At 69.3% G+C, this 56,389-nt stretch carries 55 protein-coding genes and 2 pseudogenes (2 of these 57 only partly in view); 33 read left to right on the forward strand and 24 right to left on the reverse strand.

Annotated features, from left to right (window positions below; genetic code table 11):
* The 3 genes in view from mtrB to mtrA are tightly spaced (at most 22 nt apart) and all read right to left on the reverse strand, a layout consistent with a single transcriptional unit that may run on beyond the window.
* Positions 1-874 carry the 5' portion of an MtrAB system histidine kinase MtrB gene (gene mtrB / locus LJB74_RS04345; RefSeq protein ID WP_259307371.1) on the reverse strand. Its footprint begins 140 nt before the window's first position, so only the first 874 of its 1,014 coding nucleotides appear in the window; the start codon lies at positions 872-874; its stop codon lies off the left edge, out of view.
* Positions 871-1,566 carry a hypothetical protein gene (locus LJB74_RS04350; RefSeq protein ID WP_259307372.1) on the reverse strand — a complete coding sequence of 232 codons (696 nt, stop codon included), beginning with the start codon at positions 1,564-1,566 and terminating at the stop codon, positions 871-873. The genes mtrB and LJB74_RS04350 overlap by 4 nt, the downstream gene beginning before the upstream one ends.
* A 22-nt stretch (positions 1,567-1,588) precedes the next feature.
* Entirely contained in the window at positions 1,589-2,272 is a 684-nt protein-coding gene (mtrA, locus tag LJB74_RS04355; protein WP_259307373.1) for an MtrAB system response regulator MtrA, read from the reverse strand.
* 220 nt (positions 2,273-2,492) lie between these two features.
* On the opposite strand from mtrA, the gene LJB74_RS04360 reads away from it, so the two are divergent.
* From LJB74_RS04360 to LJB74_RS04380, 5 genes are all read left to right on the forward strand, one after another.
* Positions 2,493-3,698 (forward strand): hypothetical protein, encoded by a 1,206-nt coding sequence (locus LJB74_RS04360; RefSeq protein ID WP_259307374.1) that lies wholly within the window; start codon positions 2,493-2,495, stop codon positions 3,696-3,698.
* Positions 3,699-3,706: 8 nt separating this feature from the next.
* The gene (locus tag LJB74_RS04365) at positions 3,707-4,426 is read left to right on the forward strand and encodes a DUF4129 domain-containing protein (protein ID WP_259307375.1); all 720 of its coding nucleotides are present in this window, start codon (positions 3,707-3,709) and stop codon (positions 4,424-4,426) included.
* Entirely contained in the window at positions 4,423-5,691 is a 1,269-nt protein-coding gene (locus tag LJB74_RS04370; RefSeq protein WP_259307376.1) for a DUF4350 domain-containing protein, read from the forward strand. The genes LJB74_RS04365 and LJB74_RS04370 overlap by 4 nt, the downstream gene beginning before the upstream one ends.
* Positions 5,692-5,756: 65 nt before the next feature.
* A complete protein-coding gene (locus tag LJB74_RS04375; RefSeq protein ID WP_396125216.1) occupies positions 5,757-6,698 on the forward strand; it encodes an AAA family ATPase in 942 nt (313 codons plus the stop codon).
* 64 nt (positions 6,699-6,762) lie between these two features.
* Positions 6,763-8,055, forward strand: a complete 1,293-nt coding sequence (locus tag LJB74_RS04380; RefSeq protein ID WP_259307378.1) for a DUF58 domain-containing protein — start codon at positions 6,763-6,765, stop codon at positions 8,053-8,055.
* 44 nt (positions 8,056-8,099) lie between these two features.
* On the opposite strand, the gene LJB74_RS04385 is transcribed toward LJB74_RS04380, so the two are convergent.
* Positions 8,100-9,089 carry a stage II sporulation protein M gene (locus LJB74_RS04385; RefSeq protein ID WP_259307379.1) on the reverse strand — a complete coding sequence of 330 codons (990 nt, stop codon included), beginning with the start codon at positions 9,087-9,089 and terminating at the stop codon, positions 8,100-8,102.
* A 132-nt stretch (positions 9,090-9,221) separates the two neighbouring features.
* On the opposite strand from LJB74_RS04385, the gene LJB74_RS04390 reads away from it, so the two are divergent.
* From LJB74_RS04390 to LJB74_RS04430, 9 genes are all read left to right on the forward strand, one after another.
* Positions 9,222-10,130: a tyrosine-type recombinase/integrase gene (locus LJB74_RS04390; RefSeq protein WP_259307380.1), complete on the forward strand. Its 909-nt coding sequence runs from the start codon at positions 9,222-9,224 to the stop codon at positions 10,128-10,130.
* Positions 10,131-10,384: 254 nt separating this feature from the next.
* Complete coding sequence (locus LJB74_RS04395; protein ID WP_259307381.1) at positions 10,385-10,693, forward strand: hypothetical protein; 309 nt, start codon at positions 10,385-10,387, stop codon at positions 10,691-10,693.
* Between the two features lie 125 nt (positions 10,694-10,818).
* The gene (locus LJB74_RS04400) at positions 10,819-11,010 is read left to right on the forward strand and encodes a hypothetical protein (protein ID WP_259307382.1); all 192 of its coding nucleotides are present in this window, start codon (positions 10,819-10,821) and stop codon (positions 11,008-11,010) included.
* Positions 11,007-12,284: a DUF3631 domain-containing protein gene (locus LJB74_RS04405; protein ID WP_259307383.1), complete on the forward strand. Its 1,278-nt coding sequence runs from the start codon at positions 11,007-11,009 to the stop codon at positions 12,282-12,284. Before LJB74_RS04400 ends, LJB74_RS04405 begins: the two co-directional genes overlap by 4 nt.
* Positions 12,281-12,541, forward strand: a complete 261-nt coding sequence (locus LJB74_RS04410) for a WhiB family transcriptional regulator (protein WP_259307384.1) — start codon at positions 12,281-12,283, stop codon at positions 12,539-12,541. The genes LJB74_RS04405 and LJB74_RS04410 overlap by 4 nt, the downstream gene beginning before the upstream one ends.
* A 214-nt stretch (positions 12,542-12,755) precedes the next feature.
* Positions 12,756-13,010 (forward strand): hypothetical protein, encoded by a 255-nt coding sequence (locus LJB74_RS04415; protein ID WP_259307385.1) that lies wholly within the window; start codon positions 12,756-12,758, stop codon positions 13,008-13,010.
* A gap of 2 nt (positions 13,011-13,012) precedes the next feature.
* Entirely contained in the window at positions 13,013-13,771 is a 759-nt protein-coding gene (locus LJB74_RS04420) for a hypothetical protein (RefSeq protein WP_259307386.1), read from the forward strand.
* Between the two features lie 250 nt (positions 13,772-14,021).
* Entirely contained in the window at positions 14,022-16,751 is a 2,730-nt protein-coding gene (locus LJB74_RS04425; RefSeq protein WP_259307387.1) for a phage tail tape measure protein, read from the forward strand.
* Positions 16,748-17,086 carry a hypothetical protein gene (locus LJB74_RS04430; RefSeq protein WP_259307388.1) on the forward strand — a complete coding sequence of 113 codons (339 nt, stop codon included), beginning with the start codon at positions 16,748-16,750 and terminating at the stop codon, positions 17,084-17,086. Before LJB74_RS04425 ends, LJB74_RS04430 begins: the two co-directional genes overlap by 4 nt.
* Before the next feature lie 202 nt (positions 17,087-17,288).
* Here the strand turns inward: LJB74_RS04430 and LJB74_RS04435 are convergent, their stop codons facing one another.
* The 3 genes from LJB74_RS04435 to LJB74_RS04445 form a co-directional block, all read right to left on the reverse strand.
* Entirely contained in the window at positions 17,289-17,483 is a 195-nt protein-coding gene (locus tag LJB74_RS04435; protein WP_259307389.1) for a hypothetical protein, read from the reverse strand.
* 119 nt (positions 17,484-17,602) lie between these two features.
* A complete protein-coding gene (locus LJB74_RS04440; protein ID WP_259307390.1) occupies positions 17,603-17,776 on the reverse strand; it encodes a hypothetical protein in 174 nt (57 codons plus the stop codon).
* The gene (locus LJB74_RS04445; RefSeq protein ID WP_259307391.1) at positions 17,776-18,165 is read right to left on the reverse strand and encodes a hypothetical protein; all 390 of its coding nucleotides are present in this window, start codon (positions 18,163-18,165) and stop codon (positions 17,776-17,778) included. The genes LJB74_RS04440 and LJB74_RS04445 overlap by 1 nt, the downstream gene beginning before the upstream one ends.
* A gap of 178 nt (positions 18,166-18,343) precedes the next feature.
* On the opposite strand from LJB74_RS04445, the gene LJB74_RS04450 reads away from it, so the two are divergent.
* The gene (locus LJB74_RS04450; protein ID WP_259307392.1) at positions 18,344-19,162 is read left to right on the forward strand and encodes an RDD family protein; all 819 of its coding nucleotides are present in this window, start codon (positions 18,344-18,346) and stop codon (positions 19,160-19,162) included.
* Between the two features lie 181 nt (positions 19,163-19,343).
* Here the strand turns inward: LJB74_RS04450 and LJB74_RS04455 are convergent, their stop codons facing one another.
* The 4 genes from LJB74_RS04455 to LJB74_RS04470 form a co-directional block, all read right to left on the reverse strand.
* Positions 19,344-20,264, reverse strand: coding sequence for a cation diffusion facilitator family transporter (locus LJB74_RS04455; protein ID WP_259307393.1), 921 nt, complete (start codon positions 20,262-20,264; stop codon positions 19,344-19,346).
* Between the two features lie 53 nt (positions 20,265-20,317).
* Positions 20,318-20,536, reverse strand: a complete 219-nt coding sequence (locus LJB74_RS04460; protein ID WP_259307394.1) for a Trm112 family protein — start codon at positions 20,534-20,536, stop codon at positions 20,318-20,320.
* A gap of 172 nt (positions 20,537-20,708) precedes the next feature.
* Positions 20,709-20,993 (reverse strand): hypothetical protein, encoded by a 285-nt coding sequence (locus LJB74_RS04465; RefSeq protein WP_259307395.1) that lies wholly within the window; start codon positions 20,991-20,993, stop codon positions 20,709-20,711.
* Between the two features lie 3 nt (positions 20,994-20,996).
* Positions 20,997-21,359, reverse strand: a complete 363-nt coding sequence (locus tag LJB74_RS04470; protein WP_259307396.1) for a DUF3499 domain-containing protein — start codon at positions 21,357-21,359, stop codon at positions 20,997-20,999.
* 72 nt (positions 21,360-21,431) lie between these two features.
* On the opposite strand from LJB74_RS04470, the gene LJB74_RS04475 reads away from it, so the two are divergent.
* Positions 21,432-21,884: a metallopeptidase family protein gene (locus tag LJB74_RS04475; protein WP_259307397.1), complete on the forward strand. Its 453-nt coding sequence runs from the start codon at positions 21,432-21,434 to the stop codon at positions 21,882-21,884.
* Positions 21,885-21,894: 10 nt separating this feature from the next.
* Complete coding sequence (locus LJB74_RS04480; protein ID WP_259307398.1) at positions 21,895-22,770, forward strand: glycosyltransferase; 876 nt, start codon at positions 21,895-21,897, stop codon at positions 22,768-22,770.
* Here the strand turns inward: LJB74_RS04480 and LJB74_RS20795 are convergent.
* The 3 genes and pseudogenes from LJB74_RS20795 to LJB74_RS20585 all read right to left on the reverse strand — a co-directional run bounded on the left by LJB74_RS20795 (position 22,739) and on the right by LJB74_RS20585 (position 28,384).
* Positions 22,739-24,324, reverse strand: a pseudogene (locus tag LJB74_RS20795) (DUF5719 family protein). The gene LJB74_RS04480 and the pseudogene LJB74_RS20795 sit on opposite strands and share 32 nt — an antisense overlap.
* Positions 24,321-28,019, reverse strand: a complete 3,699-nt coding sequence (locus LJB74_RS04495; RefSeq protein WP_259307400.1) for a glycosyltransferase — start codon at positions 28,017-28,019, stop codon at positions 24,321-24,323. The pseudogene LJB74_RS20795 and the gene LJB74_RS04495 overlap by 4 nt, the downstream one beginning before the upstream one ends.
* 32 nt (positions 28,020-28,051) lie before the next feature.
* On the reverse strand, positions 28,052-28,384 hold the full coding sequence (locus LJB74_RS20585) for a WhiB family transcriptional regulator (protein ID WP_310650808.1): 333 nt from the start codon (positions 28,382-28,384) through the stop codon (positions 28,052-28,054).
* 204 nt (positions 28,385-28,588) lie between these two features.
* Between LJB74_RS20585 and LJB74_RS04505 the strand changes: the two genes are divergently transcribed.
* Positions 28,589-29,323: a TIGR03089 family protein gene (locus LJB74_RS04505; protein WP_259307401.1), complete on the forward strand. Its 735-nt coding sequence runs from the start codon at positions 28,589-28,591 to the stop codon at positions 29,321-29,323.
* A 28-nt stretch (positions 29,324-29,351) separates the two neighbouring features.
* On the opposite strand, the gene manA is transcribed toward LJB74_RS04505, so the two are convergent.
* Entirely contained in the window at positions 29,352-30,563 is a 1,212-nt protein-coding gene (manA, locus tag LJB74_RS04510; protein WP_259307402.1) for a mannose-6-phosphate isomerase, class I, read from the reverse strand.
* Between the two features lie 87 nt (positions 30,564-30,650).
* Here manA and rfbA point away from each other — a divergent pair, with 87 nt between their 5' ends.
* The 3 genes from rfbA (at position 30,651) to LJB74_RS04525 (ending at position 34,590) form a co-directional block, all read left to right on the forward strand.
* Positions 30,651-31,520, forward strand: a complete 870-nt coding sequence (rfbA, locus tag LJB74_RS04515; RefSeq protein WP_259307403.1) for a glucose-1-phosphate thymidylyltransferase RfbA — start codon at positions 30,651-30,653, stop codon at positions 31,518-31,520.
* A 204-nt stretch (positions 31,521-31,724) separates the two neighbouring features.
* On the forward strand, positions 31,725-32,495 hold the full coding sequence (locus tag LJB74_RS04520) for a polyprenol monophosphomannose synthase (protein ID WP_259307404.1): 771 nt from the start codon (positions 31,725-31,727) through the stop codon (positions 32,493-32,495).
* Between the two features lie 142 nt (positions 32,496-32,637).
* Positions 32,638-34,590, forward strand: a complete 1,953-nt coding sequence (locus tag LJB74_RS04525) for a hypothetical protein (protein WP_259307405.1) — start codon at positions 32,638-32,640, stop codon at positions 34,588-34,590.
* A gap of 73 nt (positions 34,591-34,663) precedes the next feature.
* Here LJB74_RS04525 and rfbD read toward each other — a convergent pair whose 3' ends face one another.
* A complete protein-coding gene (rfbD, locus tag LJB74_RS04530) occupies positions 34,664-35,536 on the reverse strand; it encodes a dTDP-4-dehydrorhamnose reductase (protein WP_259307406.1) in 873 nt (290 codons plus the stop codon).
* A gap of 129 nt (positions 35,537-35,665) precedes the next feature.
* Between rfbD and LJB74_RS04535 the strand changes: the two genes are divergently transcribed.
* On the forward strand, positions 35,666-36,283 hold the full coding sequence (locus LJB74_RS04535; RefSeq protein WP_259307407.1) for a dTDP-4-dehydrorhamnose 3,5-epimerase family protein: 618 nt from the start codon (positions 35,666-35,668) through the stop codon (positions 36,281-36,283).
* Between the two features lie 52 nt (positions 36,284-36,335).
* Here LJB74_RS04535 and LJB74_RS04540 read toward each other — a convergent pair whose 3' ends face one another.
* Positions 36,336-37,460, reverse strand: a complete 1,125-nt coding sequence (locus tag LJB74_RS04540; RefSeq protein WP_259307408.1) for a glycosyltransferase family 1 protein — start codon at positions 37,458-37,460, stop codon at positions 36,336-36,338.
* An 86-nt stretch (positions 37,461-37,546) separates the two neighbouring features.
* Between LJB74_RS04540 and LJB74_RS04545 the strand changes: the two genes are divergently transcribed.
* Positions 37,547-38,695, forward strand: coding sequence for a glycosyltransferase family 1 protein (locus tag LJB74_RS04545; RefSeq protein ID WP_259307409.1), 1,149 nt, complete (start codon positions 37,547-37,549; stop codon positions 38,693-38,695).
* Positions 38,696-38,713: 18 nt separating this feature from the next.
* Here LJB74_RS04545 and LJB74_RS04550 read toward each other — a convergent pair whose 3' ends face one another.
* The 4 genes and pseudogenes from LJB74_RS04550 to LJB74_RS04565 form a co-directional block, all read right to left on the reverse strand.
* Positions 38,714-39,754 carry a glycosyltransferase family 2 protein gene (locus LJB74_RS04550; protein ID WP_259307410.1) on the reverse strand — a complete coding sequence of 347 codons (1,041 nt, stop codon included), beginning with the start codon at positions 39,752-39,754 and terminating at the stop codon, positions 38,714-38,716.
* Positions 39,747-41,012 carry a lipopolysaccharide biosynthesis protein gene (locus tag LJB74_RS04555; protein ID WP_259307411.1) on the reverse strand — a complete coding sequence of 422 codons (1,266 nt, stop codon included), beginning with the start codon at positions 41,010-41,012 and terminating at the stop codon, positions 39,747-39,749. Before LJB74_RS04555 ends, LJB74_RS04550 begins: the two co-directional genes overlap by 8 nt.
* Before the next feature lie 59 nt (positions 41,013-41,071).
* On the reverse strand, positions 41,072-41,479 hold the full coding sequence (locus LJB74_RS04560) for a DUF2304 domain-containing protein (RefSeq protein ID WP_259307412.1): 408 nt from the start codon (positions 41,477-41,479) through the stop codon (positions 41,072-41,074).
* A pseudogene (locus LJB74_RS04565) lies at positions 41,476-42,218 on the reverse strand (glycosyltransferase family 2 protein). The gene LJB74_RS04560 and the pseudogene LJB74_RS04565 overlap by 4 nt, the downstream one beginning before the upstream one ends.
* A gap of 170 nt (positions 42,219-42,388) precedes the next feature.
* On the opposite strand from LJB74_RS04565, the gene LJB74_RS04570 reads away from it, so the two are divergent.
* Together LJB74_RS04570 and LJB74_RS04575 are read left to right on the forward strand one after the other, a co-directional pair.
* Positions 42,389-43,909 carry a DUF2142 domain-containing protein gene (locus LJB74_RS04570; protein ID WP_259307413.1) on the forward strand — a complete coding sequence of 507 codons (1,521 nt, stop codon included), beginning with the start codon at positions 42,389-42,391 and terminating at the stop codon, positions 43,907-43,909.
* A 2-nt stretch (positions 43,910-43,911) separates the two neighbouring features.
* Entirely contained in the window at positions 43,912-45,006 is a 1,095-nt protein-coding gene (locus LJB74_RS04575) for a glycosyltransferase family 2 protein (RefSeq protein WP_259307414.1), read from the forward strand.
* A gap of 17 nt (positions 45,007-45,023) precedes the next feature.
* On the opposite strand, the gene LJB74_RS04580 is transcribed toward LJB74_RS04575, so the two are convergent.
* Both LJB74_RS04580 and LJB74_RS20800 read right to left on the reverse strand, forming a co-directional pair.
* Positions 45,024-45,167 (reverse strand): hypothetical protein, encoded by a 144-nt coding sequence (locus LJB74_RS04580; protein WP_259307415.1) that lies wholly within the window; start codon positions 45,165-45,167, stop codon positions 45,024-45,026.
* Between the two features lie 683 nt (positions 45,168-45,850).
* On the reverse strand, positions 45,851-46,315 hold the full coding sequence (locus tag LJB74_RS20800) for a transposase (RefSeq protein WP_396125117.1): 465 nt from the start codon (positions 46,313-46,315) through the stop codon (positions 45,851-45,853).
* A gap of 652 nt (positions 46,316-46,967) precedes the next feature.
* Between LJB74_RS20800 and LJB74_RS04585 the strand changes: the two genes are divergently transcribed.
* From LJB74_RS04585 to LJB74_RS04595, 3 genes are all read left to right on the forward strand, one after another.
* Positions 46,968-47,894, forward strand: coding sequence for a GDP-L-fucose synthase (locus LJB74_RS04585; RefSeq protein ID WP_259310282.1), 927 nt, complete (start codon positions 46,968-46,970; stop codon positions 47,892-47,894).
* 123 nt (positions 47,895-48,017) lie between these two features.
* The gene (locus tag LJB74_RS04590; protein WP_259307416.1) at positions 48,018-49,187 is read left to right on the forward strand and encodes an FkbM family methyltransferase; all 1,170 of its coding nucleotides are present in this window, start codon (positions 48,018-48,020) and stop codon (positions 49,185-49,187) included.
* Positions 49,184-51,364 carry a glycosyltransferase gene (locus tag LJB74_RS04595; protein ID WP_259307417.1) on the forward strand — a complete coding sequence of 727 codons (2,181 nt, stop codon included), beginning with the start codon at positions 49,184-49,186 and terminating at the stop codon, positions 51,362-51,364. Before LJB74_RS04590 ends, LJB74_RS04595 begins: the two co-directional genes overlap by 4 nt.
* Before the next feature lie 328 nt (positions 51,365-51,692).
* Here the strand turns inward: LJB74_RS04595 and LJB74_RS04600 are convergent, their stop codons facing one another.
* On the reverse strand, positions 51,693-52,082 hold the full coding sequence (locus LJB74_RS04600; protein ID WP_259307418.1) for a GtrA family protein: 390 nt from the start codon (positions 52,080-52,082) through the stop codon (positions 51,693-51,695).
* Between the two features lie 352 nt (positions 52,083-52,434).
* On the opposite strand from LJB74_RS04600, the gene LJB74_RS04605 reads away from it, so the two are divergent.
* From LJB74_RS04605 to LJB74_RS04625, 5 genes are all read left to right on the forward strand, one after another.
* On the forward strand, positions 52,435-53,136 hold the full coding sequence (locus tag LJB74_RS04605; protein ID WP_259307419.1) for a sugar phosphate nucleotidyltransferase: 702 nt from the start codon (positions 52,435-52,437) through the stop codon (positions 53,134-53,136).
* On the forward strand, positions 53,133-53,999 hold the full coding sequence (locus LJB74_RS04610; protein ID WP_259307420.1) for an NAD(P)-dependent oxidoreductase: 867 nt from the start codon (positions 53,133-53,135) through the stop codon (positions 53,997-53,999). Before LJB74_RS04605 ends, LJB74_RS04610 begins: the two co-directional genes overlap by 4 nt.
* 74 nt (positions 54,000-54,073) lie before the next feature.
* Positions 54,074-55,174: a polysaccharide biosynthesis protein gene (locus LJB74_RS04615; RefSeq protein ID WP_259307421.1), complete on the forward strand. Its 1,101-nt coding sequence runs from the start codon at positions 54,074-54,076 to the stop codon at positions 55,172-55,174.
* Positions 55,171-56,304, forward strand: coding sequence for a glycosyltransferase family 2 protein (locus tag LJB74_RS04620; RefSeq protein ID WP_259307422.1), 1,134 nt, complete (start codon positions 55,171-55,173; stop codon positions 56,302-56,304). The genes LJB74_RS04615 and LJB74_RS04620 overlap by 4 nt, the downstream gene beginning before the upstream one ends.
* A protein-coding gene (locus LJB74_RS04625; protein ID WP_259307423.1) for a hypothetical protein crosses the window boundary here: on the forward strand, positions 56,297-56,389 show its start. 2,169 nt of this gene lie beyond the right edge of the window; only the first 93 of its 2,262 coding nucleotides appear in the window; the start codon lies at positions 56,297-56,299; the stop codon falls past the right edge of the window. Before LJB74_RS04620 ends, LJB74_RS04625 begins: the two co-directional genes overlap by 8 nt.

Consider the following 56,389-nt stretch of genomic DNA (forward strand, 5'->3'; position numbering starts at 1 on the left):
CTGCCCGCCTCGGGACGGTGAGCCGGAAGGACGCCCCGCGCCCGGGAAGGCCCCACGCCTCGAGCCAGCCACCGTGCAGCCGGGCGTCCTCGAGCGAGATCGCCAGGCCCAGACCCGTCCCGCCGGTGGTGCGCGCACGGGCCGGGTCGGCACGCCAGAACCTGTCGAACACGTGGGTCGCCTCCTCCGGGGTCATCCCGACGCCGTTGTCGCGCACCGTGACCGCGACGGCCCGGCCGTCGCTCGCCGTCTCGACCTCGACCGTCGAGCCCTCGGCGTGCTCGATCGCGTTGACGAGCAGGTTCCGCAGGATCCGCTCGACCCGCCTCGGGTCGATGTCCGCGCGACAGCCGACCTCGGGAAGCGTGACCCGGACCCAGGTCGCCCGTCGCTCGGCGAGCGGCATGGCATGCTCGACCGCCGCGAGCACGACGTCGCACATGTCACGGTCCTCGGCGTCGAGCACCGCTGCGCCCGCGTCGAAGCGGCTGATCTCGAGCAGGTCCGCGAGCAGGTCCTCGAACCGGTCCAGCTGCGTCGCGAGCAGCTCGGCGGACCGCTTGGCCGCGGGCTCGAAGTCGTCTCGCGCCGCGTGCAGCACCTCGCCCGCCATCCGGATCGTCGTCAGCGGGGTACGGAGCTCGTGCGACACGTCCGAGACGAAGCGCCGCTGGAGGGTCGACAGCTCCTCGAGCTGGGCGATCTGGATCTGGAGGCTGCCCGCCATCTCGTTGAACGAGCGGGCGAGGGTCGCCATCTCGTCCTGGCCGCGCACCTTCATGCGCTCGGTGAGATGCCCGTCGGCGAGCCGCTCGGCGACGCGGGCGGCGATCCGGACGGGCCGCACCGCCTGGCGGGTCACCAGGAAGGTCATCCCCCGAGGAGCAGCACGAGCGTCACACCCGCAAGGAGCAGGACCCGCTGCAGGAACTCCAGGCTCTGCTGCTCGGGCTCGAGGTTGTAGAGGAAGTACAGCTCGTAGGTGCCGGCCACCGGGACGTTCACGGTCGACCCGACGATCACCGCGGGCTGCAGCTCCGTGACACCGGACGCCACCCGGACGGGCTCCGCGACCGACTGCCACCGCTGCCCCTTCCCCAGCGCGGTCGCGGTGCGGAGCTCGGGGCTGATCAGCGGGACGAGGTCCGAGGCGGACACGACCGTGTTCACCACGATCGGCGCGTGGTTCCCCGGCGACGGCAGCAGGAACACCTCACGGTCGCCCGAGCCGCCCGACTGCAGCGCCCGCGCCATGTCGTTGAGGAGCTCCTGGACGTCGGGCTCGGTGCCGGCGGTCGACGAGTCGAAGGTCCGCTGCGCCTGCTGCGTGCTCCGGGCGCTCTCCCCCAGGATCTGGGTGACCCGCTGGTCGAAGATCCCGCTGCGGATCCGGTCCGACAGGAACGCACCGAGAGCGATGAGGACGATCAGGCCGATCGCGAGCGTCGACGTGATGACGCGCAGCTGGAGCGACGCCCGCCAGCGCATCGTCAACGTCCGGGTCCAGCGCCACACACGCACCTGGACGCGTCGCCATGCCCGCGCGGCGGGCCCCCTGGTGGCCACCGCTACCGCTCGTTCGCGGGCGTCACGGCGAGGCCACACCCGCCTTGTACCCGACGCCGCGGACCGTCACCACGATCTCGGGCTGCTCGGGGTCGGCCTCGATCTTGGAACGGAGCCGCTGGACGTGGACGTTGACCAGCCGCGTGTCCGCCGCGTGCCGGTAGCCCCAGACCTTCTCGAGCAGCACCTCGCGGGTGAACACCTGCCATGGCTTGCGGGCGAGCGCGACCAGGAGGTCGAACTCGAGCGGGGTGAGCGAGATCGGCACCCCCGCGCGCGCGACCCGGTGACCGGTGACGTCGATCGTCAGGTCACCGATCGTGAGGTGCTCGGGCGCGGGCTCGTCGCTCCGTCGCAGACGGGCCCGGACCCGCGCGATGAGCTCCTTGGGCTTGAACGGCTTCGAGATGTAGTCGTCCGCGCCGGACTCGAGGCCGAGGACCACGTCGATCGTGTCGCTTTTCGCGGTGAGCATGACGATCGGCACACCGGACTCGGCACGGATCAGCCGGCACACCTCGTTCCCGTCCTTGCCCGGGAGCATGAGGTCGAGCAGCACGAGATCGGGCTGGGCCTGACGGAACGCGGCCAGCGCACCGTCGCCGTCCGCGCAGAACGACGGCTCGAACCCCTCGGACCTCAGCACGATGCCGATCATCTCGGCGAGCGCCGTGTCATCGTCGACCACCAGCACGCGACCCTTCATGCCCCCATGGTGTCACCACCACCAGGGTGCTGTGCCCGACATGGCCGTGCCGCATGTCTCGACCGCCTCGATCGACCCCGGAGCGTCGTCCCGGGACCGTCGACGGGCCCGCGGTTCTGCATCCTCGGGCAACATGGTCGTGGCACGATGATCGCGCCGCGAGCGACGGCGTCCGCACGGACGCCGCACCGACAGGTCGACCAGCAGGGAGCCGTTCACGATGACGACGCCGACCCCGGACCCCACCGGAGGACCGTCCTGGACGGCGCCCGGCGCAGATCCCGACCCGACGCGCGCACCCGCACCGGGGTGGGGCGTGCCGCCCGGGCAGCCCGGGTACCCGCAGCCACCGGCTCCTCCCGCCGGGCCGGTGCCCGGCCTCGTGCCCGGGTACGGGCAGCAGCTCCCACCCGTGCCTCCCGGGCAGACCCCGTACCCGCAGACCGGTGGCCCCTACCCGGCGGGACCGGGCTGGAACCAGTGGACGCCACCGGCCGTCCAGCCCGGCATCGTCCCGCTCCGTCCGCTGACACTGATGGAGATCCTCGACGGCTCGTTCCGCGCGATCCGCTCGAACCCGGCGGTGATGTTCGGGCTCAGCGCCGTCGTCGTGGTCGTCGTGATCGCGGTGAGCACGGTGCTCGGCACGTACGTCTCCGACCTCCTCTCCGCATCGTTCTCGACCTTCGCCGGAGAGCTCGACGCGGCATCTGCCCAGAGCTTCCAGTCGTCGATCGCGACCTCGATGAGCTCGCTCGTCACGAGCGTCGCCATGATGCTCGCCGGCCCGGTGCTCACCGGGCTCCTCATCACCTCCGTGAGCCGGTCGGTGATCGGCCAGAGGCTCTCGATGAGCGAGGCCTGGCGGCTCACGAAGGGCCGGCGGGCGCGGCTGCTCGGTTTCGCGCTGGCGATCGCCGGTGCCGAGCTCGTCGTCCTCGCCGCGCTGACCGCGCTCGTGGTCCTCGTCGCGCGCACCGGGTCGACCGCCGCAGCGGTCCTGCTGGGGTTCGCGAGCCTGGTGGGCTACGTCGTCCTGATCACGTGGGTGAGCGTGCGCACCTTGCTCGTCCCCGCGTCGCTCGTGCTCGAGGGGACGAGGTTCCGGCAAGGGATCGTCCGCGGGTGGAAGCTGACGTACGGGAGCTTCTGGCGGCTCTTCGGGATCTACCTGCTGACCGTCCTCATGCTCGGCGTGCTGACCAGCATCCTCCAGGTCCCTGCGAGCATCCTGGCGTCGTTCCTCATGACGATGCCCAACATGTCCACCGTCTCCCTGATCGTGACCGCGGTGTCGATGGCGATCACCGAGACCGTCACGGTCGCGTACCTCTCGTCGGTCGTCGCCCTGCTCTACGTCGACCTGCGGATCCGACGTGAGGGGCTCGACGTCGAGCTCGCCCGCGCTGCCGGCGAGGCCGCCTGAAGGTGAAGGTGCTGGCGTCGTCTCTCGGGCTCGGTGCGGCGGGCGTGCTCGTCGGTGCGTCGTCGCCGACGCTCCGTCTCCTGATGGGCGACGTCCCCGTGACCCCGGATGCGGAGACGGCCCGGCGCTGGGCGGAACGTGAGCTGGCCGACCCGATCTACCACCCGGCGTTCAACCTCCTCGGCTGGATCATGGAGAAGCTCAACGAGCTCCTGCGTGGGCTGAACGACGCGGCGCAGAGCGTGACGTGGGTCCAGGTCGTCGCGACGATCCTCGCGGTGGTGCTCGTCGTCGTGGCGCTGTACGTCGCGGGCCCCGTGAGGTTGCGCCGGGCCGCCGGGCGCAGCGGCTCGCACGTCGTGCTCGGCACGGACGCACGATCGGCGCGTGAGCTCCGGGACGCGGCCGCTCGCGCGGCGGAGGTCGGCGACCTCGACGCGGCCGTCCTCAACGGCTACCGGGCGATCGTGCGCTCCCTCGAGGAACGCGCCGTGCTCGCCGAGCGACCCGGCAGGACCGCGCACGAGGCCTCCGTCGAGGCCGCAGCCCGGTTCCCGGCCCTCGCCGAGCGGCTCCACCGTGCAGGGCGCCTCTTCGACGACGTCTGCTACGGGCACGCGCCCGCCGTCCGGAGCGACCACGACGAGCTGCGGGCCCTCGACGGCGACATCGAGCGCGCACGACCCGAGGCCGCTACGCCTGTCCACGCCCTGGTGGCACCCCGATGACGCCGCACCCCGCCGTCGGGCGGACCACCGGGCCGACCGACGTGGCGACGACCGGGACGACGACCTCGTCGGCCCCACCCGCCCCGCCCGCCGGTGCCGTCGTCGGCGACGGTTCGACCGCGAGCGCCACGACACGCGCCCGATGGCGACGCCACCGCACGACCGTCGTCATCATCACCCTCCTCGTCGTCGTCGCGGCCCTCGCCGTCCTTCCCCGGCCGCGCACGTCCGGGATCCCGATGGCCCCGGACAACCCCTCGGCGGCAGGGGGCCGCGCAGTGGCGCAGATCCTGGCGGACCGCGGCGTCAGGGTCGAGTACGTGCGGACCACGTCCGCCGCTGTCGCCCGCGCGACGGCCGGGACGACGCTCCTCGTGACCAGCACCGACCTGCTCGACACGACGCAGGTCGCCGCCCTCGGCCGGACGGCGGCCGACCTCGTCCTCGTCGACCCGTCCGCGCCTGCCCTGGCAGCCCTGAGCGACGGCCGCGCCGACCGCTACGGGGCCCGGCTGGCGACGGGCACGGCCGTCGCGGCCGACTGCAGCGACCCCGACGCGCAGGCCGCCGGCCGGATCACGGTGGACGCCACCGGTCTCCTGCTGGTCGACGGCAGCGGTGTCGTGTGCTTCCCCGGCGGCGATCCCGGCACCGGCGCGTACCTGGTCCTCACCGGATCCCGTCGGCTCACGGCGATCGCCTCCGCCGAGCCGCTGTCCAACGACGCGCTGACCCGGGACGGCAACGCCGCGCTCGCGCTGCGGATGCTCGGCCGGCACGACACCCTGGTCTGGTACGTCCCGTCGCCGCAGGACCTCGGCACCGATCAGGTCCCGACGCCCGGGATCGGCGACCTGCTCCCCTCGCAGGCGGGCCTCGTCGGGGTGCAGCTCCTTCTCGTCGCCCTGGTCGCCGCCCTGTGGCGAGGACGACGCCTCGGACGCCTCGTGACCGAGCCGCTGCCCGTCGTCGTGCGCAGCTCTGAGACCGTCCGCGGACGCGGACGGCTGTACCGACGCTCGCGCTCCTACGGGCATGCCGCAGCCGCGCTGCGTGCCGGCGCGGCCCACCGGTGCGCGACGCGCGTCGGGCTCGCCCGGTCGGCCGACGCGGCCACGGTCATCGACGCCGTGGCGCACGCGACGAGTCGGCCGTCCGACGAGGTCGCCGCGCTCCTGTACGGGCCACCACCGACCGACGACGCCGGGCTGACACAGCTCGCCCGGCGGCTTGACGACCTGGAGAGCGAGGTTCACCGCACGTGAGCACAGCAACCGAAGGAACCCCCGTCCCGCACCCCGAGCCGGCGGGCTTCACCCCGTCGCCGGCGCTGCGCGACGCCCTTGCCGCGGTACGGCACGAGGTCGGCAAGGCGGTCGTCGGGCAGGACGCCGCCGTCACCGGGCTGATCATCGCGCTGCTCTGCCGCGGCCACGTCCTGCTCGAGGGGGTGCCGGGCGTCGCGAAGACCCTGCTGGTGCGCGCGCTGTCCGCCTCCCTCGCCCTGGACACGAAGCGCGTCCAGTTCACCCCCGACCTCATGCCCGGTGACGTCACCGGGTCGCTCGTCTACGACGCGCGGACCGCCGAGTTCTCGTTCCGCGAAGGACCGGTCTTCACCAACCTGCTCCTGGCCGACGAGATCAACCGGACCCCGCCCAAGACCCAGGCGTCGCTGCTCGAGGCGATGGAGGAGCGGCAGGTCTCGGTCGACGGGGATCCTCGACCGCTGCCGGACCCCTTCCTCGTGATCGCGACGCAGAACCCGGTCGAGTACGAGGGCACGTATCCGCTTCCCGAGGCCCAGCTGGACCGGTTCCTCCTCAAGCTCACGCTGCCGCTCCCCGAGCGGCACCAGGAGATCGAGGTGCTGCACCGGCACGCGTCGGGGTTCGACCCGCGTCACCTCGCGGCGGCCGGTCTCCGCGCCGTCGCCGACGAGGGCGTCCTGGCGCAGGCACGTGCCGAGGTCGCCCAGGTGCAGGTCGCCCCCGAGGTGCTCGGGTACACCGTCGATCTCTGCCGGGCGACCCGCGTGGCGCCGTCGCTGTCACTCGGGGTCTCGCCACGCGGGGCGACCGCGCTGCTGGCGACCTCCCGCGCCTGGGCCTGGCTGTCCGGCCGACCGTACGTGACCCCGGACGACGTGAAGGCCCTCGTCCAGCCGACCCTGCGGCACCGGGTCCAGCTGCGCGCCGAGGCCGAGCTCGAGGGTGTGACGGTCGAGGGTGTCCTCGAGACGGTGCTCGCGTCCGTCCCGGTCCCCCGCTGATCGCGCACCGCACCGCTGTCGCGCCGCACCGCCCCTGCTCCAGCTGACGGGAAGGACCACTGACATGGCGATCACCTGGCGCGCCGTCGTCCTCGCCGCCCTGGGCGTCGTCCTGGTCGCCGTGCTGCCTGCCGCCGGCACCGTCGTGGCCTGGGCTCTCGTGGTCGTGCTCCTGTGCGGTCTCGACGTCGCTCTGGCCGCGTCGCCACGGTCGGTCGGCGTCGCCCGCGCGGTGCCGCCGTCGGTCCGGCTCACCGAGACCGTGACGTCGGTGCTGACCGTCACCAACCTCGACCGCCGCCGGTGGCGGGGCCTCGTCCGCGACGCCTGGCAGCCGTCCGCGGGCGCGCGCCAGGACCGGTTCGCGGTGGACCTGCCACCCGGTGAGGCCCGCCGCCTGAGCACCGTGCTGGTCCCCGTCCGGCGAGGTGACCGACTCGCCGACCGGGTCACGCTGCGCACCGTCGGACCGCTGGGGCTCGCCGGTCGACAGCTCTCGATCGACGTCCCCGCGCGCCTGCGCGTGCTGCCGGAGTTCGCCTCACGTCGCCATCTCCCGAGCAGGCTCGCACGGCTCCGCGAGCTGGACGGGCGCTCGGCGGTTCAGGTGCGCGGACCCGGGACCGAGTTCGACTCGCTGCGCGAGTACGTGATCGGCGACGACGTCCGGTCGATCGACTGGCGCGCGAGTGCCCGACGATCCGACGTCGTCGTGCGGACCTGGCGCCCCGAGCGTGACCGCCGCGTGCTGATCGTGATCGACACCTCCCGGACGTCGGCGGCCCGCGTGCTCGACGCGCCCCGGCTGGACGCCTCGATCGAGGCCGCTCTGCTGCTCGCCGCCCTCGCGTCCCGGGCGGGCGACCGCGTCGAGCTGGTCGCCTACGACCGCACCGTCCGCGCGCGGGTGGCCGGTGCGACCGGTCCACGACTCATGCCTGCCATCGCCGACGCCCTCGCCCAGGTGGACCCGGTCCTCGTCGAGGCCGACTGGCCCGGCCTGGTGACCGTCGTGCGCGAACGGCTCTCGCAGCGCGCGCTCGTCGTGCTGCTCTCGGCCCTCGAGCCCGCCTCCGTCGAGCAGGGGCTCCTCACCGTCATCGACCAGCTCACGCGGCTCCACCAGGTCGTGCTCGCGTCGGTGCGGGACCCCGAGGTCGATGCCCTCCGGCGCGACCACAGCGACGCGGACGCGGTGTTCGACGCGGCGGCGGCCGACCGGGTCGAGATCGAGCGGCAGGCCGTCGCCGGCCGTCTGCGTGACCGTGGCGTCGAGGTCGTCGACGCCCTTCCGGCCGATCTCGCCCCCCAGGTGGCGGACACCTACCTGACGCTCAAGGCCGCCGGGCGCCTCTGAGGAGCGATCGACGGCGGCTCGACGGCGCGTCGACGGCGGACAGGTCAGCCGACGACCGGCAGCACGTCCCCCGCACGGTCGCGTTCGAGGTCGCCGGTCTCCCCGTGCGCGACCGCACGCCGTCCGAGGACGATCGTGTAGACCCACAGGGCCGCGAGCGCGACGCTGCCGACCGAGATCTTGAGCCACCACGGCAGGCCCGAACCCGTCACGAAGCCCTCGATCAGCCCCGAGACGGCGAGCGTCCCCGTGAGGCCGATCGCCACCGTGACGAGCGCGCGGCCCTCCTCGGCGAGCGCCTGGCCGCGGGTGCGCGGACCCGGGTCGATCGCGGTCCAGAACAGCCGCAGGCCGGCCGCACCGGCGATGAAGATCGACATCAGCTCGAGCTGACCGTGCGGCGCGATCAGCTGGAAGAACAGACCGAGCTGACCGTGGGTCGCCATGACGGCGCCCGTCGCGCCGACCATCACCGAGTTCTGGACCAGCACCATGACAGGCCAGACACCGCTGATGCCGAGCCCGATGCACTGCGTGGCGATCCACGCGTTGTTGGTCCACACGACACCGGCGAACCCGGCACCAGGGTGGTAGTACTCCGCGAACGCCTGGTCGACATACTGCTGCTGCTCGCTCGGCGTCCCCATCACCGCGAGCGCGTGCGGGTGCGTCGCGACGTACACGCCGACCACGACCGCGAGCCCGACCCCGAGGACCGTCACCGCGAGCGACCACCACCTCAGCCGATACAGCGCCGCCGGCAACGACACCGTCGCGAACCGCGCGACGTCGCGCACGGACGGCTCGTGGGCACCGGCGATCCGCGAGCGCGCCCGCGCGAGGACCTGCGAGAGCTGTGTGATCACGGCGGGGTCCGGGGCCGAGGACCGGATGGCCGACAGGTCGGTCGCCGCCGACTGGTAGAGGCCGACGAGCTCGTCGGCCTCCGCCCCCGTGAGCCGACGCTGACGCCCGAGCGCGTCCAAGCGCTCCCACTGCGGGGTCTTCACCGCCGCGAAGGCGTCCAGGTCCACGACCGTTACCTTGCTACCGGCGTAGTGTTCACTCTCGACATACCCCCAGGTCAGACCGCTGTATCGTGTGCGTGCGTCGTCAGACTAGCACCGTACAGCGCTCCGTGTACAGATAACTGGTACGATCTTCTTGTGCCGCCACCGAGCCCGACCCCCGACCTGCGCGACCTGCTGCCGTCATGGGTCCTCTCGATGCGTGCTGAGCGCAAGTCTCCCGCGACGATCGAGCAGTACACGCGCGGCGTGCGGATGTACCTCGACTACTGCGCCGACGTCGGATGCCCGGCCGTGCTGACCAAGGCGAACGCGCAAGGATTCATGGCCCATCTGCTCGACGAGGGCCGTGAGGCGACCACCGTCCGCGCGCGCCAGCTCGCCCTACAGCGGTTCGCCGCGTACCTGCTCGACGAGGGCGAGATCCCGGCCGACCCGCTCGCGGGCCTACGCGCCCCGAAGATCGACACGAAGATCGTCCAGCCGCTGACCGAGCCACAGCTCCGTGATTTGCTCGCAGCGTGCAAGGGATCGACGTTCGCCGACCTCCGCGACCAGGCGCTCGTGCGGTTCATGGTTGAGACCGGCGCGCGCGCGGGTGAGGTCGTGGCGATCGAGCTCGCAGACGTCGACCTCCTGGCGGGCATGGCGGTCATCCGGCGAGGCAAGGGCGGCAAGGGCAGGGTCGTCCCGTTCGGCCCACAGACGGCCCGCGCGCTCGACAAGTACATCCGCAAGGCCAGACGCTCCCACCCGCTCGCCGACACCCCCGCGCTGTGGCTCGGCGGGCAGTCCAAGACGTTCGGGTACGACGCTCTGTTCAAGGGCCTGCGCGCACGTGCCGCCGCCGCCGGCATCACCGGATTCCACCCCCACCTGCTGCGCCATACGGCCGCGCATCGCTGGCTCGCCGCGGGGGGATCCGAAGGCGGACTCATGGCAGTCGCCGGGTGGTCCAAGCCGGACATGCTCATGCGGTACTCGCGTGCCCGTGCATCCGAACGCGCCGCAACCGAGGCGCGCGACCTGAACCTCGGAGACATCTAGCGCTGTACGTTGCACGAACTACAGCGGTGTGATTAGATGGCCCTGTCGAAAGAACATCGACGTACTCTGCGGCATGCAGTGGGGATCGGGCGCAAGGCCATCACCCTCGGTGCAGTCGCAGGGCCCCGTTTGAGGACTGGCGCAAGGCCACTGTCCGAGGGGCGGTGGAGAGCGCAAGGCCCACGCCGAGCAACATGTGAACCCAGATGGTTCATGTGTGCTCGGTGTTCGTGTTTCCGAACAGGAGCACGGAAATGGCCTTGCAGACCGAACGGTCCCTCACCGCGCAGATCGCTGCCCATGAGTCCTGGGCCCGCACACCCGACCGCACCGCGCGTACGGCAAATGCCCGCGCCGCGCTCATGGAGCGCTTCGAGCGCGAGGTCGACCCGGACAACACCCTCCCGCCACACGAGCGGGCCACGCGTGCCGAGAACGCACGCAAGGCGTACTTCCTCCGACTCTCGCTCAAGAGCGCCCGCGCTCGCCGCGCTCGCGCCGTAGTCGCCGAGGGCGAAGCCGCCGAGTCCGAACTCGACGCACTGGGCGGCGGTGCCGCGTGACCGCCCCCAACGAACGAGAAAGCCGCCCTGGCGGGGGCGGCTCCTCAGATCGGTCGTCTAGCCCGATTGTACTCCGTGACGCTATCTCTGGGCTCGCCGATGAGCTGGGATGGTATGAGGCCGGCGTGCTCCACGGCATCGCAATGGGCCGCCAGCAGGTCGAGGACGAGTGGCACACGGTCCGCGCCGACGGTGGCCGGGTGGCTCGGATGCTCGCCGCGAGCCCGTCCTACGCCGAGCTGTGCGAACGCCGAGGCGAGCCCGAACGCGCCGAACGTCAGCGCCGGATCCTCGCCGAACGCGGGGTGACCCGATGAGCGTTGACCCGTACACCGACCTGCCCTTCAACTTCTACGAGCCTGACGACGTCGTCGGTTCCGTCGGTCCCGTCGGTTCCGTCGGTTTGATCCCGAGGGGTATCGCCGTCGGTTCAACCGGTTCCGTCAGTCCCGTCGGTTACAGGGGAGAGGTACTGGACCGGGTGCGGACGTGGCTCGCGCGGTTCATCTTGACCGTTCACGACTCCGACCTTGACCTGCTCGCCCTGTGGGCCGCACACACACACCTGTGCGTCGAGACGTACACCACGCCGCGTCTTGTGATCGACTCGCCGATCCACGGAGCGGGCAAGACAACGGTCATGGAGCACCTACAGCGGCTCTGCCTGCGCCCGGTACAGGCGGCGTCGCTGTCGAGCCCGGCGATGCTCGCACGTCTGCTCGACGTCGAGCTGCGAACCATCCTGATCGACGAGGTCGACCGCAACCTCAACCCGAAGCGCGAAGGCGTCGAGGACCTGATCGCTGTCCTGAACGCCGGATACAAGCGCGGCGGGACACGGCCTGTCCTGGTCCCCACCAAGGACGGCTGGAACGTCCGGGAGATGCCCACTTTTGCCCCTGTGGCGATGGCGGGCAACGCACCACACCTACCCGACGACACACGGTCGCGCACGATCCGCGTGCTACTGCTGCCCGATCTTGAGGGTCGCGTCGAGTCGTCCGACTGGGAAGAGATCGAGATCGACGCCGCGGATCTTGGTGAGGCGCTGGCCCAGTGGGCCGACGAAGTTCGCGACACGGTCCGAACGGTCCGCCCTGTCCTTCCCGAGGGCTGCACGGGCCGCTCAAAGGAGCGCTGGTCACCTATCCGCCGAGTCGCCGAAGCCGCCGGAGGTCACTGGCCCTCGATTGCTGACGACCTGATCCGGCGAGACCTGATCGAGGCACAGATGGATCGGGAGGACGGCATGGTCAGCACCCCGCCGGCAGTCACGTTGCTGCGCGACATCCACGAGCTGTGGCCCGGAGACGATGACTTCACCCCGACGTCGTGGCTCGTCTCCGAACTCATCCTGCACAACCCGAGAACGTGGGGACCGGACTCGGCCTACGGCAAGGCGCTGACGTTCCAGCGACTCGGCCGGATGCTCGCTCAGGGGTTCAAGGTCAACTCTTCACGGCAGGGCGACGGACCGCGCGGCTACTACCGCCAGTCGCTCGCGCCGGTATGGCGCCGGATGGGTATGGCCCCCGGTATCGAACCGACGGAACCGACGGAACCTGTCAGACCGACGGGCGAGAACCGATGACGGCCACGCGGGCGGACCTGCTCGCGCACCTTGAGGTCCTAGCCGATAGCGGTCACCCAGCCGTCTGTCGCACGCACACGCGCGACTGGTGGACCAGTGACGACCTCAGCGACCAGCAGCGTGCAGCCGTCGAGTGCCTGCTCTGCCCGGCGCTCGCACCGTGCCGCGACTACGGGCTTTCCAACCCGAAGGAATGGGGCACGTACGGCGGCCTCACGACTCCCGAGCGGACTACGGCGAAGGGCGGCCGACCGTGACCACCACGACGCCCGTACGTCTGCGCACCAGCGGAGCGTCAACCGACTTTGTTGCGTTCGTCGGTGCCGACGAGGTCCGCGTCCGATTCACACAATCCGGCACCCGCGACCAATGGCGCTGCGACGCGTGCGGTCGACACCGGTTCAGCACATGCCCGCACGAGGTGGCCGCGCGCGATGCGTGGCGTGACCTCACCAACGAAGGGAACCCGTCATGACCAACCAACTCACGCAGGCCGACGTCGACCGGCTGTATGCCGAGCGGAGGTACGAGGAGATCGAAGACGCCCGCGTGGCCGGACGTCTGAACGTCCTGCTCGGCGGTGAGGCGCCCATCGACCCGGACCAGACCATCACCGACGCCGACATCACCCGCCTGTACTCCCAGCGTCGCTACGACGAGATCGAGGAGCTGCGCCAGACCGGGCGGCTCGACCACCTGCTGAACCCCACCACCGAGGAGAACTAACCATGCTCAACACCCAGACCATCAATGCCCTGCGCGGCGCGTGCGACGAGTTCAACGTCCCCGTCCCGGCCGTCGTGCTCGAGGCCGACGCGTTGAACGACGCGGCCGTGAACCTGCTCAACTCGATCCGCACCGAGACCGCGCCCGACCTGTCCGGGCTCACAGTCAAGAACCTCAAGGCCACCCACGAGCAGATCGTCGCCCAGGGATCCCACGACGCACGCGAACAGGCCGCCGCCGTCATCGTCCAGCAGGCCGCATCCCGACTCACGGACGCCTGGCACCAGTCCACCACGGCCCTCATGGCGGCATTCCGTGAGCCGTTCGACCGCGCCGCCGAGATCTTCACCACGAACCTCCGCGTCCTCGGCGGGAACGTCGACGCCGTCCGTGCCATCGACGACTCACAGCACGGCGAGTATCGGGCGCTCATGTCGGCGGCCGCTGACCTCGCGACCCTCGGCAGGCTCAGGGACGGGCTCGCCTCGGCGCATCTCGCCGACGTCGGAAACCCGAAGATCGAACGCCTCGGACGCGTGCTGACGCTGCCTGACCTCGACGTCGCTACCCGCAAGATCCCCGCCAAGGTCGAAGGACTCGGACGGTTCGAGCCGAAGTGGTGGGCCGCACTCGCCGGCATCGACGGCGTCGTCATCAAGTGGCACACGCCCGCCGAGCAGCAGACACACCAGCAGCTCGCCCGCGTGAACGCCGACCACCACGCGTACTCGGCCACCGTGGCACCTGGCGGCAGAAGGTAAAGGCGAAGGTCAAGGGCGGGTCAAGCGGTAGGGGGGTAACCCCCTTGCCGCCCCCGTCCGACCCCGCCGGGGAGGGCGGCGCTAGGTGCGGAGGGTTCAAAGTTTCCGGAACACCACCAAAGCAAGGTCAATTCTTTACCTTCGCGCCTCGGGTGCGACGGCGACACAGACAATCTAGGAGCTGGTACGTATGGCAGATCGGTCGATTGCGGTCCGTTTGAGGGCCGAGGTCAGCAACTTCAAGACGGAGATGGCAGCGGCGGCGAAGGCTGCTGAGGCTGTCGGGACGAAGTCTGAGGCGGCCGGCAAGCAGGCCGACACCGCGTTCTCGAAGATGGCACAGTCGGCTCGGACCAACAAGGACGAGTGGACAAAGGTCGGCACAACTCTGCTGGCCGTCGGTGCTGTCGTTGCAGCCGGCATCGGCGTGGCCGTCAAGTCGTTCGCCGACTTCTCGGCCGAGATGGCGCAGGTTCGCACCCTGGCGCACGCGTCGGCTGCGGACATGAACCTGCTGACGGATGCGGCGAAGTCGGCCGGCACGGCGTACGGGTACTCGGCGACGCAGGTGGCTCAGGCCGAGACCGAGTTGGTCAAGGCTGGCATGTCGGTCAAGGACATCCTTGGCGGTTCGCTTGATGGTGCGCTGACGATCGCTGCGGCGGGTCAGATGGATGTCGCAGACGCCACGACGATTGCCGTCTCCGCAATGACCCAATACAACCTCAAGGCGTCGGACACGGCGCATGTCGCTGACGTCCTGGCTGCTGGTGCCGACAAGTCCCTGGCGTCGATCTCGAGCCTCGGCGAGGGCATGAAGTACGTCGGCCCCGTCGCCGCGCAGATGGGTGTGAGCGTCGATCAGACGGTTGGCGTCCTGTCGATGTTCTCCCAGTCCGGTATCGACGCGACCATGGCTGGTACCGGGCTGCGCGGCGTCCTGATGTCGATGACGGCGCCGTCCGCCCTGGCGTCGAAGGCAATGGAGCAGTACGGCATCAACGTATTCGACGCTCAAGGCAAGTTCATCGGCCTGTCAGGTCTGGCGGGCGAGTTGCACGACAAGCTCGGGAACCTCGACGAGGCGACCCGGTCGGCGGCGCTCGGTCAGATCTTCGGCAACCGGCAGATCACTGCGGCGCGGATCCTGTACGCCGGCGGTTCGCAGGCCGTGGACCAGTGGACGAACTCGGTGAACGACGCCGGGTTTGCGTCTCAGCAGGCGTCGGGGAAGCTCGACAGCCTCTCAGGTGACGCACAGAAGATGGGCACCGCGTTCCAGACGTCGCTTGTCGACAACGGCAGCGCGGCGAACGGTGTTCTACGTTCCATGACGCAGGAGGTCACGTCAGTCCTCGAGGCGTACAACAAGATGTCTCCGGCGACCCAGGGGACGGTGCTGGCGACCGGCGCCCTGGTCTCCGTGGTCGCCCTGGCATCTGGCGGGTTCCTGGTCCTGGCGCCTCGTGTTGTTGAGACTCGGGCTGCGCTAGCAACCCTGCGGACCGACATGCCGAAGACTTCGGCCGCGCTGGGTGGTGTCGCCAAGGTCGCTGGCAGGATCTCGATCGCCCTCGCTGCTGCTGCTGTGGCTGGTGCCGCACTGGACAAGGCGATGACGAAGGACGTCACGGTCTCGCAGTACACGAAGGCGCTCTTGGACCTGAATGGCGCCATGAAGCCCGGATCCGACTCGATCCTCAAGGACTTCGGCGCCGAGCTGAGGTCACTTGCCGACCCGTCGCTGTCCTACCGGATCGGTGACGTCGTCTCGAACATCGGCAAACTGTGGGGCGGACCGACCAACACCGAGTTCAACGTGCAGCGCTTCCACGACCTCGGTACGGCGCTCGCGGACCTCTACGCGTCGAACCCGTCGCTTGCCGCGTCGAAGTTCGCCGAGGTCATGCGGATCACGGGTGGCACCACTGACGAGCTGCTGAAGTTGATGCCGGCGTACCGCGACGCACTGCAAGGCGTGGCGAACGAGAGCAAGATCGCGGCCTCGAGTCAGACGGACGTGTCAGCGGCATACAAGACGACTACTGGGTCGGTGGACGACCAGATCAAGTCGCTCGGTGACCTGATCTCGGCTCAGGCGGACGCGGCGGGCGTGGTTCTGTCCGAGCGTGACGCCCAGCGCGGCCTACAGCAGTCGATCGCCGACGCCACGGATTCCCTGAAGAAGAACGGCAAGACTCTGGACGACACGACGCAGAAGGGTCGCGATAACCAGGCGGCCTTGGATGCGATCGCGAAATCCGGATGGGATCTCGTCAAGGCTATGCAGGCGAACGGATCCTCTCAGACGGACATTCAGGCGCAGATGGGCGCCAGTCGCGATGCGTTCATCAATGCGGCCGAGTCAATGGGCATGGGAACCGATGCCGCGAAGGCTCTAGCCGATCAGCTCGATCTGATTCCTACTGCGGTCCCGACGAAGATTCAGGTCGATTCGAAGAACGCAATGGACCAGATAAGCGCCGTCCTCGACCTGCTCGACAAGGCCGGAAAGCCTGCCGTTGTCACCGCTGAGACGGTGGGATTCGATTCGGCGCTGAAATACCTGACGGCGATGCAGACGGCCATCAATGGCATCAACGGGTCGAAGGTCCGGATCGCGATGGGTGCGGGCGGTTCGGGTGGGACGACGTTCGCCGATGGTGGGTTCACGGGCATGGGTGGCAAGTATGAGCCGGCGGGGATCGTGCACCGTGGCGAGTACGTCATCAAGGCCGAGCAGGTGCCCCGGATCGGTCTTGCGCGCCTCGACTCGCTCAACATGCGCGGGTACGCATCTGGCGGTCTCGTGGGCGGGTCGGCACCTGCTGGGCCGTCCTCGGTGTCGCTCGCGGGCGCTACGGTCGTCGTGCGGGTCGGTGAGCGCGAGTTCACCGGGTACGTCGCCGAGGTCGCCGACAACCGGATCGGTCAAGCCCAGAACCGACGCACGGTCGCGATAAGGAGTGGTGCGCGATGACCTTCGACCCGTACGTCGACCTACCGGCAGACGACCCGCTCGCGGACGTCATTCGGCGGGTCGCGATCCTCACCGAGGCTGGTGCGGTCGTCAGCTTCTACACCGGGCCACTTGATCCGGGGGTGCTCGGCTACCTCGGCCAGGAGGTCCCGGACGGGCCGATGGTCGTCAACTGGGATCCGACCAAGACACCGGAGCAACAGCTCAAGTGCCTCGATGACGCGTTCGAAGTCATCTTCGGCGGGCTCGAGGTCGACTGGACTTTCGAAGATGTCCCGTACGGCGACACCGGAGCACTCATGACGGTTCGCAAGCACGAGATGCGGGCCGAGTAGCAGCGCACGGGTGTGGCGACGGCGCACGCAGGGGGGCAACGCGCCGTCGCCACGCGCGAGAGGCTACACGCTGACCGCATCCAGCGGGCCATGATCGCCGCCGAACTGGCGACGCTCACCAACGACCATCGACCTTCTCCATCTGGAGAAGGTGCGCCGACTCGCGCCAACGTCCAGGCGCTCATGCAGGAGGGGCGATCGACTAGCGGCTCAGGAAGATGGCCCGTTGGATGAGCCCGGTGCAGATCAGCATGACACCGCTGATGGCTAGGGCCGCCGTGAAGAACCCGGGCGACGAGAGCACCGCAATGAATCCCAGCAGCGCCACGATCCCTCCGGCGTAGAGAGCCCCGTAAGGCGCGTCGAGTCTTGTCGGCTTGGCCTTCGGTTCCGTCATCTCCCCAGTGAACCACCGAGAGCGCACGCCGATCCGTCTAGCCACGACCTAGGGCAAACACAGCGCCGCCCCGGACCCATCCGGGCCAGGGGCGGCGCTCGTGCGTTCAGGGGTACCTGTCAGGCTGAGGGCGCGGGATCAAGGATCAGGCCTTCCGTCGCCTCGGCCACCTCGGCCTCGGATACCCCCGAGCGGACGAGAATGAGGTCGAGGGCTCGCACGACCGCCACCGCAACCGATAAATCCTCGACCTCAGCAACCTTCCACCCCATCTCTCGCAGCATCTCAAGCATCACGCACCGCCCTCGGGCGAAAGGACCCGCTCAGCGACCCTCACGAGATCGTCGGGGACAAGGTTGGGTCGGACGAGGACGACTCCGACGGATCGCACGACCGACGCCATGGCCCGCAGGTCGGCGACCTCGATCACGGTCCAGCCCAGGGAGCGGACGACGTCGAGCGGGTCGAGATCCCCGCGGACGGGCCTGGCCGCGTTCAAGTGCTCCCGGTAGTCGTCGTTCACGTCACGAATCGGCGCGTGAGGCGTGGTGGCGCGGCAGGTCGCGCACCTCAGGCGGCGCTCACCGGCCCCACCGACGTAACTCCGCTTGACGGTGCGAACCGTCCCGCACTCGCAGCACAGGGCGTCGATGACGGTTCCGGGTTCGGCTGTGGTGCTCATGGTGCTGGTCCTCTCGGTGGTGAAGCCGCGTTTCGTGGCAAGGATATTTGCCCCTACAGCGCTCCGACCCGACCTGCGAGGAGACACACTATGCACAGCGCATAGGCGGTCATAGACGACCGATACCCTGCCACAGCGGCACCGTCGCCGTGGCAGGGTAGGCGCAAGGAGGTGGGCCGTGCAGGACGGGATCGTGATCGGCGAGGGCGTGCTCCTCGACACCCGCCCGGCCTCGTTCGCCTCCCGGTTCCTCGGTGCCCTGATCGACGTCGCCGTCGACGTCGCGGTGGTCCTCGCCGGGCTCGCGACGTTCGCCGGGACCGGCGTCGACGTCGGTGCCGACCTCGGCAGGATCCTCAGCGTCGGCGTCCTCGTCCTGCTCATGGTCATCGCACCCGTGACGGTCGAGACCCTCACCCGCGGACGGTCGCTCGGCAAGCTCGCGACCGGGACCCGGATCGTGCGCGACGACGGCGGCCCGGTCCGGTTCCGGCAGGCACTCGTCCGGGCGCTCGTCGGCATCGGCGAGATCTGGCTCACGGCCGGTTCGGTGGCGATCATCACGTCGCTCGTCCACCCGCAGGGCAAACGTCTCGGCGACCTCCTCGCCGGCACCTACGCGATCCGGGTGCGAGGAGGGACGAAGCCCGCGCCCCCCGCGCCCGTTCCGTACGAGCTGCGCCCCTGGGCGTCCACCGCGGACATCCGACGGCTGCCCGACGGCCTCGCTCTCTCCGTACGGCAGTTCCTGGGACGCACCTCGATGCTGCACCCGACGTCGCGCATCAGGCTCGGAACCGAGCTCTCGCGCGAGGTCGGACGGTACGTCGCGCCGCTCCCCCCCGCCGGCACCCACCCCGAGGCGTTCCTGACCGCGGTCCTCGGCGCCCGGCGCGAACGCGAGTACGCCCTCGCGATGGCCTCACGCCGACGCCTCGCCGAGGAAGGGGTCACCCTGCACCGGCTCCCGCACCAGGTGCCCGACCCTCCCGACTGACGGGCGGACCCGACCGCCAGAACGACGCAGACCAGCGCGCCACGGCACGACGCATCTCAGCGCGCCACGGCACGACGCATCTCAGCGCGCCACGGCACGACGCATCTCAGCGCGCCACGGCACGACGCATCTCAGCGCGCCACGGCACGACGCATCTCAGCGCGCCACGGCACGACGCATCTCAGCGCGCCACGGCACGACGCAGATCAGGTTCGAGGTAGATGACCTGCGCGATCGGGACGGCCGCACGCACACGTTGTTCGGCGTCGTCGATCGCCTGCGCGACGTCGGCAGCTGTCGCGGCTCCGGGCACCTCGATCTTGGCGGCGACAAGGAGCTCGTCGGGTCCGAGGTGCATCGTGCGCAGGTGGATCACCGAGGACACCCCCGGACCGATCAGCGCGGTCTGGATCCGGTCGACGACGTCGCCTGTGGCCGACTCTCCGAGCAGCAGGGACCGGGTCTCGACCGACAGCACCACCGCGATGATCACCAGCAGCACGCCGATACCGGCGGTGCCCGCCGCGTCCCACCGACCATCACCGGTCACCAGGGTCATGGCCACGCCGCCGAGGGCCAGCACGAGGCCCACGAGGGCGCCGAAGTCCTCCAGGAGGACCACCGGCAGCTCCGGCGCCTTGGCACCGCGGATGAAGGCCACCCAGGACTGCGTCCCCCGCAGCGGGGCGGACTCGACGACCGCGGTGCGGAACGAGTAGCCCTCCATGCCGACCGCGGCCAGCAGCACGACCACCGGGACCCACTGCCACGAGTCGATGCCGTGCGGCTCGGCCCACTTGTGCCATGCCTCGTACAGGGCGAAGAGCCCACCCAGGGAGAACAGCACGATCGACACGATGAACGCGTACAGGTAGCGCTCGCGGCCGTAGCCGAACGGATGGGACGGGTCCGCGGCACGGCGCGCACGGCGCCCGCCGACGAGCAGCAGCAGCTGGTTGCCCGAGTCGGCGAGCGAGTGCACCGACTCCGCCAGCATCGCGCTCGACCCCGTCAGGAGGAACGCGACGAGCTTGGTGAGGGCGATGCCGATGTTCGCCGACAACGCGGCGACGATCGCCCGGGAGCTTCCCTCGTGAGCCATGTCATCCCTCTCGTGCCGTCACGGCATGGCGCCGAGGCGGCACAGCTCGCACGTCAGGACGGGTGGACGGGGCGAGCCTCGTCCACCAGGAGAACGGGGATCCCGTCGCGGACCGGGTAGGCGAGGGGGTTGTCCGGATCGGTCGACACGAGCTCAGGGGTCCCGTCCGGACCGATGGCGTCGACGAGCGTCGCCCCGGTCACCGGGCACCGGAGGATCGCTCGGAGCCAGGGCTCGATCGTCGGGATCTCCCGCGCCAGTTCCTCGCTCATGCTGTCTGCCTCGTTCCGTCGCTCGGTGCTGGGAGGGGGTCGGCCCGGCGCGTGGGCACCATGACGTCGCCGGCCGTCGGCCGAGCGGTGTGATCTCGGCACCCGTGGATCGGCACGCCGCAACTCTACTGAGTCACATGCGTTCCCCCGCACCGACGGGACGCCGCCGCGGTCAGGACTTCTTGGCGCTGTGGACGGTGACCCAGTCGAGGCCGAACTCGGTCCCGTCACCGCCGTCCTCGTACCAGCCCTTGTGCTCGCACGCGTGGCACGAGACGAAGACGGCGGGAGTGGAGTCCGTCAGGACGATCCTCACCCGGGTGAGCGTCGTGCCTCCGCACGCGCTGCACGCCTCAGGACCGGGCGTCGATGTGCTCGCCGCACCGGCGAGCGATCCCAGCGGTTCGGCCACGTCACCCGACTTCCGGCCGCGTCGGCCCCCCTGCGTCCCTGCCATCCCTCAGCCCCCATCTCCTCGGAGCACCCGCAGGTGACCCCGTCGTGCGACCTCGCCGACCACGACCGGCTCGTCGTCCTCGGCGCGATGACGCGGGCGGCCTGCCTCGCGGACGGCGTCCGCAAGGGCGAGCAGGTCGTCATGGCTGGGACCCGACTCGACGAACTCGGGCATCAGCCGGACGACCTCCCAGCCGCGCGGCGCCGTCAGCCGCTCGGCGTGCAGCGCGCACAGGTCATAGGAGTGCGGCTCCGCGTTGGTCGCCAGCGGGCCGAGCACCGCGGTCGAGTCCGAGTACACGTAGGTCAACGTCGCCACCGCGGGGCGCGCACAGGCCGTCCGCGTGCACTGTCGGGCTGGTCTCACACCGAGGACGCTACCCTCGCCCGCTGTCAGCGCCCACTCCCACACGCCGCAGCCCGGACTACAGTGCCGGTGATGGACCAGGACCTCAGCGCCGAAGCGCCCCGTGCCCGTGCGACGAAGCGCCGGGACCGGCGCGGGCGAGGCGTGCGCGGCCCCCTCGTGCCGTCCACTGTCCCGGCGTACCGGAGCCGCGCCGAGCGGTTCGACGACCTGGTGCTCGCGGCCGTCGAGCGACTCGAACGACGGTGGGCGGCCGAGCTGGACGGCACCGAGTTCGCCGTCGAGGACGTCCCGCCGTCGGGGCCGGCCCCGTGGGAGACCGGAGGTGTCCCGCTCGGTCGCTACTTCGCCGCCGACGCGGGGCTGCCGAACCGGGTGGTCATCTACCGCCGCCCCGTCGAGACCCGCGCCCTCGATCCCCACGACCTGGGTGACCTGGTCCGCGACGTCGTGGTCGAGCAGGTGGCCCACCTGCTGGGGCGTCCACCCGAGGACGTGGACCCCGAGTACGACGACGGGCACTAACCTTCTGCTGATGACCACCTCCACCGGGCCCCGTGCCGTGCGTGTGATCTGCGTGACCTACAACCCGGGTCCGGAGCTCGCGGACTTCGCGACCTCGCTGCGCACCGCCACGACGGCAGACGTCGAGCTCGTCCTCGCCGACAACGGGCCCGACGCCGAGGTCGTCGACGACGTCGCAGCAGCCTTCGGTGCACGCGTGATCCGTACCGGCGCGAACCTCGGTTACGGCGGCGGTGCGAACGCCGGCGCGGTCGACGCCGAGCAGCCGTGGCTCGTGGTGGCGAACACCGACATCGTCTGGGAGCCGGGATCGCTCGATGCCCTGATCGACGCCGCCGAGCCGGATCCGCGGGTCGCCGCGGTCGGTCCGGCCCTGCTCAACCCGGACGGAACCGTGTACCCCTCGGCGCGCGAGCTGCCGTCGCTGACCCAGGGGGTCGGCCACGCCCTGTTCGTCCGGGTGTGGCCCGGGAACCCGTGGACCCGCGCCTACCACCGCCGTCAGGAGGAGGCGGGCTCGCAACGGTTCGCCGGGTGGCTGTCAGGGGCGTGCCTCGTGCTGCGCCGCGAGGCGTTCGAGCAGGTCGGCGGCTTCGACGACTCGTACTTCATGTTCTTCGAGGACGTCGACCTCGGTGAACGGCTCGCCACAGCGGGCTGGCGCAACCTCTACGTCCCGAGCGCGCGCGTGACCCATGTGGGCGGGACGTCGTGGCGCGAACGACCGGCGTCGATGATCAGCGCCCACCACCGCAGCGCCACCGTGTACCTGCGGCGCCGCTACCACCACTGGTACGAGTGGCCGGTCCGGACCGCGCTCGCCGTCGGGCTGCGCGCACGCGAGATCGCCCAGCTCAGGGCAGCCCGACGGTCGTCCCCTGCCTGACCCGGACCGACGGGGTGGCGCTCTGCGGTGGCGTCGGGGTGAGCACCGCGACGAGCTGACCGTCGTTCTGGGTCACCGTCGCCACGACCGCCCACGCCAGCTCCGCGTCCGCGCCGGTGGCGTCCGCAGCCGGGACGAGGTCGACGGTGACGGCGTCGGCGCTGAGGTCCGAGACCGGCACGGTGACCGTCTGCCCCGCCGGGACCGTCACCGTCATGTCACCGACGACGCTGCCGTCCGCGGCGAACGCACGCAGCGTGCCCGTGGCGTCTCCCCCACCGTCGACGGCCGATCGACCGACACCGGCGAGCACGATCGCCGACGTCACACCGGGCGCTGACGGGAGCGGGGCGACCCCGCCGGTGCCCACGGCGCCCGACGCAGCCCACGCCCGGTCGATCACGCGCTCGTTCTCGAGCTGCCCGGTCCCGCCGACCCGCGTGATCATGGCGGCGGCGAGCACCGGGACCGGCGCCTGCACGACGGCCGTGTAGCTCCCTGCCGGTATCCCGGCGAGCGGGACGTCGATCACGGAGCCGGCCGTCAGGTCGACCGACTCCGCGCCGGGCAACGGGACGACGCCGTCGGGCCCGAGCAGCGAGATGGTCGCCTTCGTGTCGGAGGTCCCCGGTGCCACGAGGCGCAGGACCGCCTGGTCCGTGTCGTCGATCGCCGAGGACGGCACCGTGATCCCGGTGACGACCTGCCGGGTGGATGGTGCCGCGCCCGCCGAGACGAACGTGAGACCGCCCGGGGTCAGCCCCCGCAGCTCGTCGTCCTGCAGCGACGCGGCGACGACCCCGCCCGTCGCACTCACGTGGACGACGATCCGTCGCTGCTCCGCCGCGATCCCGGACAGGAGCAGCTGGCGCTGGGCGTGGGGCGCGACGAGCAGCGCACTTCCCCGGACAGCTCCGCGGGGCCGTTCGGGCCCCAGATCTCGAGATCGACGGAGGCCGCGGTGGTGCCCGGGTTGACGAGGGTCAGCAGGGCGGTGCTCGACAACGCGGTGCTGCCGCCGACCAGCCACGCGTCGGTCCCCGCCTCCGTGCACGTCGTGACGGCAAGTCCGCGCAGGTCACCTGCCGTGACGAGGGACGTCGACGTCCCGGCGGCCCGGGCGACACGGCCGTCCACCGGGTCGGCGGTGAGCTGCAACGGACCGGAGGGGGCGGTGACCGTCGCTGCGGCGGCCCCTCGCCCCGACGGTGCGATCCGTGCGAGGGTCCCACCCGTCGCGAGATCGGTGAGGAGACCAGGTGCAGCCGCGCCGAGGGCACCTCCGCTGCCGATGCCGGTCGTCGCTCCCCGGACCGAGGTGATCGCCCCGACGGGGGCCGGGTCGAAGCCCGCGTCGCCGCTGCTCGCGGGCAGCCGGACAGGCCCGGGGCAGATGAGCGAGACCGGTGCTGCCGCCACCTCCACCGCGGGCGCCGCCACGGTCCGGGTCGGGCCGACCGGGTCCTGCAGGCCGAGCGCGACCACACCCCCGCCGATCGCGAGCACCACGACCGCCGAGGTCGCCATCGCCGTCCTTCTGCGCCAGGTACTCATGAGGTCCACGCCCGTCGACGTCGCAGCGGCAGAGCGAGGAGCCCGGTCAGCAGCAGGACAAGTCCCTGGAGGACCAACCACGGGGTGCGGTTCGCCGGCGCGTACGCGACCACGAGGTGACCTCCCGAGGCGCCGATCTCGAACGTCTGGCGCCAGTCCCCGGCGACGGTCCGCAGCGGTGCACCGTCGAGTGTCGCGACCCACCCCTGGTCGGCTCGCTCCGACAGGACGAGGAGTCGGCCCGGCGCGCCGGCCGCGACCTGGGTGTCCACGCCGGACGAGGTCGCCGGCACGGCGACGTCCTGCTCCGCGGTGCTCCCCGCCGCCGGTACCACCGTGCGCGCCCACGACGTCACGACGGGCGGAGCGCCGGCAGCCGGGGATATCCGCCAGACGACGCCCGACGGGTTCTCGGTGATCCGTTCGAGGCCGGGGGTGGAGTCGAGGCGCACGACGAGCGCCGCGCGGTCCGGGACCGTGCCCGTGGAGCCGTCGACGGCAGCCGCGGCGGCCGTGGGCGCCGAGGAGGCCACCGGCGCCGGAACCAGGACGTCGGTCACCGCGAGGTCGGCGAGCGAGGCGGCGACGTCGGTGCGGGCGCCGGCCACGATCCCCGCGACGAGCGTCGAGACCTCCTGCTCCGCCGCGTCGGGCTTCGTGGGCGTGGCGTGCAGGACCGTTCCCGTGAGCCCGGAGGAGAAGGCCGCCGCGGCGCTCTCGGTGAGCTGCGGACCGTCGCCGCGCAGCAGCTGCCACACGACCGCCCCGGTGGCGTCGACCGAGATCGCCAGCACGCGCGATCGTCCTGTCGACTGCTGCTCCTGCTGGGCGACGGCCGGTACCACGCGGTGGTCGAGGATCGTCAGGCGTGCGCTCGACGGCGCGTCCTGCAGCGCCCGCACGATCCACGTCCCGGCCGGCACGACCGGAGCGAGGAACGCGACGACCGTGAGCACCGCGGTCACGACCTGCAGCCACCCGAAGCTCCGTCGGGCGATGCGTCCACGCACCCGGTCGGCTCCGAGCACCGCCGCCATCAGCAGCCCGAGCAGGACGAGCGAGACTCCGGTACCTGGCCAGCCTCGCACCAGCGTGCCGTCCGTCGCGGCGACCTCGACCCGTGAGGACACGAACGCGGCACCGAGACCGATCGCCGCGATCAGCCAGCCGACGCGCACCGCAGACGCCACCGGCCGTCCGCGCAGGAGCGCCAGTACCGCGAACAGGGCGACGACACTGCCGAGGGCGAGTGGCAGCCGGTCGGCAACGGCACCGTGCAGCCACGGCAGGGTGAAGGCGGAGCCCTGGACGGGCACGCCCAGCAGCTGCTCCCACGTGGCCGCGCCCGTCGACGCGACCGGGTGTCCCGGATCGGCGAGCAGCAGGCGCAGGCCACCCGCCGAGCGGGTGTCGATCGCCCGCGTGATCGTCGGTCCGAGGACCGCGAGGGTCGGGAGAGCGGAGAGGATCAGCACGCGGCGTCGCACCCGACGCGCGATCAGCGCGACGACAGCCAGCGCGACCAGCCCGGCCGCCCCGAGGACCGGTGCGCCGGCGGCGACCCCGGCGAGGGCGAGCCCGGCCGCGGCGGCAGCGGTCACCGAGCTGCTCCGACGTGGCGGTGTCGGCTCGGCGGCGGGTCGAGCCGCCTGCCCGTCGACGTGCACGGGCTCGGCCAGCAACGCCCGCTCCGCGGTCGCCGCGACGACCCGTGGTGACGGCGACGAGGCCGCGGCGTACGTGGTGGCGAGGCCCTCGTCCGACGCACCGACGGGAGCTGTCTCGCCGGTCTCGTCGACGGCGATGGCCTCGGTCGACCCGCCGGTTCTCCCGTCCTCGTCGCCGACGTCATCGGTTCCGGTCCCGACGACGGCGCCCGTGTCGCTCTCCGCGCCATGAGCTGCCCCATCGCTCGGCGGACGTGCTCCGACCGCGACAGCGTCCCGGTCGCGACGGGACGTCTCGGCACCGGTCTCGACGACGTCGCGGCGGGCCACCCCGAGGGCGCGGGCGATCCCGAGCGCGACCCACGGAAGGAGGACGTGCGCAAGGACGGCCCCGACGCGTCCTTGGTCGATCGCCAGGAGCAGCGTCGGCGCGACCGCCCACGCAAGGGCCGCCCACAGCCGCACCGTCGCCGACCGGCTGGCTGCCCCCGCTGCGAACCACGCACCGACACCGGCCAGGACGACCCCACCGAGAAGGAGGACCGCGACGGCGACGTCGGCCCGCCCGAGCACCGCCGTGCCGGGCAGCAGAGCCAGGAGCAGCGGGTCGCTCGGTCCGTACGCGCCCAGCGAGCCGTCGATCCACCCGGTCGTCGCCGCACGCCAGAGGCCACCCACGGTCACGTCGGCGCGCACGAGCGCCTGGCCGACCAGCGGGGAACCTGAGACCACCCCGACGACGAGCCGCCCCATCGCTGCGACCGTCACACCGAGCAGCACCACGACTAGGACGGCGAGGCCGGTCCGACGCCGGGACGCGAGCACAGCGAGCTCCCGCATCTCGAGCTCGCTCGGTGCGCGTTCGGCCCGGCGCTGCTCGGCGCGCGCGAGCCGCCGGTCGTTGACCTCCGACCACACGTCGCGCCATCCCCCTTGCAGGGGCCGCAGGGTCCGTCGGGGCAGGCGGGCGGTCGCGCGTGCCCGTCGACGCGCCCGGGCCACCGCACCCGGACGCCCGAGAGCGGCGAACGGCGCGGTGAGCTCGGCCACCGCGAGCCGTGGCTCCTTGCTCGCGATCCGCACCAGGCTCCGGACGACCGCCGCCAGCAGGATCGCCACCGACACCGCCACCAGCGAGAAGGCGGAGCTGTTCACGAGCCGCGCGTGCAGACGTGCGCGGCGTCGCTGCGCGAACGACAGCGCCGGGTCCACCGCACCGGGCAACGGGTCGCCGACCGCCACCGGCGCCGCCGGCGACTGGTTCCGCAGCCCGTTGTACCCGGCCTGCGCGTGCCGCACGATCGCGCCCGGCACCACGATCACCCGGTGACCGGCGAGCCGGGTCCGGCGCGAGAGGTCGAACCCGTCGCCCCACGGCCCGAGCGCATCGTCCGCGCCCTGCAGCGCGTCCCACAGCTCGCGACGCACGAGCGCCCCGGCCGTCCCGACCGCGAGCACGTCCTCACGCCCGTCGTACTGCCCCTGGTCCGCCTCACCCTCCTCGACACCGGCCATCCGTCGGCCGGTGACCGACGTGGTGGAGCCGACGGAGACGAGGCGGACGGGGTCGGCCCAGGTGCGCTGCTTGCAGCCCGCGACCGCCACGGACGGAGCACCCTCGACGGCGCGCACGAGCCGCACGAGCGCCTCCGGCTCGGGCGCGCTGTCGTCGTGCAGGAGCCACAGCCACGGCGCGACCGGTGCCGGCACCACCTCGGCGAGCCCGCGGATCACCGCCTGCGACAGGGATCGCGCACCCGCCGCACGGACGACCGTGACCTCCTCGCGAGCGTCCCGACTTCCCCAGGTGGCGGCGACGAGATCGGCGACCGACGTCGACACGCCGCCCGCGTGAGGTGCACCGTCGCTCTCGGCGTCGACGACGACGACCCGCTCCGGCGGACGGGTCTGTGCCGCGAGCGCCTGGAGCGTCGCGGCAAGGAAGGGAGTCACGCCATGGGTGACCACCACGGCGCACACCGGTGGACCGGTGACGCGAACGGGTGCGACGAGGGGGGAGTCGACCATCCGTCAGGACGCGGACCCGCGGGGACGGGCGCTCACACCACGCGGCGCTTGAGCTTGCGCCGCTCCCGCTCGGACAGCCCGCCCCAGATGCCGAAGCGCTCGTCGTTGGCCAACGCGTACTCGAGGCACTCGGTCCGCACGTCGCACCCTGTGCACACCTTCTTGGCCTCGCGCGTCGAACCGCCCTTCTCCGGGAAGAACGCCTCCGGGTCGGTCTGAGCGCACAGCGCCTGCTCCTGCCACCCCATCACCGTGTCGTCGAGGGGCGTCCCGAAGATCGGTGCGACGGACGCGAGTGCGCGGTCGTCCGAGAGGGAACCCGCTTGTGACAGGACCACGCTGTCCTCGTCGAGCAAGTCCCACATGTGTGCCTCCGTGCTCGCTCTGTGTCGGTCCAAGGTCGGCGACGGTCGGTTGTCGTCCATGGCGAACGAGCCCCTTGCGGATCGCTCTACGGGAATTACACGCGTGTCGTTCGGCTGAGTCAAGCCGGAGCGTGATATCTGGAGCGAATTCTCGCGCAGAATCCTGACAACCCGGACGGAATCGGCTGGACCTATCCTGTCGTCGTGCCGCCCACGACCTGCGCCGACCTCCTCCGCACCTTCGCCGCCGATCCTGGTCGACCGCGAATCACCTGGTACGGGGACGCGGGTGAACGGATCGAGCTCTCCGGCGCCGTCCTCGAGAACTGGGTCAACAAGACCACGAACCTCCTGGTCGAAGAATTCGACGCGGGCCCCGGGCTCCGGGTGCTCCTCGATCTCCCGCCGCACTGGCGCTCCGTCGTCTGGGCCCTCGCGGTGTGGCGCGCCGGGGCGTGCGTCGTGACGACGACGGCCGACGACCTCACCTGCGACCTCACGATCACCGACACGCCCCGACGGCGTCCCGGCGTCGAGCCCGTCGTCGTCGTCAGCCTTCCCGCACTCAGCCGTCGGTACGACGGCGACCTGCCTCCGGGCGCCGTCGACGCCGCCTCCGCCGTGATGACCTACGGCGACGTCATCGGCTGGGTGCCTGCGGTCGACCCCGACGCCCCGGCGCTGGTCGACTCCCACGGCGCCGAGACGCACGGCGAGCTGTTCCGGCCCACCGGACTGCCGCGACCCGAGTCCCCGAAGCGGGCGCTCCACGACGTCTCCGGCCACCCGCTGGACGCATCGATCCGCGCCGTCGTCGGTGTCCTCGGGGCGGGTGGATCCGTCGTCATGGTCGGTGGTGAGTACGCACGAGACCTGCGGGCCGACCCGGGACGACGCGACCGCCTGGTCGCGTCCGAGCGCGTGACCACCGAGGTGTGAGCGGCGCGGACGGCACCGGCCGCTGACGTCAGGGGACGTCCGCCTGGACCAGGCGCCCCCTCCCACGCACCGTCAGAGGACCGTCGGCAGCGGACACGAAGGCGGCCTGACCACGGCTGAGGCCGAGCACCCCCCCGGAACTGCTCTCGACCGCCAGGTCTCCGCCGACGCACAGCAGGATGCGCGGACCGCGCCCGGGAAGCGGGTGCAGGTCGTCGTCGGAGATCTCGGTCACCGAGAGCTCGAAGTCGTCCACCGGGGCGTAGTACACCTTGGTCGCACCGTGGAACGTCTCCGGCGCGATCCTGATCGGGGGCGCGGCGACGTAGTCGACGTTGCGGAGGAGCTCGTCGACGTCGACGTGCTTCGGGGTCAGACCGGCCCGCAGCACGTTGTCCGAGCACGCCATGACCTCCACCCCGAGTCCGTGCAGATAGGCGTGGACCCCGCCCGCGGGCACGAACATCGCCTCCCCCGGCTGAAGGGTCACCGGGTTGAGCAGGAGGGACGTCACGACCCCGGGGTCGCCCGGGTAGGCCGCAGCGAGGGAGACGACGGTGCGGTCCGCTCGCGGCGACGGCGAACCGGCCTCCAGCCGGGCGGCGCACGCATCAGCGACCTCCTGGACCTCGGAGGCGGAGGGACGCGTCGAGGGTTCGAGCAGCTGCGTGAACACCTCGCGGATCCCGTCTGCCGACGGCTGCGCGAGGAGGACGCCGTGCAGCTCCTTGGCGAGCGGGGCGTCGAGCCCCGCGAACAGTTCCGCCGCGCGACGCGGCGCACGGAAGCCGCACAGCGCCTCGAACGTCGTCAGGGCGTAGATGAGCTCCGGCTTGTGGTTCGCGTCCTTGTAGTTCCGGTGCGGCGCATCGATCGGGATGCCCTCCGCCGTCTCGCGGGCGAAGCCGGCGCGGGCCGTCTCCAGGTGCGGGTGCACCTGGAGCGAGAGCGGTGTCTCGGCGGCGATCACCTTGAGGAGGTACGGAAGCGTCGGCCCGAACCTGGCGACGACGTCCTCACCGAGCACGGTGCTCGCGTCAGCCGCGATCACCTCGGCGAGAGTCGTCCCGGCGTGCACCGCCTCGTCCTGCGACGTCTCGATCTCGGACGGCGCGCTCCGGTGCGCGCCCAACCAGACCTCGGCGACCGGTCGGCCGCTCGCCTCGATGCCGAGGAGCTCCGGGATCGCGGTGAGCGACCCCCACGCGTAGCCCTGCGTGGCATTCCCGATCCTGAGCACACCCACCTCGTTCTTGTGTCGGAGCGAACAAGGATCGTACCCAGTCCGGTGCACGCGGGCGGCAGTATTGGGCCACACTGTCGTCTCATGCGCGGAATCATTCTTGCCGGCGGTTCAGGGACCAGGCTTCACCCGATCACGCTCGGCGTCAGCAAGCAGCTCGTCCCCGTCTACGACAAGCCGATGGTCTACTACCCGCTCTCGACACTCATCGCTGCCGGGATCCGCGACATCCTGGTGATCACGACGCCGCACGACGCCGAGCAGTTCCACCGGCTGCTCGGTGACGGCTCGCAGTTCGGGATCTCGATCAGCTACACCGTGCAGGACGTGCCGAACGGTCTGGCGCAGGCGTTCGTCCTCGGCGCGTCGTTCGTCGGCAACGAACGGGCCGCCCTCGTCCTCGGCGACAACATCTTCTACGGTCCCGGTCTCGGCACCCGGCTCGGGAGGTTCCACGACATCGACGGTGCGGCCGTGTTCGCCTACCGGGTGGCCGACCCGACGTCCTACGGCGTCGTCGAGTTCGACGCGACCGGCCGCGCGCTGTCCCTCGAGGAGAAGCCGGCACACCCGAAGAGCAGGTACGCAGTCCCCGGCCTGTACTTCTACGACAACGACGTGATCGCGATCGCACGGGATCTGCAGCCGTCCGCCCGCGGCGAGTACGAGATCACCGACGTCAACCGGACCTACCTCGAGCAGGGTCGCCTGCAGGTCGAGGTCCTCCCCCGCGGCACCGCCTGGCTGGACACCGGGACGTTCGACTCGCTCATCGAGGCGTCCGACTACGTGCGCACGGTCGAGCACCGGCAGGGGCTGAAGATCGGTGCGCCCGAGGAGATCGCGTGGCGCCGCGGGTTCCTGACGGACGACGAGCTGCGCGACCGTGCACAGGCGCTGGTCAAGTCCGGCTACGGCGCTTACCTCCTGTCGCTTCTCGACGACGGGGCGTGACGCCGGCGAAGGCCTCCGTCCTGCTCTCCCCTGACCCCGAGGGCAGCCGTACCCCGCGCCCGACTCGCGTCCGGCGCCCACGCACGGGGCGTTTCCAGGAGTCGCACAGGCGAGTCCCTGTAGGCTCGCATGGCCCTGACGCGCCCGGCGCCGGCCGGAGCGGGCGGGCGAGACGCCTCCCCTCGATTCCTGGAAGACCCTGACATGAGCCTGCGCACCCTCGTGATCATCCCGACGTACAACGAGCGGGAGAACCTTCCCCTGATCACGTCGCGCCTGTTCGATGCCTTCCCTGAAGCCGACCTGCTCGTGGTCGACGACGGCAGCCCGGACGGCACCGGCGAGCTTGCCGACACGATGGCGATCGACGACGCACGCGTGCACGCGCTCCACCGCAGCGGGAAGCTCGGCCTCGGCTCGGCGTACATCGCGGGCTTCCGGTGGGGACTCGAGCGGGGGTACGACGTCCTCGTCGAGATGGACGCGGACGGCTCGCACCCGGTGTCGGCGCTCCCGTCCCTCGTCGCGGCGATCGAACCCGCCGAGCGCCCCGGGTCGACCGCCCTCGCGATCGGGTCCCGGTGGGTCTCGGGCGGGACGGTCGTGGACTGGCCCCGCTCACGCGAGGCACTGAGCCGCGGGGCGAACCTGTACGCACGGCTCGCCCTGGGCATCGAGGTCAGGGACGCGACCGCGGGCTTCCGCGCGTACCGCGCCGACGTGCTGCGCGCGATGGACCTCGGGTCGGTCAACTCGTACGGCTACTGCTTCCAGATCGACATGGCGCTCCGCGTCATCTCCGGCGGGCACCGGGTCGTCGAGATCCCGATCGAGTTCCGCGACCGAGAGCTCGGCGAGTCCAAGATGAGCCGCGCGATCGTGCTCGAGGCCATGTGGAAGGTCACGCAGTGGGGCGTCGAACGGCGTTCGCGGCAGCTGGCTCGCGCAGCGGGGCGCGCGTTCGACCGCCGCTGACGGAGACGCGCCGGGACCGCAGACCGGGCGATCGGCCCCGGTCTTCCATGCCGTCCGCGTACACTCCTCGCTGGACATCCAGGGGGCCTGGAGGCCGAGGGGATCCGGAGGCAATCAGGTGCTGGACAGCGTTGTCGCGTCGGTGGCGACAGACACCACGCCGACCGACCACCGGGTCCGCGCAGGTCTGACCTTCGTCGGGGTCGCGGGCGTCGTTCTCGTCCTGCGCGTTCTCGGCGTGATCGACGGACCTGCCGCAGTCGTCTTCGCCGGCGTCGTCGCCCTTGCGGTGCCGGTGTCGCGACAACTGTCGAGGCGGATCCTGGTGGTGGGCCTGCTCGCCTTCGGCTGGATCCCCGTGCTCTGGTGGGTTCCTGTCCCGACCGCCGGGCTGGGCCGTGTCTCGCTCCTCCTCGCCGCCTCGGCAGGTGCCGTAGCCGCATGGGTCGCCGTCGCCGATCACCCTGCCGAGCGTCTGCGACGACTCGTCCCCCGCGTTGCCGCTGTCGATGCCCTCCCCGCTCTCGCAGCCGGTGCCGCGGCGGTGGTCCTGCGAGGCTGGTTCAGCTTCCGTTCGCCTGACGTCGCGCTCGCCTATCTTTCTCGAGGTTGGGACAACTCGGCGCACTTCGACATGGTCGAGATGATCCGTACGCACGGGACGACGATCGACACACTCGCCGCACCCGTAGGAACGACCTGGAAGTTCGCTGATTACCCGCAGTCGTTCCACGTTGCGGTGGCCGCCCTCATGGAGCTCACGGGGAAGGCCGTTCCCGCCGATATCGGGACGGAGCTCGTCGCCTACACCCACATGGTCGGGCTCGTGGCGGTCATCGGCGTCGCGGTTGTGGTCGCCGGCCTGTGCGCGCTTCCGTCGCTCCGCGCTCGACCACTGCTGGCCGCACCGCTGGCCGTCGTCATCACGACCGGATACGTCCTGGGCCCAGGAAGCATCGCGCTCCACTACGGCTTCCCGAACTTCTTCCTCGCCTGCGTGCTCGTCGGAGCCGGGTTCCTGCTGGCTGCGCCACTCCGGACACGTGTCCCGACCGCGCATCTGGCGGCACTGGGCGGGGCAGTCGTCGCTACCGCGCACAGCTGGATCCTCCTTGCGACTCTGGTCGCGCCGGTCGCTGTGATGGCGCTCGCCATCGTGTGGCGCGGACGCCGGCGTCGCACACGACGCGCACTGCTGGTCGACGCCGGAATCGTCCTGGCGACCCTGGCAGCAACGGCGCGCACAGTGGCGATCCTCGTCGGGCTTCGAGCGACCGATGTCCTCACCACCCAGGGCGGTATCCCGGCGCCTCGGCTCGCCGTCCTACTGGCGCCACCCATCATCGCGTGCCTCGGCTGGGTCGCCCTCAGCGCCGACCGACGGCTTCCGCTCACGACTCGGCTGATCGCGCGATCGCTCGCGTTCGTCCCGATGATCGGGCTCCTGACGCTCGAGGTTGTCGCAGGAGTGCAGCTGCGCAGAGCAGGGGACCTCTCGTACTACTTCTGGAAGTACGGCCTCGGAGTCGAGCTCGTGTCCGTCGTCGTGCTCGTTGCCGGTGTCGCAACCGTTGTGAGGCCGTGGCCGCACTCCCGATCGTCGCGTGTCGGGCTTCGCGTCGCCGCCTCGATCGCGGCATGCGCGGTCGCGACCCAGACGTTCGGGCTGTTCGGGCCCGGGTTCTCGAGATTCCCGATCTGGCATGTCGCGCCGGGTGCCGAGAGCTACCTCCAGATCGCCCAGCAGTCCCCCGCGACCATCGCCGAGGCGCGACGCCTGCTGAGGACCGCCTCTTACCAGAACGCGTCCCCGGGCACCACCCTCGTCTACCTGGAGACTGGGTCGCCGGCGATGGACCCGATCAGCGCGCAGCAATGGCTCCTGGCGCTCACGACACGGTGGACGAGCGCAGCGAACGCTCAGGCGAGCCTGTTGCTGTTCACACGCAGCACTCCTCAGGCGATGCTGCTCACTGCCGAGAAGGTCCTCGAGCAAGACCCGGCCAGCCAGCTCGCCGTCACGGGAGACGCCGCACCTGCACTCGTCGCCTCCCTCGGAGAACCGACACGGGCCTTCGTGCTGCCCGCTTCCTGAGCCGGTGTCCGAACTCCCCAGCAGCACTGAGACGACCGCGCGGCTGCACTGGTGGGCGTGCGGCCCGGCGCTGTCAGACCAGGGCGCCGAGCACCGAACCCGATGCGAGTGCCCATCGCTCGGCCCAGCTGCCGATCGGCGCCACAGCGACCCGCTCCAGGGCGTCGTGCCCGAGCACGGAATACGCCGGACGCGGTGCCGGCCGCACGAACTGCGCACTCGTCGTCGGACGGACGATCTGCGGGTCGAGCCCCGCGGACGCGACGATCGCCTGCGCGAACCCGTGCCAGGAGACCGCTCCGGACGAGGTGCCGTGGTAGATGCCGCTCGGAACCCGCGCCGCGACGAGCCGCAGGATGAGGTCGGCCAGGTCGCTGGTCCAGGTCGGCTGGCCGACCTGGTCGTCGATGACATCGAGCCCGCCGCGCTCGGCAGCAATGCGAGCGATCGTCTTGGGGAAGCAGGCGCCAGCGGCACCGTACAACCATGCGGTCCGCACGATGAGGTGATCTGGGCACTCGGCGCGGACGGCCCACTCTCCGGCGCCCTTGGTGCGCCCGTAGGCCGACTGCGGGGCGAGTGCACCGTCCTCGGCATAGGGGGTCTCGGAAGCACCGTCGAACACGTAGTCCGTGGAGATCTGCACGATCCGCGCACCGGAGCGGCTCGCCGCTCGAGCGAGGTTGCCGGCGCCGACGGCGTTGACCGCGAAGGCGGTGGCCTCGTGCTGCTCGGCGTCGTCGACGGCCGTGTAGGCCGCACAGTTGACGACGACGTCGACGTCGGTGACGACGTCCACGCACGCTCGTGCGTCGGTGATGTCGAGAACGTCAGTGACGCCTGAGGCGGAGCGGTCCGCGGTGCGCACGGCCTCCCCGCGCTCCTGCAGGAGTCGGACTAGGTCCTGGCCGAGCATTCCGTTCGCTCCGACTACCAACCAGCGCATGCGGCTCCCCGATCCTCGTACATGACCGGGTCAGTCTAGGTGTCGCCTCATGCAGGTTGTCGTGTCCGCGTGCCTGCAGCGGTCGCATAGGCTTGGCCGGCCGGATCCGCCGCATGCCGAGAGGTCTCCATGACGTACCGCGAGCTTGCCGTCCCCGGCGCCTGGGAGATCACTCCGAAGCAGCACGGTGACCCCCGCGGCGTCTTCCTCGAGTACTTCCAGGGCGTCCCCTTCCAGGAGACCACTGGACATCGGTTCGACCTGCAACAGGCGAACTGTTCGGTCTCCGCTGCGGGGGTGGTCCGCGGCATCCACTTTGCCGACGTCCCTCCCGGTCAGGCGAAGTACGTGACCTGCGCCAAGGGCGCGGTCCTCGACATCGCGGTCGACCTCCGCGTGGGATCCTCGACTTTCGGTCAGTGGGACTCCGTGCTGCTCGACGACGTCGACCGACGTGCGATCTACCTGAGCGAGGGACTCGGCCACGCCTTCATGTCGCTCGAGGACGACTCGACGGTGCTCTACCTGTGCTCGACGAGCTACTCCCCCACCCGCGAGCACGGCATCCATCCGCTCGACCCGGACGTCGCGATCCAGTGGCCTACGACAGCTCGTGACGGGCGCACGTTGACGCCGCAGCTCTCGGAGAAGGACCTCGCGGCCCCGACGCTGCGCGAGGCGCGCCTGCAGGGACTGCTGCCTCAGGACGATCAGGTGAGCGCGTACCTCGGGTCACGTCGATCCTGATCGGACTCGACGCGGACGGAACGGGGTGCCGCTCGTCCGGACGGTCGTGTCGTCATCGACGACGCAGGGCCGCCTCGAACGCGACGATGTGGGCCCGTGCTGCTGCGTCCCAGGTGAAACCTGCCGCACGCGCGACTGCAGCTGCCGAGAGGGCGGCGCGGCGAGCGCCGTCCGCCAGGAGGTCACCGAGCGCCACGGCGATCTCTGATTCGTCGGTGCCGCAGTAGGCAACGGCGTCTCCCCCGACCTCCGGAAGAGAGAGCTCTCGCGTGGTGAGCACGGCGGCGCCGCAGGACATGGCCTCGAGAACCGGCAACCCGAAGCCCTCACCGAGGCTGGGATAGGCGACCACCACTGCACCGGAGAGGAATCCCGCGAGCTCGCTCAGCGGCAGGTACCCGGGTCGCAGGACCCGCAGGTGCGATGGAACCGCATCGATCGCCGGCTGCACGGCGTCGTCCCAGCCGGCACCGCCCGCGAGGACCAACGCAGGGGGCGAGTCGAGCGCACCGACCGCGTGCACCCATCCACGGATGAGGGCCGGGACGTTCTTCCGCGGCTCCAGCGTCCCGAGGAATCCGATGTACGCCTGGTCACCGAGCTTGAGCTCACGCCGGACATGCACCTGCTCCGCCTCGTCGGCCGGCCGGAACAGGGCGGGGTCGACGCCGTGGTAGGCGACCTGGAACCTCTCGCGACGGCCGCCGGCGAAGCGCAGCACTTCGTCACGCGTGGCCGCTGACGGCACCACGAGTCCGGCGGCACGGCGCACCGCCGTACGGATGGCCGACTGGAAGAACCTCTTCTTGACCGGGGAGTGCAGCTCCGGATGACTGAAGAACGTCGCGTCGTGAAGCGTGACGACCACGGGTACACCCGCGCGGCGCGGCATCGTGTAGTGCGGGCTGTGGAGCAGGTCGACGCCTGTGGCGCGGATGAGGCGTGGCAGGCCGATCTGCTCCCACACCATCCGGGCTGGTCGCCCGGTGATCCACGACGGCGCCGTCACGATCTCCGCACCAGGCACGAGGCGGGCGGTCCCGGCCGCGTCACGTTCCTGGCAGGCGACCACCAGGTCGACGCCGCGCGCCGCGAGTGCGGGAAGGAGCGCGTCGACGTAGCGGCCCACTCCACCGCGGTCCGAGGGTATGGCGGTCGCGTCGAGGAGGAGTCGCACGGACTGATCGTAGGTGAGTCGATCTCCACGCACGGCTGCACACGCACTCGTGCAGGCGCGCCCGACCCCGGCGATAGGCTCGAGCCGTGATCGCCGAGCCGACTCCCGTGTCCGTCGCGATGACGGTGGAGCAGCTCTGGCAGCCGGCACCTGGCGGCTCCGGCACCTACATCTCGGAGCTCGCGCGTGCCCTGGCACTCGAGACCGGCGTCGCTCTCACAGGGCTCGCCGCACGGGCCTCCGGCCCCGGCACGCTGCCGCTGCCCTCGACGATGCCCGTCCATCGCTCCGTACTGCCACGGCCCGTGCTCTACGAGCTGTGGTCACGGAACCGAGGTCGCGGGACGACGTCCGCCCGTTCACGGTCCCGCTCGAGATGGCGTCCCGACGTGCTGCACGCCACGACGTGGGCGATCCCACCGCACGTCGCGCCGCTCGTCGTGACGATCCACGACGTCGCGTTCCTGCGGGACCCGAGCCACTTCACTCGACGCGGCAACGCCTTCTTCCGGCGCGCACTCCAGATCGCGCGGGACGAGGCCGAGATCGTCGTCGTCCCGTCGGCCGTGACGGCTGCGGACTGCCTCGACCACGGCATCGAGGAGTCCCGCATCAGAGTGATCCACCACGGTGTGCACGCCCCGGTCGTCTCGCGTCTCGAGCTTCGGGACTTCCGCGCTGCTCATGGTCTCGACCGCCCCTACGTGATGTGGTGCGGAACCCTCGAACCGCGCAAGAATCTCCCCACTCTGCTCGACGCCTTCGGTGCACTCCTGGACATGAACCTGGATTTCGACCTCGTGCTCGTCGGCCCGACAGGGTGGGGAGGATCCACCGACGAGGTCGAGGAACGGGCCCGACGGCTCCCGACGGGACGCGTCCACCTGCTCGGCCACCTCGATCTCCCCGACCTGCACCGGGCCTACGCGGGGGCCCGCGCCTTCTGCTTCCCGTCGACCTGGGAGGGGTTCGGGATGCCCGTCCTGGAGGCGATGGCGCACGGGGTCCCGGTGGTGACCTCGGCCGGCACCTCGATGGCGGAGATCAGCCCCGGTGGTGCCATCCTCGTCGACCCGTCGTCCGCCGACGAGATCGCCGCCGGGCTGGTGGCGGCCACCGGACCGCAGCATGACGAGCTGTCCTCGGCGGCGACCGACAACGCGGCGCGATTCACCTGGGAACGGAGTGCGCACCTGCACGTCCAGGCGTATCGTGACGCGCTCGGAAGCACCTGAGACGGCCACCGCGCCGCCTCACAACCCCAACCGCACGAGCCTCCAGTAGGCGATCAGCAGGGCCTGCAGCGGCTCGGCAGCGGCCGGGAGCGGCATGGCCGCGGCGTCGAACCGCTCCACCCACAGGTGCGCCAGCTCCCGGTCGGGAACGGTTCGAGCGGTCTGGACCTCCCGGCGCCGGGTGACCACCCAGCCGAGGTGACCGAGAACCCAGGTCCACCCCTTGACCTTCTGCGCTCCCCAGCCCTGCGCGGCGGCGATCACCGCCATCGCGATCTCGAAGGCGATCAGCACGGGAGAGAGGAGCGCCAACGTCCGACCGCCGTAGCACGTCAGCACGAAGAGCAGTCGATTGCGCTCCAGCAGGTACATCTTGAGAGGATTCCGGCTGAACTCGTAGTGGTGGACAGCGACCGCGTCGGGTACGTACCGGACGCGGAGGCCTCGCTGCCAGCACCGCCAGCTGAGCTCGAGATCCTCCTGGTAGGCGAAGAACTCGAGGGGGAAGCCCCCCAACGCGTCCCAGACCTCACGGCGGAGGACGAGTGCCGCACCACTCGCACCGGTGACGTCGACGGGCGCCTGGTGCAGCCGGGCAGGGTCGTCGAGGCCACCTGCCCAGCACAGCCCGAGGAAGTGCAGCGGGTTCCCGGCGGAGTTCATGACCGTCGGGTCGCTCGCGAGCCGGATGCTCCCGGTCGCGATCCCGATCTCCGGTCCAGCGGCCACCGCGGCGAGTCGCGCGAGCGCCATCGGATCGACGACGGCATCGCTGTTGACGAGCGCCAGGAATCGGGTCGACATCCGCGACGCCCCGAGGTCGACACCGCCCGTGAAGCCGAGGTTCGACGACGGTCGCACCAGGTCGAAGCCGAGCTCGACGCTCATGCCATCGAGATCGGTGCGCTCGCACCCGTTGTCGACCAGGACGAGCCGCACGGACACGCCCTTCGACGCGAGGACGGCGCGCACGGCGACGTCCAGCACCGGCTCCGCTCCGTAGGCAAGCATGACGACGCCGACCTCGGGGGTCTCACGACTCTCAGGAGACTCAGCCACGGAGTCCCTCGACGTCCCGCAGCTCGGCAGAACCGACGTGCCAGCGAGCGAACCGCACCGTGAGCCCCGCAGCAAGCAGGACCAGCGCAGCACCTGACCCCGCGACGAGAGCCCAGGCGGCGCGCGCCGAGAGCTCGCCGGGCACGCTCGCGGCCATCGCGAGCCCGACGATCCCTGCGGCCCAGCCGACGACGACCACGCGGTCCGCCCTGAGCGCCAGCAACGCCTGTGCGGCCACCTGCGCGAGCATGAACAGGGCGCCCGAGAGGGCGATGAGCGTGATCACGCTGCGGTCGATCGAGAACTTCGACCCGAACAGCAGGGGCACGAGCTCTCTGCCGAGCAACCACACGACGAGCACACCGCCCGCTCCGATGGCGAGGGTGCCGATCGCGACGACCTCGACCCGTCGGCGGAACCGTGCCCCCTCACCGGCGCTGACCAGGCTCGCGAGCCCCGGCAGGAAGACTGCCTGGACCGCAGCGAAGAGGAACAGCGGCACCCTCGCGATGACGAGTGCGGCAAGGAACTGACCGCTCACCTCAGCCTCGTCGGCTCGCGCGAGCAGCTGGACGACGATCGGCCCCGCGTTCGCGAGAACCTGGGAAAGAACGGACGCCCCGAGCAAGGTCGAGATGGCGCGGACCACGAGGCGACCGGTGACATCGGACCCTCCAGGACGCACCAGGTCGCGGCGCCGCCCGGTGGTCACGAGGACCGCGACGACCGGGGTCACGAACAGCACGACGGCGTACAGGGTGATGCTCCGGACACCGAACGCGAAGAGCACCCCTGCGGCGACGACGCGCAGCACGCCATCGACCGCGAGCTGTGCGCCGTACCGGACGAACCGGCCCCGACCGGACAGCAGGCCCCGGACGACGTAGGACGCCGCCATGCCGCCCATCGCCAGCACGAGGACGGCGATGAGCTCGCTGTGGCCGGCGAAGAGCCGCTCACTGACGACTGGCCCAGCGCCGATCGCGATGACGGTGAAGATCGCGAGCATCGCCAACGCCACCATGATCACGCGGCGCGCGTAGGTGCTGTTGCCCTCCCCCAGCGCGCGTCTCATGGCCGTCACGCGTCCGAGCTCCTGCTCGAACGGCAGGAACACGCCGATGCCGAGAGCGTTGAGCAGCGTCCACATCACCGAGAGCGGCGCGAACGCCTCCGGCCCGAGCCCTTGGCCGGCGAAGCCGAGGTAGCCGTAGGTCGCGAGCCCGAAGATGCCGAGGCCGGCAGCGACGGCAAGCATCCCCGCACCGTGGCGAGCTTCAGAATCCGTGGGCGGTCCTTCTCCGAGCAGCTCCTCCGTCACGTCGGGTCGCCGACGTGGGGGCTCGGGTCGGCGACCGGCGGCCGCGGCAGCTCGCCCTCGCGCGCACGTTCGAGCCGCTCGAGCCGGTTCCGGAGCAGCGCGGACTCCTCGGCCAAGGTCTGTGCCTCGTGCTCGAGCGAGCTGAGCTCGGCGGAGAGCTGGACGCAGACGACCAGGAGCACCAGCAGCCCGAGGAAGAACACGAGGTTGAGCGGTGTCGCGATCCCGACGAGGGTCGCGATGCGGTTCAGGAGCTCGGGGAACGCACCGACGACGATCACGACGACTGCGAGCGAGATCCACAGCGCCGCATACTTCTCACGCAGGCGCCGCCGCCGCAGGAGCTCGAACATGAACGCCAGAGTGATCAGCGCCCCCGTCAGAGCGAAGACGTAGCCCCTCATGATGTCGGCTCCGGCGTCGTGCGAATCTGCTCGCGCCGTCGTGTGAGCGATATCCCCAGCGCGAGGCATGCCCTGAGCAGGTAGATCGCCGCCTTCACCGGGCGTTGCGAGGGCATCCCCGCAGAACGCTCACGCATCGACACACCCACCTGCGAGACCGTGAGCCCCCGCGCAGGGCGATGACGAGCGACTCGATCGTGTCCCCGAGGTACTCCGCGGGGTAATGGACGGCGAACAACCGTATCGCCCGCGGACCTGCCCCGCGGAATCCCGACGTGGTGTCCGTCAGACGCGTTCCTGCGAGGCGGCTGAGGACACCCGCGAGCACCCGCATGGCCCACCGCCGGGGACCACGGACCGTGTAGGTCCCCTCGTCCGCGAAGCGTGCGCCGATCACGATGTCGGTCTCCGAGAGAAGCTCGACGATCCGCGGCACGTCCCGAGGGTCGTGCTGCCCGTCGGCGTCCACCTGCACGACCACGTCGTAGCCTTCCGCCAGTGCGTACCGGAACCCGGCACGCATTGCCCCACCGACCCCGAGGTTGAACGGCAGATCGAGCACATCGACGCCGTGCAGACGGGCAACCGCGCTCGTCGAGTCTGCCGAGCCGTCGTTGACCACGAGCACACCGACCTCGGGCAGGTTCTCCGCGATCTCACGGAGTACTGCCGGGAGCGACTTCTCCTCGTTCCATGCGGGGAGGACGACCAGGACACGACGACCCGATCCATCAGACATGCCCGCCAGACTACCCATAGCCCGCAGCCGACCGACCCGATACTAGGCTGGGCGCGCTCGTCGGCACCCCGCCACCATCGACACCCCAGGATGTCCCGATCGCCATGACAGACCCTGAAGAGAATCGGGCCGCTGACGTGCGGCACCGGAGCGGTGTCGCACTCGCGTGGGTGGGAGTTGGTGCTCTCTTCTTCGCCCTCATCGCAGCGTGGTCATTCGCCACCCCTCTCATGTCCTCGCCCGACGAGCCGAGCCACGTCGTCAAGGCCGCGGCAGTCGCGCGCGGCCAGTGGAGCGGCGTCCTCGGCCCTGCTCCGACAGACACCTCGAGTCCCGGTGCGGGGACGACCGTCCAGCTCCCGAACGATCTCGCGGCCTCGGCGGCACTGCCGAACTGCTACGCGTTCCACCCGGACAACGCGGCGAGCTGCATGCCACGACTACCTGCCCGCACAGGTGCCGACGTACCCGCGGTGACCTTCGCCGGTCAGTACCCGCCGCTGTACTACGCGCTCGTCGGCTGGCCGTCGCTCTTCCTGAGCGGCGAGGCAGCGCTGTACGGGATGCGACTCGCGTCCGCCGCCATCTCCGCGGTGATGCTCGTCTGGGGTGCCTATCGCCTGACCACGGTGCGTACGAACCGGCTGATGCTCTGGGGCGCGGTGGTGGCTCTCACCCCGATGTGCCTGTTCCTCGCCGGAACTGTGAACCCTTCCGGCTGGGAGATCACCGTCGCGTTCAGCTTCTGGGCTGCGTGCCTGGCGATCGTGGCGCGTGACGGCGGTCCGACCACAGGCGCACTCGTCCAAGCGGCGGTCTCCGGTGCGGCGCTGGTGAACATCCGCGCGAGCTCGCCGCTGTGGGCGCTCGCCATCGTCGTGGTCGCGGTCCTCGTCGCGCCGCCCGGTCGCCTGCGCGACCTCGTGCGGCACCGACTGGCGCCGTGGCTCGGCGGCGTCGCGGTGCTCGCCAGCCTCGCCGCCATCGCGTGGGTCGTCACGCACGGCAGCGTCGTCAGCGCGCGGCATCTCTATCCTCAGTTCGCGAGTCTCAAGGTCACCTTGCTGACGATCAGCGCAGACACGTACGGCTACCTGCAGAACATGATCGGGAACTTCGGCTGGCTCGACACACCAGCACCGCCTCTGACGTACGTCCTGTGGTACTTCGTGCTCGGCGCAGTCATCCTGCTCGGGCTCGGTGCCGCGATGCGGGCGAGGGCAAAGGCGGGCCTCGCCCTTCTCGTCAGCGCGGTCGTTGCCGCACCGTTCGTCCTCCAGATCCCGACCGCCGCCGATGCCGGGATCATCTGGCAGGGCCGATACGGCCTTCCGCTCGCCGTCGGGGTCCCCATGCTGGCAGCGATCCTGCTCGGAGAACAGCAGCCGGCTGTCGTCGCGCTCCTGCGCCGGGTGTTCCGGGGAACGATCCCCTGGATCCTCGTCGCGCACGTCGCGGCGTTCTACTTCGCGGCCCATCGGTACGCGGAAGGCGCAACGGGCCACTTCCTCTCGTTCTCGCCGATGTGGTCCTCACCGATCGGTTACCTCACGGGCGTTGCCCTGTATGCCGTTCTCTGCACGACGCTCGCCCTCATGGTGTGGCGCAGCGCGCGCCCGGATCGGGCTCCGCACGGCCCAGCCCTGGGGCTGACATCCGTGACGCTGCCGGATCCGGCGCAGGCTCGGTGACCATGGGCGACGCCTCGAACGGGACGCCACGTCAGCCCGCTCGCGTCAGAGCGGTCGTCGTCTCGTGGAACGGCGCGCACCTCCTGCCCGACTGCCTCGACTCGCTCCTGGCACAGACGGTGGTCGACGACCTCGAGATCGTCGTCGTGGACAACGCCTCCGAGGACGGCACCCTCACGCTGCTCACCGAGCGCTACCCGACCGTCGACGTCGTGCGCAGCGACATCAACACCGGCTTTGCCGGCGGCGCCGATCTCGGTATCAGCGGGTTCAGCGGTGACTTCATCGCCCTCCTGAACAACGATGCGACGTTCGAGCCGAACGCGATCGAGAAGATGATCGCCGTCCTCGACCAACCCGGCAACGAACGTGTCGCAGCCGTCACCGCGAAGATCCTGCTTGCTGGCGCCTACCGGCTCGAGAGGGCTCCGAGAGTCGCCCGCCGTCCAGCGGGGAGCTTCCGCCGTAGCGACGGCTGGCTCGTCCCGACAGACCCTGCTGCGCCGTCGGCGTTCTTCGTCGTGAACTCCACCGGCAACGTCGTGACCCGCCGCGGAACCGGAGCCGATCGGGACTGGCTGCGCGCGGAGGGTGAGGAGTCGCACGACCCAGACGTCTTCGGGTTCTGCGGCGGTGCAGCACTGCTCCGGCGGTCTGCGATCGACGCCGTCGGCGGATTCGATCGCGACCTGTTCCTCTACTACGAGGACACGGACCTCTCGTGGCGTCTGCGCGGCGATGGGTGGACTGTCCGATACTGCGAGTCGGCGATCGCTCGGCACCGGCACGCCGCGAGCTCGGACAGCGCGAGCCCGACCTTCCGGTACTACAACACCCGCAACTCGCTCGTGGTGTTCGCGCGGCACGCCCCGGCCCCGCTCGTCGCAGGTTCGTTCGCGCGCCAGGTCACCGGGTGCGCGATCGCCGCGTTGACACACTCTGAACCACGGGCTGTCACCGGAGCACGTGTCCGCGGGCTGGTGGACTTCGCGCGACGCTCACCCGGTATCGTCCGCGAGCGCCGCCGCTGGTCCGCTGCTCGAGTCGACCGCCGTGAGGTTGCGCGGTACCTGTCCGACGCTCCGCCCACGGTGTAGCCGAGCACACGGACCGGCTACGCGCTCGCCGACTTCCGGGCGCCGTAGTTCCCCGCGACCGTCGACAGCAACGTCCCACCGAGCAAGACAGTCGCTGCGCCCGCCCCCGCGACCAGCCGCAGCTCGACCCGAGAGAACAAGCCGTGGCCGAACACGATCACCAGGAGGAAGGCCAGCGCACCCGAGAGCCAGCCCAGTGCCGCGCGAGCGTGGCGCTCGGACCCAAAACCAACTCCGTGACCTTGAGGAACACGTGCATCGCTCCATCGGACACCGCGAGTCCGAGCCCGACCGGCACTGTTCCATCCGGCGGCGAGCTCGTCGACGGAGGAAGCGATCGACGGGGAAGAGGGTTCGCATGAGCCTCCACGCTGGTCTCGCCCGGAGTCGCTCACCAGCGCGCGGAAGCTGAGGACCGCGTAACCGAGTCCCCTTGGGCAAGCTCCGGAGCGGAGACTGCGGGGCTGTCGCGTGATCTTCGATGGTTCGGCGCTGAGCGCAGGGAGTTGCCGGGGTGTCACCTCCTGCGGCTCGGGTACAACGGTGAGCCGGGTTCGTGACGAGACGGCATCGGAAGGAAGGCGGTGGCCTTCGGCCCACTCGTCGCACTGCTCGGCGACGACGGCGTCGATCAGACGAACGCTCACGGCACGATCCCGCAGGATCCCCGATGCTGTCGGTGCAGTCACGGACTCCGAGGTCCTGTCGCTCGCCCGAGGCCGCTGGACCATGTCTGATGCGAAGCCTCCCCGGGGAGAGAGGTGAACGCCAAGCGCCGACGCGGGCCGCTACGAGGTGGTTGGCAACCGCCAACAACCTCGCCGTGACGGTGTCCAGGAGCCGGTCAGACCGGGCGTTCATCACGTCGGCATCGGGCTCGCTCTCGACATTCGGCAGCATCGTGGTGCCCCGCGGCCTGGAGGGCGTCGGGGACGGAACGCATCCGACTCACCCCGTTGTGCGACCGCGCACCGTTCCCAGGAGGCGGCGCGCCGACCACTGCGACAAGCCTCGAGCGCGCGTCAGAGGTCACGCGCGTGGCCCCGGTCGCGCCGCGGGCGGTCGGGTCCCGGAAGTACGTCAACCATCCGGCACCATCCTCAGCGGTGGACAGGCCGGCTACCAAGCTCTCCCGGCGCCCATCGGCCTTGACCCCTGCGGCGACCGCCACCGTGATCTCGACGACCCGCACGCCTTCGCGAACCTCAACGACCGGCGCGTAGCCGCGACGGACGTCTCGAGCTCGCGTCCATCGTCCAGGTGCGGATGGCAGCCGACCTGCTCGGCAGGGTCGGCTGCCACACGCCATCTTGCGCCTACCAGAACCGGATGATCCCCAACGCCTTCACGAGCTTGTCCAAACGGCCTACGCAGCATGCCCGGGCCCGCGTTCTTCAGCCGCCCGTACAGGAACTCGCCAGGCTCGGACCTGGGGCAGCGGTCGTCGCTGGTTCTCCTCTCGAGTCGACGTGGTAGGTCACGCAGTCACCGCCGCGATACCTGCGGCGACGCCTCGATCAAGGCCAGAGCCACACACCGCTCTGCTGGACGTCGCTCACCTCGTGTCCGCGGCCAGGCCGACCGCCTGAGAAGGTGCCGACACCCGCCAGCAGCCGGTTGCGGCGCATGCCGTCACGTGGCGGATCCGCTAGGCTCTCTGCATCGCAGACGCCCTGGCGGCTGCACGTCTGTGCCGGAAATCGGGACATCTGACCGTTATGGGGGAAATCAGTCACAATGCCTCGGGTAATCATCTTGAGGGTCAGCACCGCGGGTACCCCTCACGCGGCGGCAACGCCGGGTGCACACCGCGGGTCACAGGTCGATCCCAGACTGGTGAGTCCGAGACACAGGACTGCGACGGCTCGGGGCGGTTCACCTGGTCGACATTCCGAGAGTACTCGTGTCGAGCGCCCGAGGAGACTTTTCTCGTACTCGAAGTGTGAATGGAGCGGAAAGTGATGGCCGGCACGCGAGTCCTCGTCACAGGCGCCTCGGGCGTCGCTGGCCGAGCCGTCGTTCATGAACTGAAGAGATCTGGGTACGAGGCCATCGGCGTCGACTCCGCCCGGGCAGACCTGACGCGCAAGGAACAAGCTGAGGAACTGCTCGAGACCATCCACCCGGACTATGTCATCCATCTCGCCGGACGGGTCCACGGTCTCATGGGGAACATCCACTCCCAGGGCGACGCGTTCTACGACAACATCCAGATCAACACGAATGTTGTGGAAGCCAGTCGCAAAGTGGGTGTCGAGAAGATCGTCGCCATGGGATCCACCGCTGTCTACTCCGACAGCGTCTCACTTCCAATGCGCGAAGATGATCTTTGGCTCGGAGCGCCGCACGACTCCGAACGGGGTTACGCTCATGCGAAGCGCGCCATGGAAGCCCAGCTAGAAGCGTATCGCGACCAGTACGGTATGGATTTCGCATTTGTCGTGTCCACCAACCTGTATGGTCCGGGAGACAAGTTCGACGAAGCACACGGGCACGTCCTCCCGTCCCTGGTGTCGAAGGTCTATCGCGCACAGACCAGCGGTGAGCCCCTTGAGGTCTGGGGCACCGGGAACGCCACTCGCGACTTCCTGTACTCGGCCGATGCCGCCTCAGCGATCCGCACGATCCTCGAACACTACTCCGGTGTCATTAATCTGGCCACAGGGGTGTCTGTCACGATTCGCGAGGCAGTTGAGACGCTCGTTAGGGTCTCCGGCTATTCCGGAACCGTGACTTGGGACGCATCAAAACCCGACGGGCAGCACGCGCGATCCTATGACATCTCACGCCTGAAGGCTCTGGGCTGGGCGCCCGAGTTCACGCTCGAACAGGGACTCGCCGAAACACACCGATGGTATGTTGAGAATTTCGCGACCGCCCGTCGATAGTGGCGCGAGCGAACGGCGCATCCCTCACGTTCAGCGTCCTCACACACCGGTTCCCTGCGTGGTCGCGCACTCCCTCAGACGGGCCGGCCTGTGCACCACCGTTCTCCGTACGAGAGGCACGCCATGACAGTGAGGTCCTTCTCCCAGAACTTCGAAGACATCCTTCTCTGGCGCGCTCTCGGAAACGTTGCCAGCGGACGTTACGTCGACGTAGGAGCGGGGCACCCAGAGCACAACTCCGTCACGAAGCTCTTCTACGACGCAGGCTGGTCGGGAATCAACATCGAACCGCTGCCGTCCCTTGCCGACGCGCTCACGGCCAAGAGACCCCGAGACGTAACGATCCAGGCCGCCGTCAGCTCGAGGAACATCGATTCGATTGACCTCACCGTCGTCGACTCGTGGGACGAGCTATCGACGACTGTGGCGGACCGTGCTGACCGCCTGCGGGCTGAAGGGCGGGCGCTCTCGACCATGAGCGTTCCCGTGGTCCGCCTGGACAACACGCTCGCCGCGCACGGGGTGCGCGACATCCAGTTCCTCAAGATCGACGTCGAGGGCGCCGAGCTAGATGTCCTGCTTACACTCGACCTGACCAAGACTCGGCCCTGGATCATCGTCGTCGAGGTCGTCTCCGGCAGTTCGAGCTCGAGCGACCGGCAGGATATTCGCGACCACCTCGAGAGCCACGACTACGTTCATTCGTACTTCGACGGCCTGAACGACTTCTACGTCGCCAGTGAGTTCGCGGGCGATCTCCTAGCACATTTTACGACGCCTGTGAACGTGACCGACGACTTCATCGTCGTCTCGGGCACGGACCACGTCATGATCGAGCTCATCGGCGAGAAGCTGGGCATGAACTCGCCGGTACAACCGAGCGAGGCCGTCCAGAGGGTAGAGGCGACAATCCGCGACAGAATCGGTTTCGAGAATCAGTTGCGCGAAGTCGAGGCCGAGCGGGAGCAGTTCAGGGAGCGTGAAGCCGGCCTTCTGGCGTCCCTCCGGAGTCTCCAGCTCACCGTTGACGCCCTTGAGCAGTCCTCTTTCGAGCGTGAACGCATGGTGGCGTGGTACGCCGCCGAGGTCGAGAACCTCCGGAGGAGCGCACGCCGCCACGAAGAGGCGGCTGCGGCACGTGCGCACGATCAGGCCGTTCACGCACAGGCGAAGGAGCGCGATCTGCAGAGCCGTCTTGACGACGTGCTAGGAAGCACCTCGTGGCGGATCACGCTGCCGCTGCGGGTAGTTCGCCGCCCCAGAACCTATCTGAAGACATTGGCGGACAGATGACGCTCGAGGTCACGCCCCCGTCCGGCCACGGGATCTGCGTCATGGGCCGGCGCGCGTTCGGCACCGGCATCGGCCACCTGACAGAGTCTCTCTTCGAGCTCCTTGCGCGTAAGTACGACATCCGGCTGTGGGACATTCATGCCCCGTTCGCACCGGGCGAGGTCGTTCGCTTGACGAACGGGCGCGAGATACTGCTTGCCGATGATCTCGACAGCTTCGCCGTATACATTTATGCAGACGTACTGTGGAACGGCACGAGTTTCACGGAGTATGTCGCACCACCTGCGACGGGGTACCGGATCGCCTACCTCGCTTTCGACTCCGACCACCTCCCACCCGAGTGGGTCGAGATTCTCAACCGCGACTTCGACTCCGTGTACTTCACCTCGGATCACCTCGTCGACGTCGCTCGAGACTCCGGAGTCAGGATCGAGATCGGCGCACTGCCGCTCGCCTTGGACATCGAGGCGCAGATCGCCAAGCGATACCGCCCCGTCGCCGGGCGCCGCGTGCGATTCGGAACACTTTCGGCCTACCACCCCCGGAAGGGACTTGAGGCGCTGGTCTCGGCATTCCTTCGGGAGTTCGGCGACTCGACCGAGGCGGAACTTGTCATCCACTCGAACGTGGCAATCGGCGAGACGGCATCGGCAGTCCGATCAATGGTCGAGGTTGCTCGGTCCGGAAATGTGATCCTGTCGACGGACAACCTTGCGGAGCGGGACAAGAACGAGTTGCTCGAGTCGTTCGACATCTATGTCAACGCGTCGGCAGGCGAGGGCTACTCGGTAGGACCGCGAGAGGCGCTCGCACTGGGGAAGAGTCTCGTCATCACGGACCTTGGAGCACACCGACCACTATTCGGCCCGGCCGGAGTCTTCAGGGTCGATACGCTCCATGACTCTCCCGCGATCTATCCTGAGATCGACAACCGCCAGTTCGGCTACCAACGCGTGCCTGATCCCGAGTCACTGCGCATGGGCCTCCGCGCCGCGTTTGACTTCGTCAGATCCGATGCAGCTGTGACCTCCGCTGGAGATCGCAAACGATTGGCCTCAGAATTCTCCCTCGGCGCCCTCGAGCGCTCGTACTGGGCATTCGTGGACCCGGACTCACTTGCCCTGAGACGTGAGAACGCGCCGAGCCGGCACGCGCGGCTCCCTGCGGGGCACCAGTCTTCCATCCGTGTTCGTGCAGGCCGGCACGGGAAGTCCCTCGGCGCCACGAAGCTCGTCGTGCCTGCCCATGACGGAGGGTTCTTCTCCCTCTACAACACGTATGTCAGCCACCTCGTCTGGAGCTTGCGCGATTCACCCCAGCAAATGGTGGTCCCTGACTGGGACGCCGGTCGACTTCTAGAACGCATTGGTCCTGACGGACCCGTCAGCTACTGCTACAGCAGACCCGAGCAGGGCAACCTCTGGAACCACCTGTTCGAGCCGCCCTACGACCTCACGTCATCCGAACTCGACGACCGACAGTTCTTGTGGGACGGCTCGCAAGAGCCAGCGAACTTCTTCAACGAGTCACGCGAACCGCTTCTCACCTACGTTCATGCATATCGCCTGTACGCAAGCCCCGACTTCATGCGGATTCGGCGCCAGTACGAGAGCGCCACGCGCGAGCACGTCAGGCTTCTTCCCCCGCTCCAGGCGGAGCTTGACGGATTCCTCCACAAGAATCGCGACGGCAGGTTCCTGGTAGCGGCTCACGTCAAGCATCCGAGTCACGCCGTCGAACAGCCCGACGGTACGATCGCGGATCGCCACACCTACGTCGACCTGGTCCGTCGTGCGGTCGCGGAACGTGGAATCCGCGAGGCCAGTGAAGACTGGGCCGTCTTCCTCGCCACCGAGCAGGATCGCGTCGTTCAGCTGTTCCGCGAGGAGTTCGGCGACCACGTCATTCAGTTTGCAGATGTTCAACGCATCCCGAGCGAGACGGACACGCAGTTCGACGAGCTTGAGGACCATGAGAAGATCGCAGATGGTCACCAACTTCAGCACATCATGGCAACCGACACGTCGCTCTGGAACCCGCGCCTGGCGTGGGAGGTGATCCGCGACGCTCGGGTGATGGCCTCGGCCGACGTGCTGTTCCACGCCGTCTCAAACGTCGCGACCGCGGTCTCGTTCATGAACCATCGTGTCGATATGAGGTTCGCGGCCGTCTCGTAGCAGTCCACGCGAACTTTCGCACCGAACGCCCTAAAGTTCCGTGCGCCGATTTCCATGTCGCGACACTCGCTGTAGCCGCCCTCCGCCGAGGAGATGGACCAGCCAGCACCGAACCCCGCGTTGCTGGCACCTCCCAGATCGAGGTGCAGTCCGGATTGACGCGGCAGTCCCGGGACAGAGCTTCAAGCCTCCTGAGGATGAAGGCTCCTGCGCGCTCCTCCTGAGAGGATCTTGGCGTGAACGACGCTGCCATCGCCGCTCGCACAACAGGCACCGCGACCGCACCAATCCCAGAAACTTGCATCGAACTCCCGGCGCAAGTCTCGTGTCACGCACCCAACCGCTTCCGCCGGAACACCAAGCGGTTCAGCAGAAGATAGTTCCAACACGCGATCAGTGCCATGCAACCGATCTTGGAGACCCACGGACGCACACCTTCTGCAGTCAACTCGTGGATGATCACCGAAGACGCCAGAGCGTTGAAGGCCGCGAGAGTGAGATAGGCACCGAACTGGCTTCCCAATCCGAGCAGGTGCTCCCCGGCGAACGACCACCGACGATATCCAAGAAAACTCGTGGTCATGCCAAGAACGAAACTCATGACATTGGCGAACACCGGATCGACACCGACGAGTACCAGGCTTTCAAAAGCGATGAACTCCAGTGTCGCGGCCGCCCCCCCTACAACGAGGAAGCGAATCACTCGCGCCGTGAACATGACCTCAGAGCCTACCGGCAGTTCAGTCCCCCCGCGCACGTGCCCGCGAGAGCCTCGCTCGCGCCGGTTGCGCTCCGGGTCGGCATCAACAGGACGGGCCACCAGTAGCGACCTCCCGTCTGCTGGAAGCTCACGGTCGCTTCGAGGCTCCTCGGGAGGCAAGACCGAGGACATCTCGGCAGGAACGGCACGTCCGCCGCGCCCCTCGCCGCACGCTTCGCCATACGTTCGAAACGTCCCGCAACAAGCCTTGGCCGACCTCGGGCACCGTCCATGATGCGGTAACATCTGGAACCAGTTGCCAAACTGGGTCTCGATAGCCGACGACCAGACTAGACGAACGGGGTGGCGCATGCGCTACGGCTTCATCCTGGCGGGCGGAACGGGAACGCGACTGCGGCCGTACACCTTCGTTCTTCCGAAACCTCTGATTCCACTTGGCGGCGAGTCCATTATCGAGCGAGTTCTTCGGTCGTTCCAGAATGCCGGGCTGGAACACGTCGCGATCAGTCTCGGCTACCTGGGGCACCTGGTCGAGGCCGTCATCGGAGATGGATCGAAGCACGCAGTGAATGTCACCTACACCAGGGAAGAACAACCGCTGGGCACAGCAGGGGCGCTGAAGCTCATTCCTTTCGACCTGCGCGACGACGATATCGTGTTGGTCGTCAACGGCGACACGTTGACGTCGCTCGACATGGGCGAGTTGCTGACCTGGTTCGAGTGCACTGGCGCCGATGCGGCCATGGTTTGCGTCGAGCGCGAAGTCAAGATTGACTATGGCGTCGTCACTGCTGACGAGCAAGGGAACCTTGTGAGCATCAGCGAGAAGCCAACGACCTTGAACCAGCTGAGCACCGGCATCAATGTCATCAGCGGACGTGCGCTGCGGACCCTACCTGAAGGGCGCACCGACATGCCCGAGTTCCTCATGGATCTGGTCGCGAACGGCCATCGCGTGGTCTGCCGTACCGTGTCCGACCTCTGGATGGACCTCGGACGGGTGGAGGACCTCGCGGCCGCGAACGATCTGATTGAGCGCGGGCTCATATGAGTGGGGTCATCCTCATCGGTGCATCGGGATGGATAGGGCGCGAAGTCGGCAACCGGTTGCCTGACAGCACAACGGTGCCCGCTGAATCGGTTCTCGAATCCCGCGGCGACGCGCTGCGGCCATTTCTCGAGGACGGCGAGAGCGTCGTGATCAACGCGGCCGGCTCGCGATATGGCCCGCTGGAGACCATGCGGAGGTACAACGCCGACCTTCCTGAAATTCTTGCGCAACAAGTCGCACGATTCGGCGGGCACCTCGTTCACATCAGCTCCGCGGCCGAGTATGGGTTGGAGCAACCGGGAGGCCTCTGCCACGAGGACGCCGTGGCAGCGCCGACCTCGGACTACGGGCGCACGAAGTTGTCTGGGACAAGGGCCGTACTCGACTTGCACGAGGCCTCCGTACTGCGCGTATTCAATATCGCCGCAAGCGAGCCGCAGGAGGGAAGTGCGTTCGCCGACATCATTGAACGGGTCGCGCGCGCCGTCGCCACCCATGCGGATGCTCAACTGTTGTCGGCTGGCACCGTCCGTGACTGGGTCAGTCTTCAGTTCGTGTGTGAGAGCATCGCCTATGCGGCAGACAGACGCCCAGCGGGGCTCTACAACATCTGTTCTGGCACTGGTGTGAGAATTGGAGACGCCGTAGAAGTGGCACTCGCAGAGCTGGCGCCCACATCGAACGTCAGGAACCTCGAGCGTTTCCCGAGCACTACGGTGATTGGAGTCCCCGATCGCTGGACGGGAGTCTCGGGTCTCAGCCAGGCCCTTGGGGCCTCGGCTCTCGCGAAGGTCGTGATACGCGCAGCATCTGACCGCGCGTACGAACACACCGCCGACATGGGAGACAAATGGAGTTCTTAGGACGCAACCTTGACGCGCTAGGACAGGTAGTCACCGGCCGCACGACCTCGCTCTTCGCTCCTGCTCTGTCCACCATGTCACCACTGATCACGGAGACCTATCGCGGATCACGGGTTCTCGTCACGGGTGGAGCGGGATTCATCGGGGCCGCGACCCTCCGCCTGCTGCTCGCCCACAGACCAGCGAAGGTCGTCGTCGCCGACATATGGGAGAACGGTCTTGCGGAGCTGGTCCGCGACTTGCGAGCCGAAGGCTCTGTGCCCGACGGAACGATTCTTGAACCCCGCCTGGTGGACGTGACAGGTCCACTGATTGATCGCGTGGTACGCGATGACGGACCGTTCGATGTTGTGCTCGCGTTTGCGGCAGCGAAACACGTCCGGACAGAGCGAGACGCCATTTCTGCGTTGCAGATGTTGAACGTCAACATCAACGGTACCTATCGCGTACTGAAAGCAGCCGCGGAAAGCAACCCCGATTGTCGCCTCTTCATGGTGTCAACAGACAAGGCTGCTGACCCGTCGAGCTTGATGGGCGCAAGCAAGCGCGTCATGGAGGAGCTCGTCATGAGCGAGCTGCCCAGCGTGACGACGACTCGATTCGCCAACGTCGCCTTCTCCACCGGATCGCTCCTTGAGAACTGGCTCATCCGGCTTGGCCGGCATCACGCACTTCCGGTGCCCGCTAATACACAGAGGTACTTCGTCCGGCAGGCCGAGGCCGGTCAGATCTGCCTCTTGGCGTCGATCGCGGAGCCGGGCTCGATCATCGTACCGAGCGATAATGCCATCGACTCGGTGGAACTCACTCTTGCCCTGGAGCGCATGCTTGATTTCCTGGAGATTCCTCGGCGGGAGGTCCAGCTGTCGGAGGCTGCCGGCCATAGCGACGATAGGACGGCGCGCGTCTTGATCACGGCGCGCGACACGGCTGGAGAGAAGTCCGCGGAGGTATTCGTCGGCTCGTCTGAACAGCGCGTTGCCTGGCTTCCGGGGCTTGACTTCGTTCGATCTACACTGCCTCGACGGGACTGTCGGGACCTGGCCCGCTGGATCGAGCATGCAACCCGCGCGGAACCCGGACCCGGAATCGACGAGATTCTTTCGCGCGTAGAGGAAGCGGTACCTGAGTTCGTGCACGTCACGAGCGGTCTTCGCCTGGACGACCGGATATGACGAATATCGATTCGAACCGAGTCGAACGACCGCAGGCGACTCTGGACGTGGTCGTCCCTCTCTACAATGAGGCAGAGGGAATCCTTCTCTTTCATCACGAATTGGTCAGCGTGCTCGACTCGCTGCGCGACCGTTATGTTTGGTCGGTCATTTACGTGGTCGATCCAAGTTCGGACGGAACAGCGCAGCGGGTGCGTGAGCTAGCAGCGGCCGACGCTCGCGTCGGTGCCATCATTCTCTTGCGGCGCGCCGGTCACCAGATGTCGCTGATAGCTGGGATGGAGCGCTGCAACGCAGGAGTGGTCGTCACCATGGACGGGGACCTCCAGCACCCGCCCACGCTCATTCCCCAGATGCTCGACCTGTACGAGACCGGCGTGGACGTCGTTCAGACAGTTCGCTCGAAGACCTCGGGGCAGGGTCGAATATCGCGGGCCATGTCTGGTGCGTTCTATCGCCTCATGCGCCGCCTCTCCAATGTTCCAATTGTCGAGGGCGGCGCGGACTACCGACTGATGTCTGCGAGGGTAGTCGACATCCTCTGCAACGAGATCGTCGAGAGCGACCGCTTCTTGCGGGGGTTGATCCCATGGCTGGGCCTGCCCACCGCCACGATCAGCTTCGAGGCTCCGGCGCGTCAGGCGGGGAGGAGCAAGTACTCATTGAGTCGAAGCTTCTCGCTCGCGGCATCCGGGATCGTGTCATTCAGCAAGGCTCCCCTCTATCTCGGTATCGTGCTGGGGCTTGTCGTCAGCATCTTGGGTCTGCTCAGCGGTGCAATCGCACTGGTGGTTCGACTTGCAGGAGCAGATGTTCCCGCCGGTTGGACGACCCTGGTCGTGATGGTTGCGATTCTCTCTGGCATGCAACTTGTCACGCTTGGTCTCGTCGGCCTCTACCTTGGTGTCGTCTTCGACGAGGCCAAGAAGCGACCTCAGATCCTCGTGGGCGAAGTGCTTTCCGTCACAGAACGTGACGACTCGGCATTCCGCACCAAGGAGCGGCGCATCGTTCCCGATCGTGCACCGTCTCGCGAGGAGGCCTCGCACGGAGTGCGCCAACGGGAGGCAGACGTAGCGGATTCACGAGGGACTCCAAACCTTCTGGACCCGGAATCGTCCAGTGACTGATCAGCGTCACGTCGGCCAGATTGTTCCAGACGAAGGGGCGGATCACGAAGGCACGCCCGTGAGTCTCGGGACAGCACATCGCTTC

Origin of the sequence: Cellulomonas sp. P24, from assembly GCF_024704385.1 — a bacterium.
Taxonomy (GTDB): Bacteria; Actinomycetota; Actinomycetes; order Actinomycetales; family Cellulomonadaceae; genus JAJDFX01.

Coding starts and splice junctions, on each gene's coding strand:
- LJB74_RS04465 (WP_259307395.1), bottom strand. CDS start 20,993: ATGGCAGGGACGCAGGGGGGCCGACGCGGCCGGAAGTCGGGTGACGTG.
- LJB74_RS04575 (WP_259307414.1), top strand. CDS start 43,912: ATGGGCGACGCCTCGAACGGGACGCCACGTCAGCCCGCTCGCGTCAGA.
- LJB74_RS04455 (WP_259307393.1), bottom strand. CDS start 20,264: ATGGCTCACGAGGGAAGCTCCCGGGCGATCGTCGCCGCGTTGTCGGCG.
- LJB74_RS04600 (WP_259307418.1), bottom strand. CDS start 52,082: ATGTTCACGGCGCGAGTGATTCGCTTCCTCGTTGTAGGGGGGGCGGCC.
- LJB74_RS04615 (WP_259307421.1), top strand. CDS start 54,074: ATGTCACCACTGATCACGGAGACCTATCGCGGATCACGGGTTCTCGTC.
- LJB74_RS04475 (WP_259307397.1), top strand. CDS start 21,432: ATGGACCAGGACCTCAGCGCCGAAGCGCCCCGTGCCCGTGCGACGAAG.
- LJB74_RS04535 (WP_259307407.1), top strand. CDS start 35,666: ATGACGTACCGCGAGCTTGCCGTCCCCGGCGCCTGGGAGATCACTCCG.
- LJB74_RS20800 (WP_396125117.1), bottom strand. CDS start 46,315: ATGGCGTGTGGCAGCCGACCCTGCCGAGCAGGTCGGCTGCCATCCGCA.
- rfbD (WP_259307406.1), bottom strand. CDS start 35,536: ATGCGCTGGTTGGTAGTCGGAGCGAACGGAATGCTCGGCCAGGACCTA.
- LJB74_RS04420 (WP_259307386.1), top strand. CDS start 13,013: ATGCTCAACACCCAGACCATCAATGCCCTGCGCGGCGCGTGCGACGAG.
- LJB74_RS04410 (WP_259307384.1), top strand. CDS start 12,281: ATGACGGCCACGCGGGCGGACCTGCTCGCGCACCTTGAGGTCCTAGCC.
- LJB74_RS04495 (WP_259307400.1), bottom strand. CDS start 28,019: ATGGTCGACTCCCCCCTCGTCGCACCCGTTCGCGTCACCGGTCCACCG.
- LJB74_RS04560 (WP_259307412.1), bottom strand. CDS start 41,479: ATGAGGGGCTACGTCTTCGCTCTGACGGGGGCGCTGATCACTCTGGCG.
- LJB74_RS04395 (WP_259307381.1), top strand. CDS start 10,385: ATGGCCTTGCAGACCGAACGGTCCCTCACCGCGCAGATCGCTGCCCAT.
- LJB74_RS20585 (WP_310650808.1), bottom strand. CDS start 28,384: ATGTGGGACTTGCTCGACGAGGACAGCGTGGTCCTGTCACAAGCGGGT.
- LJB74_RS04380 (WP_259307378.1), top strand. CDS start 6,763: ATGGCGATCACCTGGCGCGCCGTCGTCCTCGCCGCCCTGGGCGTCGTC.
- LJB74_RS04590 (WP_259307416.1), top strand. CDS start 48,018: ATGACAGTGAGGTCCTTCTCCCAGAACTTCGAAGACATCCTTCTCTGG.
- LJB74_RS04370 (WP_259307376.1), top strand. CDS start 4,423: ATGACGCCGCACCCCGCCGTCGGGCGGACCACCGGGCCGACCGACGTG.
- LJB74_RS04555 (WP_259307411.1), bottom strand. CDS start 41,012: ATGCTTGCCGTCGCTGCCGGCCTCGGCATCTTCGGGCTCGCGACCTAC.
- LJB74_RS04430 (WP_259307388.1), top strand. CDS start 16,748: ATGACCTTCGACCCGTACGTCGACCTACCGGCAGACGACCCGCTCGCG.
- LJB74_RS04595 (WP_259307417.1), top strand. CDS start 49,184: ATGACGCTCGAGGTCACGCCCCCGTCCGGCCACGGGATCTGCGTCATG.
- mtrA (WP_259307373.1), bottom strand. CDS start 2,272: ATGAAGGGTCGCGTGCTGGTGGTCGACGATGACACGGCGCTCGCCGAG.
- LJB74_RS04415 (WP_259307385.1), top strand. CDS start 12,756: ATGACCAACCAACTCACGCAGGCCGACGTCGACCGGCTGTATGCCGAG.
- LJB74_RS04425 (WP_259307387.1), top strand. CDS start 14,022: ATGGCAGCGGCGGCGAAGGCTGCTGAGGCTGTCGGGACGAAGTCTGAG.
- LJB74_RS04405 (WP_259307383.1), top strand. CDS start 11,007: ATGAGCGTTGACCCGTACACCGACCTGCCCTTCAACTTCTACGAGCCT.
- rfbA (WP_259307403.1), top strand. CDS start 30,651: ATGCGCGGAATCATTCTTGCCGGCGGTTCAGGGACCAGGCTTCACCCG.
- LJB74_RS04620 (WP_259307422.1), top strand. CDS start 55,171: ATGACGAATATCGATTCGAACCGAGTCGAACGACCGCAGGCGACTCTG.
- LJB74_RS04480 (WP_259307398.1), top strand. CDS start 21,895: ATGACCACCTCCACCGGGCCCCGTGCCGTGCGTGTGATCTGCGTGACC.
- LJB74_RS04605 (WP_259307419.1), top strand. CDS start 52,435: ATGCGCTACGGCTTCATCCTGGCGGGCGGAACGGGAACGCGACTGCGG.
- LJB74_RS04610 (WP_259307420.1), top strand. CDS start 53,133: ATGAGTGGGGTCATCCTCATCGGTGCATCGGGATGGATAGGGCGCGAA.
- LJB74_RS04440 (WP_259307390.1), bottom strand. CDS start 17,776: ATGCTTGAGATGCTGCGAGAGATGGGGTGGAAGGTTGCTGAGGTCGAG.
- LJB74_RS04360 (WP_259307374.1), top strand. CDS start 2,493: ATGACGACGCCGACCCCGGACCCCACCGGAGGACCGTCCTGGACGGCG.
- LJB74_RS04445 (WP_259307391.1), bottom strand. CDS start 18,165: ATGAGCACCACAGCCGAACCCGGAACCGTCATCGACGCCCTGTGCTGC.
- LJB74_RS04585 (WP_259310282.1), top strand. CDS start 46,968: ATGGCCGGCACGCGAGTCCTCGTCACAGGCGCCTCGGGCGTCGCTGGC.
- LJB74_RS04460 (WP_259307394.1), bottom strand. CDS start 20,536: ATGAGCGAGGAACTGGCGCGGGAGATCCCGACGATCGAGCCCTGGCTC.
- LJB74_RS04520 (WP_259307404.1), top strand. CDS start 31,725: ATGAGCCTGCGCACCCTCGTGATCATCCCGACGTACAACGAGCGGGAG.
- LJB74_RS04435 (WP_259307389.1), bottom strand. CDS start 17,483: ATGACGGAACCGAAGGCCAAGCCGACAAGACTCGACGCGCCTTACGGG.